The organism is Thiomicrorhabdus aquaedulcis, from assembly GCF_004001325.1.
GTDB classification, from domain to species: domain Bacteria; phylum Pseudomonadota; class Gammaproteobacteria; order Thiomicrospirales; family Thiomicrospiraceae; genus Thiomicrorhabdus; species Thiomicrorhabdus aquaedulcis.
On sequence record NZ_AP018722.1, the window covers coordinates 2,361,255 to 2,418,925 of the forward strand.

General features: G+C 46.3%; 55 protein-coding genes and 2 pseudogenes (2 of these 57 cut by a window edge). 24 read left to right on the forward strand and 33 right to left on the reverse strand.

Annotation, left to right across the window (positions count from 1 at the left end; translation table 11 throughout):
• The 6 genes from EP181_RS10865 to EP181_RS10890 all read left to right on the forward strand — a co-directional run.
• Window positions 1-410: the end of an iron-containing alcohol dehydrogenase family protein gene (locus EP181_RS10865; protein WP_127471646.1), read on the forward strand. 676 nt of this gene lie to the left of the window's left edge; 410 of the gene's 1,086 nt are visible here — the last part of the coding sequence; its start codon lies off the left edge, out of view; its stop codon occupies window positions 408-410.
• A 144-nt stretch (window positions 411-554) separates the two neighbouring features.
• A complete protein-coding gene (kdsB, locus tag EP181_RS10870; RefSeq protein ID WP_127471647.1) occupies window positions 555-1,301 on the forward strand; it encodes a 3-deoxy-manno-octulosonate cytidylyltransferase in 747 nt (248 codons plus the stop codon).
• A gap of 355 nt (window positions 1,302-1,656) precedes the next feature.
• Window positions 1,657-2,904 (forward strand): 3-deoxy-D-manno-octulosonic acid transferase, encoded by a 1,248-nt coding sequence (locus EP181_RS10875; protein ID WP_127471648.1) that lies wholly within the window; start codon window positions 1,657-1,659, stop codon window positions 2,902-2,904.
• A gap of 98 nt (window positions 2,905-3,002) precedes the next feature.
• Window positions 3,003-3,227, forward strand: a complete 225-nt coding sequence (gene rpoZ, locus EP181_RS10880; RefSeq protein ID WP_127471649.1) for a DNA-directed RNA polymerase subunit omega — start codon at window positions 3,003-3,005, stop codon at window positions 3,225-3,227.
• Between the two features lie 88 nt (window positions 3,228-3,315).
• Window positions 3,316-5,457 carry a RelA/SpoT family protein gene (locus tag EP181_RS10885; RefSeq protein ID WP_127471650.1) on the forward strand — a complete coding sequence of 714 codons (2,142 nt, stop codon included), beginning with the start codon at window positions 3,316-3,318 and terminating at the stop codon, window positions 5,455-5,457.
• Window positions 5,458-5,503: 46 nt separating this feature from the next.
• Entirely contained in the window at window positions 5,504-5,890 is a 387-nt protein-coding gene (locus EP181_RS10890; RefSeq protein WP_127471651.1) for a RidA family protein, read from the forward strand.
• Here the strand turns inward: EP181_RS10890 and EP181_RS10895 are convergent.
• Both EP181_RS10895 and zigA read right to left on the reverse strand, forming a co-directional pair.
• Entirely contained in the window at window positions 5,887-6,354 is a 468-nt protein-coding gene (locus EP181_RS10895; RefSeq protein ID WP_127471652.1) for a Fur family transcriptional regulator, read from the reverse strand. The genes EP181_RS10890 and EP181_RS10895 overlap by 4 nt on opposite strands.
• A gap of 9 nt (window positions 6,355-6,363) precedes the next feature.
• Window positions 6,364-7,547, reverse strand: a pseudogene (zigA, locus tag EP181_RS12930) (zinc metallochaperone GTPase ZigA).
• Window positions 7,548-7,692: 145 nt separating this feature from the next.
• Here zigA and EP181_RS10905 point away from each other — a divergent pair.
• The 6 genes from EP181_RS10905 (at window position 7,693) to EP181_RS10930 (ending at window position 15,999) form a co-directional block, all read left to right on the forward strand.
• Window positions 7,693-7,896, forward strand: coding sequence for a CPXCG motif-containing cysteine-rich protein (locus tag EP181_RS10905; protein ID WP_127471653.1), 204 nt, complete (start codon window positions 7,693-7,695; stop codon window positions 7,894-7,896).
• A 293-nt stretch (window positions 7,897-8,189) separates the two neighbouring features.
• Complete coding sequence (locus EP181_RS10910; protein WP_127471654.1) at window positions 8,190-9,536, forward strand: GGDEF domain-containing protein; 1,347 nt, start codon at window positions 8,190-8,192, stop codon at window positions 9,534-9,536.
• 175 nt (window positions 9,537-9,711) lie between these two features.
• A complete protein-coding gene (locus tag EP181_RS10915; protein ID WP_127471655.1) occupies window positions 9,712-12,627 on the forward strand; it encodes a methyl-accepting chemotaxis protein in 2,916 nt (971 codons plus the stop codon).
• Between the two features lie 141 nt (window positions 12,628-12,768).
• The gene (locus EP181_RS10920; RefSeq protein ID WP_127471656.1) at window positions 12,769-13,674 is read left to right on the forward strand and encodes a DMT family transporter; all 906 of its coding nucleotides are present in this window, start codon (window positions 12,769-12,771) and stop codon (window positions 13,672-13,674) included.
• 74 nt (window positions 13,675-13,748) lie between these two features.
• Window positions 13,749-15,083, forward strand: a complete 1,335-nt coding sequence (locus EP181_RS10925; RefSeq protein ID WP_127471657.1) for an alanine/glycine:cation symporter family protein — start codon at window positions 13,749-13,751, stop codon at window positions 15,081-15,083.
• A 4-nt stretch (window positions 15,084-15,087) separates the two neighbouring features.
• On the forward strand, window positions 15,088-15,999 hold the full coding sequence (locus EP181_RS10930) for a hypothetical protein (protein WP_127471658.1): 912 nt from the start codon (window positions 15,088-15,090) through the stop codon (window positions 15,997-15,999).
• Window positions 16,000-16,165: 166 nt separating this feature from the next.
• Here the strand turns inward: EP181_RS10930 and EP181_RS10935 are convergent, their stop codons facing one another.
• Window positions 16,166-16,882 carry a YebC/PmpR family DNA-binding transcriptional regulator gene (locus tag EP181_RS10935; protein WP_127471659.1) on the reverse strand — a complete coding sequence of 239 codons (717 nt, stop codon included), beginning with the start codon at window positions 16,880-16,882 and terminating at the stop codon, window positions 16,166-16,168.
• A 395-nt stretch (window positions 16,883-17,277) separates the two neighbouring features.
• Here EP181_RS10935 and EP181_RS10940 point away from each other — a divergent pair, with 395 nt between their 5' ends.
• Together EP181_RS10940 and EP181_RS10945 are read left to right on the forward strand one after the other, a co-directional pair.
• Entirely contained in the window at window positions 17,278-19,497 is a 2,220-nt protein-coding gene (locus tag EP181_RS10940; RefSeq protein ID WP_127471660.1) for a GAF domain-containing protein, read from the forward strand.
• Window positions 19,434-19,751: an HD-GYP domain-containing protein gene (locus EP181_RS10945; RefSeq protein WP_172959748.1), complete on the forward strand. Its 318-nt coding sequence runs from the start codon at window positions 19,434-19,436 to the stop codon at window positions 19,749-19,751. Before EP181_RS10940 ends, EP181_RS10945 begins: the two co-directional genes overlap by 64 nt.
• A 175-nt stretch (window positions 19,752-19,926) precedes the next feature.
• Here the strand turns inward: EP181_RS10945 and EP181_RS10950 are convergent, their stop codons facing one another.
• From EP181_RS10950 to EP181_RS11000, 11 genes are all read right to left on the reverse strand, one after another.
• A complete protein-coding gene (locus EP181_RS10950) occupies window positions 19,927-20,991 on the reverse strand; it encodes an alpha/beta hydrolase (RefSeq protein WP_127471662.1) in 1,065 nt (354 codons plus the stop codon).
• A 60-nt stretch (window positions 20,992-21,051) separates the two neighbouring features.
• Window positions 21,052-21,726 carry an ArsR/SmtB family transcription factor gene (locus EP181_RS10955; RefSeq protein ID WP_127471663.1) on the reverse strand — a complete coding sequence of 225 codons (675 nt, stop codon included), beginning with the start codon at window positions 21,724-21,726 and terminating at the stop codon, window positions 21,052-21,054.
• Window positions 21,727-21,867: 141 nt separating this feature from the next.
• Window positions 21,868-22,971 (reverse strand): hypothetical protein, encoded by a 1,104-nt coding sequence (locus EP181_RS10960; RefSeq protein WP_127471664.1) that lies wholly within the window; start codon window positions 22,969-22,971, stop codon window positions 21,868-21,870.
• A gap of 139 nt (window positions 22,972-23,110) precedes the next feature.
• Window positions 23,111-25,414, reverse strand: coding sequence for a hypothetical protein (locus EP181_RS10965; protein WP_127471665.1), 2,304 nt, complete (start codon window positions 25,412-25,414; stop codon window positions 23,111-23,113).
• A gap of 335 nt (window positions 25,415-25,749) precedes the next feature.
• Window positions 25,750-26,673 (reverse strand): RpnC/YadD family protein, encoded by a 924-nt coding sequence (locus EP181_RS10970; protein ID WP_127471666.1) that lies wholly within the window; start codon window positions 26,671-26,673, stop codon window positions 25,750-25,752.
• Between the two features lie 115 nt (window positions 26,674-26,788).
• Window positions 26,789-27,049, reverse strand: coding sequence for a cell division topological specificity factor MinE (gene minE, locus EP181_RS10975; protein WP_127471667.1), 261 nt, complete (start codon window positions 27,047-27,049; stop codon window positions 26,789-26,791).
• A gap of 21 nt (window positions 27,050-27,070) precedes the next feature.
• Window positions 27,071-27,883: a septum site-determining protein MinD gene (gene minD / locus EP181_RS10980; protein WP_127471668.1), complete on the reverse strand. Its 813-nt coding sequence runs from the start codon at window positions 27,881-27,883 to the stop codon at window positions 27,071-27,073.
• A 107-nt stretch (window positions 27,884-27,990) separates the two neighbouring features.
• Entirely contained in the window at window positions 27,991-28,758 is a 768-nt protein-coding gene (gene minC, locus EP181_RS10985) for a septum site-determining protein MinC (protein ID WP_127471669.1), read from the reverse strand.
• A gap of 157 nt (window positions 28,759-28,915) precedes the next feature.
• Window positions 28,916-29,290, reverse strand: coding sequence for a hypothetical protein (locus tag EP181_RS10990; RefSeq protein ID WP_127471670.1), 375 nt, complete (start codon window positions 29,288-29,290; stop codon window positions 28,916-28,918).
• A 234-nt stretch (window positions 29,291-29,524) separates the two neighbouring features.
• Window positions 29,525-29,878, reverse strand: a complete 354-nt coding sequence (locus EP181_RS12550) for a TIGR03643 family protein (RefSeq protein ID WP_127471671.1) — start codon at window positions 29,876-29,878, stop codon at window positions 29,525-29,527.
• A gap of 101 nt (window positions 29,879-29,979) precedes the next feature.
• Window positions 29,980-30,624, reverse strand: coding sequence for a flavin reductase family protein (locus tag EP181_RS11000; protein ID WP_127471672.1), 645 nt, complete (start codon window positions 30,622-30,624; stop codon window positions 29,980-29,982).
• A 170-nt stretch (window positions 30,625-30,794) separates the two neighbouring features.
• On the opposite strand from EP181_RS11000, the gene EP181_RS11005 reads away from it, so the two are divergent.
• The 9 genes from EP181_RS11005 (at window position 30,795) to EP181_RS11045 (ending at window position 39,842) form a co-directional block, all read left to right on the forward strand.
• Window positions 30,795-31,301 (forward strand): hypothetical protein, encoded by a 507-nt coding sequence (locus EP181_RS11005; RefSeq protein ID WP_127471673.1) that lies wholly within the window; start codon window positions 30,795-30,797, stop codon window positions 31,299-31,301.
• Between the two features lie 19 nt (window positions 31,302-31,320).
• Window positions 31,321-32,202 (forward strand): SDR family NAD(P)-dependent oxidoreductase, encoded by an 882-nt coding sequence (locus tag EP181_RS11010; protein ID WP_127471674.1) that lies wholly within the window; start codon window positions 31,321-31,323, stop codon window positions 32,200-32,202.
• Window positions 32,203-32,368: 166 nt separating this feature from the next.
• A complete protein-coding gene (gene recG / locus EP181_RS11015; RefSeq protein WP_127471675.1) occupies window positions 32,369-34,558 on the forward strand; it encodes an ATP-dependent DNA helicase RecG in 2,190 nt (729 codons plus the stop codon).
• Entirely contained in the window at window positions 34,551-35,219 is a 669-nt protein-coding gene (locus EP181_RS11020; RefSeq protein ID WP_127471676.1) for a chorismate--pyruvate lyase family protein, read from the forward strand. Before recG ends, EP181_RS11020 begins: the two co-directional genes overlap by 8 nt.
• A gap of 231 nt (window positions 35,220-35,450) precedes the next feature.
• Complete coding sequence (locus EP181_RS11025; RefSeq protein WP_127471677.1) at window positions 35,451-36,551, forward strand: OmpA family protein; 1,101 nt, start codon at window positions 35,451-35,453, stop codon at window positions 36,549-36,551.
• Complete coding sequence (locus tag EP181_RS11030; RefSeq protein ID WP_127471678.1) at window positions 36,482-37,045, forward strand: hypothetical protein; 564 nt, start codon at window positions 36,482-36,484, stop codon at window positions 37,043-37,045. Before EP181_RS11025 ends, EP181_RS11030 begins: the two co-directional genes overlap by 70 nt.
• A gap of 12 nt (window positions 37,046-37,057) precedes the next feature.
• Window positions 37,058-38,554: a hypothetical protein gene (locus tag EP181_RS11035; RefSeq protein WP_127471679.1), complete on the forward strand. Its 1,497-nt coding sequence runs from the start codon at window positions 37,058-37,060 to the stop codon at window positions 38,552-38,554.
• Window positions 38,547-39,458: a hypothetical protein gene (locus EP181_RS11040; protein WP_127471680.1), complete on the forward strand. Its 912-nt coding sequence runs from the start codon at window positions 38,547-38,549 to the stop codon at window positions 39,456-39,458. Before EP181_RS11035 ends, EP181_RS11040 begins: the two co-directional genes overlap by 8 nt.
• Before the next feature lie 87 nt (window positions 39,459-39,545).
• A complete protein-coding gene (locus EP181_RS11045) occupies window positions 39,546-39,842 on the forward strand; it encodes a DUF1840 domain-containing protein (RefSeq protein ID WP_127471681.1) in 297 nt (98 codons plus the stop codon).
• 136 nt (window positions 39,843-39,978) lie between these two features.
• On the opposite strand, the gene EP181_RS11050 is transcribed toward EP181_RS11045, so the two are convergent.
• On the reverse strand, window positions 39,979-42,873 hold the full coding sequence (locus EP181_RS11050; RefSeq protein ID WP_127471682.1) for a methyl-accepting chemotaxis protein: 2,895 nt from the start codon (window positions 42,871-42,873) through the stop codon (window positions 39,979-39,981).
• 142 nt (window positions 42,874-43,015) lie between these two features.
• Complete coding sequence (locus tag EP181_RS11055) at window positions 43,016-44,155, reverse strand: hypothetical protein (RefSeq protein WP_127471683.1); 1,140 nt, start codon at window positions 44,153-44,155, stop codon at window positions 43,016-43,018.
• Here EP181_RS11055 and EP181_RS11060 point away from each other — a divergent pair.
• Entirely contained in the window at window positions 44,138-44,644 is a 507-nt protein-coding gene (locus EP181_RS11060; protein WP_127471684.1) for a hypothetical protein, read from the forward strand. The genes EP181_RS11055 and EP181_RS11060 overlap by 18 nt on opposite strands.
• Before the next feature lie 82 nt (window positions 44,645-44,726).
• Here the strand turns inward: EP181_RS11060 and ubiA are convergent, their stop codons facing one another.
• From ubiA to mnmG, 17 genes and pseudogenes are all read right to left on the reverse strand, one after another.
• Window positions 44,727-45,623: a 4-hydroxybenzoate octaprenyltransferase gene (ubiA, locus tag EP181_RS11065; protein ID WP_127471685.1), complete on the reverse strand. Its 897-nt coding sequence runs from the start codon at window positions 45,621-45,623 to the stop codon at window positions 44,727-44,729.
• Between the two features lie 12 nt (window positions 45,624-45,635).
• Entirely contained in the window at window positions 45,636-45,911 is a 276-nt protein-coding gene (locus tag EP181_RS11070) for a hypothetical protein (protein ID WP_127471686.1), read from the reverse strand.
• A gap of 58 nt (window positions 45,912-45,969) precedes the next feature.
• Window positions 45,970-47,349, reverse strand: coding sequence for a bifunctional UDP-N-acetylglucosamine diphosphorylase/glucosamine-1-phosphate N-acetyltransferase GlmU (gene glmU, locus EP181_RS11075; protein ID WP_127471687.1), 1,380 nt, complete (start codon window positions 47,347-47,349; stop codon window positions 45,970-45,972).
• A 170-nt stretch (window positions 47,350-47,519) separates the two neighbouring features.
• Window positions 47,520-47,954 (reverse strand): F0F1 ATP synthase subunit epsilon, encoded by a 435-nt coding sequence (locus tag EP181_RS11080; RefSeq protein ID WP_127471688.1) that lies wholly within the window; start codon window positions 47,952-47,954, stop codon window positions 47,520-47,522.
• Window positions 47,955-47,960: 6 nt separating this feature from the next.
• Window positions 47,961-49,343, reverse strand: a complete 1,383-nt coding sequence (atpD, locus tag EP181_RS11085) for a F0F1 ATP synthase subunit beta (RefSeq protein ID WP_172959770.1) — start codon at window positions 49,341-49,343, stop codon at window positions 47,961-47,963.
• A gap of 29 nt (window positions 49,344-49,372) precedes the next feature.
• Complete coding sequence (atpG, locus tag EP181_RS11090; RefSeq protein WP_127471690.1) at window positions 49,373-50,236, reverse strand: F0F1 ATP synthase subunit gamma; 864 nt, start codon at window positions 50,234-50,236, stop codon at window positions 49,373-49,375.
• Between the two features lie 14 nt (window positions 50,237-50,250).
• Entirely contained in the window at window positions 50,251-51,792 is a 1,542-nt protein-coding gene (atpA, locus tag EP181_RS11095) for a F0F1 ATP synthase subunit alpha (RefSeq protein WP_127471691.1), read from the reverse strand.
• Window positions 51,793-51,807: 15 nt separating this feature from the next.
• Window positions 51,808-52,344, reverse strand: coding sequence for a F0F1 ATP synthase subunit delta (locus tag EP181_RS11100; protein ID WP_127471692.1), 537 nt, complete (start codon window positions 52,342-52,344; stop codon window positions 51,808-51,810).
• 10 nt (window positions 52,345-52,354) lie between these two features.
• On the reverse strand, window positions 52,355-52,825 hold the full coding sequence (locus tag EP181_RS11105) for a F0F1 ATP synthase subunit B (RefSeq protein WP_127471693.1): 471 nt from the start codon (window positions 52,823-52,825) through the stop codon (window positions 52,355-52,357).
• Window positions 52,826-52,886: 61 nt separating this feature from the next.
• Window positions 52,887-53,177 (reverse strand): F0F1 ATP synthase subunit C, encoded by a 291-nt coding sequence (atpE, locus tag EP181_RS11110; RefSeq protein ID WP_127471694.1) that lies wholly within the window; start codon window positions 53,175-53,177, stop codon window positions 52,887-52,889.
• Between the two features lie 151 nt (window positions 53,178-53,328).
• Window positions 53,329-54,180, reverse strand: coding sequence for a F0F1 ATP synthase subunit A (gene atpB, locus EP181_RS11115; RefSeq protein ID WP_127471695.1), 852 nt, complete (start codon window positions 54,178-54,180; stop codon window positions 53,329-53,331).
• Window positions 54,181-54,191: 11 nt separating this feature from the next.
• The gene (locus EP181_RS11120) at window positions 54,192-54,557 is read right to left on the reverse strand and encodes an ATP synthase subunit I (RefSeq protein WP_127471696.1); all 366 of its coding nucleotides are present in this window, start codon (window positions 54,555-54,557) and stop codon (window positions 54,192-54,194) included.
• 27 nt (window positions 54,558-54,584) lie between these two features.
• On the reverse strand, window positions 54,585-54,821 hold the full coding sequence (locus tag EP181_RS11125) for an AtpZ/AtpI family protein (protein ID WP_232023440.1): 237 nt from the start codon (window positions 54,819-54,821) through the stop codon (window positions 54,585-54,587).
• Window positions 54,822-55,106: 285 nt separating this feature from the next.
• A complete protein-coding gene (locus EP181_RS11130) occupies window positions 55,107-55,976 on the reverse strand; it encodes a ParB/RepB/Spo0J family partition protein (RefSeq protein ID WP_232023441.1) in 870 nt (289 codons plus the stop codon).
• 33 nt (window positions 55,977-56,009) lie between these two features.
• The gene (locus EP181_RS11135) at window positions 56,010-56,777 is read right to left on the reverse strand and encodes a ParA family protein (protein WP_127471697.1); all 768 of its coding nucleotides are present in this window, start codon (window positions 56,775-56,777) and stop codon (window positions 56,010-56,012) included.
• A gap of 9 nt (window positions 56,778-56,786) precedes the next feature.
• Window positions 56,787-57,433, reverse strand: a pseudogene (rsmG, locus tag EP181_RS12935) (16S rRNA (guanine(527)-N(7))-methyltransferase RsmG).
• A protein-coding gene (mnmG, locus tag EP181_RS11145; protein WP_127471698.1) for a tRNA uridine-5-carboxymethylaminomethyl(34) synthesis enzyme MnmG crosses the window boundary here: on the reverse strand, window positions 57,391-57,671 show its 3' portion. 1,657 nt of this gene lie beyond the right edge of the window; the window shows 281 of its 1,938 coding nt (coding positions 1,658-1,938); its start codon lies beyond the right edge, outside the window; its stop codon occupies window positions 57,391-57,393. Before mnmG ends, rsmG begins: the two are co-directional and overlap by 43 nt.

Below are 57,671 nucleotides of genomic sequence, written 5' to 3' on the forward strand. Positions count from 1 at the left end.
ATTTATGCAACCAAGTCTTTTTAGAAGATCACCCCGATTCCGACGAAAAGTTGATGATGGCCTCGTACATGGGTGGCCAAAGCATCGCTTACAGCCAAGTGGGCGCGTGCCATGCGCTGTCTTACGGCTTGTCGTACGTGATGGGCTACCATCACGGCATTGGCAACTGCATCGCCTTTGACGTGCTGGACGACTTTTATCCAGAAGGCGTTAAAGTGTTTAGACAGATGATGAACAAGCACAACATTGTGCTGCCTAAAGGCATCACCAAAGATCTAAGTGAAGCCGACATGCAAAAAATGATTCGCACCGCGTCAGGCTTAGCACCCCTGTGGGAAAACGTTTACGGCGCAAATTGGCAAGAAAAAGTAACCCCTGAATTATTGCGTTCACTTTACGAAAAAATGTAATCGTTTAATGTTATCGCCTAGCGTCATCGCTTAACACTCAACACCCACAAAAACCTATTCAACCAGGCCTGGTCAGACGTTAAAACGTTAAAACAAATGACCAGGCCTGGTCATTGTTACTGCATAAAGATTAAAGGCCGTTTAATGAACACCTATGTTTTTATTCCAGCGCGCTACGGCTCGTCGCGTTTACCGGGTAAGCCGCTTAAGCTGATTGCGGGCAAACCAATGATTCAGCACGTTTACGAACGCATCTCTAAAGCCACGGGGCTGGCTGGAGTGTACATTGCCACCGACGACGAACGCATTAAAACCGTGGTTGAAGCCTTTGGTGGACAAGTGATTATGACGCCCGTTGAAGCCGCTTCGGGCACCGACCGCATAGCCGCGGCCGCCAACGCACTGGGGTTAAAAGACGACGATTTAATTGTCAATGTACAAGGCGACCAACCGCTGGTGCATCCGCAATCCATCACCGATGTGATTGCCCCGTTTTTAGCGGCCGACTACCAAGGCGCGTTTGAAATGAGCACCTTGTCGTTTAAAATTGTTAACGAAGCCGAAATCACCAACCCCAAAGACGTTAAATTGGTAACCGATTACAACGGCTTTGCACTGTATTTTTCGCGCGCCACCATTCCACATGGCCGCGACTATTGGGATCACGACAGCTTTAAACACTTGGGCATCTACGCCTACACCAAACGCTTTGTTGATCTGTTTAACACTCTGCCCATGGGACGTTTAGAAGACATCGAAAAACTCGAGCAACTGCGCGCGCTGGAATACGGCCATAAAATTAAAGTGGTGCAAAGCGCTTACGATTCACCCGAAGTGGATTTGCCCGGCGACATTGCCCTGATGGAAGCGTTGCTACTGGCCGGCCATTAACACACTAAGCGAAACCCCAAATAGCAAAGTGATTTAAATTAAAGTTTAAAGTTACCAGGCCTGGTCAATATATGGGCACCTCTATTAACCCCAGGTTGAATTCTGCGGGACTTAAAGGCCACTTATTCTAGGCGTGCGGCGCCGACCTTAGTCATTCTAAGGTCAAGGCGCATAACAACGAAGAAGTGGCCTTTAAGCCCCGCCCGAAGGGGCTTAGCCAAGTTATTCAGCTCTGCGTTGCGAACGCTTGCCAGGTCTAGACATGACCGCACGTTCGCGCCTTGATCTGAATAACTTGGCGTTGCCAGAATCAACCTGGGGTTAATAGAGGTGCCCATAAGAATGTGAGAATGCGATGTACACCTTAATGACCCGAATACTCAGCCCATTGTTGTGGTTACTGGTGGCCGTTGAAGCCGTTAAACGCCGCGGCGGCTGGACTTTTTTTGTGCAACGCTTAGGGCTGTGGTTTGCGACTTTGCCACCCTTGCCCGCAACCATAAACACCTCTGCACCCCAGCGTATTTGGCTGCATTGCGCCTCGGTGGGCGAGGTTAAAGCGGCTCAACCGCTCATTAATGCACTGCTGAACCAATCTCGCCAAGTGGTCGTGACCACCAACACACCCACCGGCTTAGCACTTGCAAAAACCCTATGGCAAGACCGCGTGTTTTACGCCTACTTGCCGTTGGACTGGGGGTTTGCCGTTAACCATTTTTTAAAACGCACCCAGCCGCAAACGTTGTGGGTGTTAGAAACCGAAATCTGGCCAACCCTATATAAAGTGTGTGCCCAACACGGCCTACCCATTTGCATTATCAACGGTCGATTGTCGCAAAAAACCCTTGCCGCCCCCAACTGGTTAAAAACCGCCTATCGTCAGGCGTTGCGTCAGGTTAATCCTTTGTTGGCGCGCTCACCCGAAGACGCACAACGGTTTATTGAACTGGGTGCTCTGCCCCAACACGTTCAAGTATTGGGCAATTTAAAATACAGCCAACAGCACAGCCTTACCCACCACGCTCGCCCGATAACGCAGCCTTATGTACTGCTGGCCTCATCGCACCACAATGAAGAACAGCACATTGTGCAACACTGGCTCACGCTGCAACGCCCAGAATTAATGGTGATTGTGCCGCGCCATCCGCGCCGCAGTAGCGCGATTCAACAGCAACTTAAACAGCTTAACGTAGTCTATAACGTGGCCAGTCTTGGCCAAGTACCGACCGCGCAGACCCAAGTTTTTTTAGACGATCAATTTGGCAAACTCATGCCGCTGTTTGAACACGCTCAACTGGTAATTATGGGCGGAAGCTTTGTGCCTAAAGGTGGCCACAACGTGTTAGAACCCGCACTCTATGGCCGCGCCATTCTAACCGGGCCCGATATGTCTGACTTTGAAGCCGAAACCGCACTTTTAAAATCCCACGGCGGTCTGATTCAATGCCAAGACTACCAAGAACTTATGCAACAGCTCAATCGTTTATTAAGCGATCATGACGCACCCGCCCTTAGAGAAAACCTAGGCCAAGGTGCGCGCACCGCACTTAACAGCCAAAAAAATAACCTCCAACGCTATTTAAACGCCTTAAACATACTCTAAAACAGCGCGATAGACCGCAATCTTCGATTAATCGTTCTTTAACCCGCGCCAATTTAAGGTAAAATAGTCGACCACCTTAAAAATGCATGGATAAAAAAATGGCACGTGTCACCGTAGAAGATTGTTTAGCTCAAGTTGAAAACCGTTTTGAATTGGTTATTTTAAGCGCCAAACGCGCACGTCAATTAGCCAACGGCGCTGAAGCCACGCTGGCGTGGGAAAACGACAAGCCCACCGTTATGGCGTTGCGCGAATTAGCCGCTAACACCATCGACAAAAAAACCGTTATGGACGACCCAAACACCCCGCCTTACTTCAGCTAACTGGCTTATTGCATTCGCTCAACATCGTTTAGCGTAGTGTAATTTTAGCTTATTACCGTGTTTGCTCGCGCTGTTAAGGATTTTTCTGATGCCCACGCCCCACTCCATTGATGGACTCATCAATAAAGCCTCGTTGTATTTAAACGAAGAACAGGTAGCGCGTATAAAAATCGCCAGCGAGTTTGGCGCGCTGGCGCATCAAGGTCAAACCCGTAAATCGGGTGAAGAATACATTTGGCACCCGATTGCCGTGGCCGAAATTTTGGCCGAAATCCAACTTGACCAAGAAAGTTTAATTGCCGCCATTTTACATGACGTGATTGAAGACACCCCTTACAGCAAACAAGACATTGCCGATCGCTTTGGCGACAGCGTTGCCGAGATAGTCGATGGTGTTACCAAGCTGGGTAAACTCGAATTTGACAACCCGCAAGAAGCCCAAGCCGAAAACTTTCGTAAAATGATTTTAGCCATGGCGCGCGACATTCGCGTCATCTTAATCAAACTGGGCGATCGCCTGCATAACATGCGCACGTTGGGTGTAATGCGTCCCGACAAACAACGTCGCATTGCCCGCGAAACCTTAGACATCTTTGCCCCCATCGCCGGTCGTTTAGGCATTAATGCTATTCGCATCGAACTGGAAGATTTGGGCTTTAAAGCCATGTATCCGCGACGCTTTGCCGTGTTAGAAGCCGCCGTTAAAAAAGCCCGTGGTAACCGCAATGAAATTGTTGAACAAATCCGCGAAACCATTCAAAACCGTTTAAATCAAGAAGAAATACCGGGTAAAGTATTTGGACGTGAAAAGCATTTGTACAGCTTATACAAAAAAATGCGCAATAAACGTCAGCACTTTAGCGACATTTTAGACATCTTTGCCTTTCGCATCATCGTCAACACCGCCGACGAGTGTTATCGCACCTTAGGCACCATGCATTCGCTTTACAAATTTTTGCCGGGGCGCTTCAAAGACTACATTGGTATTCCTAAGTCCAACGGCTATCAATCGTTGCACACGGCGGTATTTGGGCCTTATGGCGTTCATTTAGAAGTGCAAATTCGTACCTCTGCCATGCAAGAGGTCTCGGAACACGGTATTGCGGCGCATTGGCAATACAAACAAGACGGTTCAAGTTCGGACAAAACTCCATCGCACGTTGATTTGCGGGCGCAAGAGTGGGTTAAAAACCTACTCGAAATTCAGCAAAGTGCCGGCAACTCACTCGACTTTTTAGAAAACGTCAAAATCGACCTTTTTCCCGATGTGATTTATGTGTTCACCCCCAAAGGCGACATTATTACCTTGCCCAAAGGTGCCACACCGGTCGATTTTGCCTACGCCGTGCACACCAATATTGGCCACGCCACAGTGGCTTGTCGCATTGACAAACAGTTGGTGCCGCTGCGCACACCGCTCGAAAGCGGTAAAACCATTAATATTATTAAGGGTAAAGAACTTCAACCCAATCCAGCGTGGTTAAACTTTGTCACCACCGCCAAAGCGCGCTCGCAAATTCGCCATTACATGAAGCATCAGCACTCGGACGAGGCCATTATTTTGGGTCAAAAGATGCTGGCTAAATCGCTGCGCAATTTTAATATGGCGTACGAAGGTTTAACGCAAGAGATTCGCCATGAGCTGATTGAAGTGCTTAAACTTGAACATTGGGAGCAACTGCTCGAAGATTTGGGCTCAGGCAACCGTATGGCGCCGCTGGTGGCCAAGCAAATTCACGATGCCGTACTGGGCGCGGACGACGAAGTGAATCATAAAAACATTGGCTCAGACACGCCACTGCCCATTTCGGGCACCGAAGGCATGGTAATTCACTTTGCCAACTGCTGTCACCCTATTCCGGGCGATCAAATTGTGGGCTTTATTAGCACCGAAAAAGGCTTGGTCATTCATCGCAGCAGTTGCAGCAATGTTAAAAACATCAAAAACCATCCCGAAAAATGTCTAGACGTAAACTGGGATAAAGACGCGCAAGGGACTTATTTGGCCGAAATTCAATTAGAGGCCAAAAACCAGCGCGGCACCTTGGCCACCGTGGCCAATCAAATTGCCAAAATTAACACCGACATTGAGCGCGTGCGCTCCGAAGACAAAGACGAATCATATAGCCTAATGCATTTTGTCATCAACGTGCGCGACCGCGTGCATTTAGCCCAAGTGATGCGCAGTTTAAAACGCCTGCCCATCGTCGAAAAAATTCAGCGAATTTAAACCGCTAATTTAACCCGTTAATTTAAACACTTTTAAGGAACTCATCATGCGCGACATTATCTCTACCCCTAACGCTCCACAGGCCATCGGCACCTATTCGCAAGCGGTGCGCGTTGGTAATACCGTGTATTTATCTGGGCAAATTGCGCTTATTCCCGAAACCATGCAAATGGTCGAAGGTGATATTGCGCTTAGAATTCATCAGGTGTTTAAAAATCTTGCGGCGGTGTGTGAAGCGGCGGGCGGTTCGTTAAAAGACATGGTAAAGGTAAACATTTTTTTAACCGATATGGCCAACTTTGCCACGGTAAACGAAGTGATGGCGCAGTATTTTGAACAACCCTATCCCGCGCGTGCGGCGGTAGCGGTTAAGCAATTGCCCAAAGACACCGACATTGAAATTGAAGGAATTATGGCGCTGTCGAGTTACTAACCCGCTTCTTGTGGCTGACAATGTTGGCACAAACCATGAATCTCTATGCCGGGCTGAACCACTTTAAAACTTAGCTCGGCGGCTTGCGCTACAATCGACGCCCACATGGCATCGGCCATCACCCATTCCTGGATTCGTCCACACGCATCGCACATAAAAAACTGTGCGGCACCGTGGTGCGGTTTGCCAATATGATCACACACCACATACTGACTGGTCGACGCCAAACGATGTACCAGGCCTGCTGACTCTAAAAAACTCAACGCTCGGTAAATGGTCATAGGCTGCGCGCCACTTTGCTGGGTTTGCTGATAATGTGCCAAAATTTCATACGCGGTTTGCGGTTGCGATTGCGCCACTAAAATGCTCAACACCTTTTCGCGCACGGGAGTGAGTTTTAAAGCCGCTTTTTGGCAGTGCGCATGCGCCTGATCGATAAAATTATGGGAACACTCTGCAGGCATTATTTACTCCTAAGCGGCAAACGGATCGGTTAATTGATACCAGTATTCTACCCCAGCCAGCAGCTCTTCATCCGACAGTAAACAGTCGTCTAAGGCGGCTTTTGTGGAATTCTCATCTAATCCCTGGCCAATAAACACCAATTCTTGGCGCATGTCGCCAAACGGCTCAATCCATTTTGTGGCAATAAAATCTCTGGACTCTTGGTCGTCGGGCCATTTATCTTCGGCCACCGCTTTCCAAAACATCCCCGCCCAATGATGATGCGCAATGCCACCGGCTTGGTTCCAAACCCCTGCCATTTGCGGCTGACTGGCCAACCAAAAATAGCCTTTAGAACGAATAAGCTTGCCACGTGGCCAATCTTGATGCAAAAAATTCCAAAATTTTGTGGATGAAACGGCTTGCGGGCGTGATAGCTAAAACTGCCAATCCCATACTCTTCGGTTTCGGGAGTGTGCGAACCGCGCGGCTCTTGCAACCAGCCGGGCGCATCTTGCGCTTGCAACACGTCAAATAAACCGGTATTGAGCACTTGGCTTAAGTCAATGTGGCCTTGCTCCATGGCGGCAATGCGCGCCGTAGGGTTAAGTTGTTGTAAAATCAAGCGCAACTCAGTGACCTGCGTTGGGGTCATTAAATCGGTTTTGCTGATTAAAATAACGTTGGCAAACTCCACCTGCTCAATCAACAAATCGGCCACACTGCGAACATCGTCTTCGCCCAAACTTTCACCGGCCGCTTGCAACGACTTGGCCTCATCAAAATCGCGTCTAAAATTTACCCCATCCACCACGGTCACCATAGTGTCTAACCGGGCAACCTGCGATAACGATACGCCGTGTTCGTCTTCAAACGTAAAGGTTTCGGCCACCGGCATGGGTTCCGAAATACCGGTGGATTCAATTAACAAATAGTCAAAACGCCCGCTGTTAGCCAGTTGCGTCACTTCAATTAATAAATCTTCGCGCAAGGTGCAACAAATACAACCGTTAGACATCTCAACCAATTTTTCTTCGGCGCGATTAAAACTCACCTCGCCCTGCACCAAACTGGCGTCAATATTGACCTCACTCATGTCGTTAACAATCACCGCCACCCGCAAATTTTGGCGATTATTTAAGATGTAATTTAAAAGTGTGGTTTTACCCGCGCCCAAAAACCCAGATAATAGGGTAACCGGAAGTTGCTTCATGCTTAATTTACCCGCTCATAAACCTAAAATTGTTATGTTATAACATAACAATTTATGACACAAGCGCTTTTAAATACGTGCCAGACTGACCAGGCCTGGTCAAACCACTGGACTTAATGTTTAGACAAAACAAAGGAAACCCAATATGCTCAATTTAGATTTGCAAACCAAGCGCATTCAATGCCCCTACTGCTGGGAAACCATTAAAATTGTTATCGACCCCAGCCACCTAGAACCCGGTGAGCCGCAAGATTACATAGAAGACTGCTTTGTGTGTTGCCAACCCATTCGCCTCATTGTCAGCACCGACCACGATGGCTACATTGAGGTGGACGCATTAACCGACTAGGCCTGGCCAGACCGCATAATACACGCCACTTACAGTGAGTGCTAAGTTATGGTATTTGCTTAAAATCTAACCCTAAAAGAGACCCTTGCACGAGTCAAGGCACAGTAAAAAATGGCTAAAATTTACCTGATTTTTGTTGAAAACCTTGCGAATAGCCCGCTATTCACTGTGTTTTTCGCCGCAATCAGGCAAATTTTATCTCATTTTTTCCTCGCACCTCACTCGTGCAAAGGTCTCTAAAAGTGTTAAAATTTAAAGCTCACTTACAGTTTAAATTGGTTGATAGCAGCGCGATGAAAACTCTTAATAAATATTTTTTAGGTAATTTGTACACTCCAGCCAACAATGTACTGTTAGAACAAATTGAATCTTTAATATTGCCCAATACCGAGCGATGCGCCAAACGATTTTATACCGAACTTTTAGCCGACGATGCCACCAAACTTTTTTTATCCAACGACCTAGTTAAAGAACGCTTAAGCCGAGAACTTGCTAAATGGATTGGTGCCACATTAACGATAAAATCTAGCTTTGAAAGCACACAAGAGGTCGTTGCTATGCAACGCCATGTTGGAGAGGTTCACGCCCGTGTCAATGTCCCTATGACGCTGGTGAACAGCGCCATGATTATTGTTAAAGAAGAGCTATTTTTAATTATATTAGCCTCCCCCCTAACCTCAGACAATAAAACCCAAGCGGTTATCTTAATTAACAAAATACTTGATGCCAGCCTAAGCTTAATTAACGAAGCGTATTTAGAAGGCCGCGTGGCTAACGAACGCTCGGCACAAGAGTTTCGCAGTCGTACCACCGCGCACGAGCTTGCCATTGAAATAGAACGGGTAAAAGGCTCATTTTTTAGCTGGCTAACCGAGTTTATGACCGCTTTGCTCACCGATCAAACACAGTTAAAAACCGACCTAGCCAAACAAGATTTTGGCCTATGGATTCGCCACAAACTCGACTTTATTTGTTCGAGCCAACCCGTGGTTAGCAGCATTAAAGACAACTTAGATCAAATTCAAATATACGCAAATGAAATATCTGCCCTGCCCAAAGAATCCAGAGGCCATAAAATAAAACTCATCAATGATTTAACCAACGAGTGCGGTTGGTTTTTAAGCTCTATTGCCGACAAAAACATTGAAGACTCAACCCGAGAAGACGGCTTAACCTCGCTTATTGAGCGACGCTTTATGGCGCCTATTTTGCAAAAAGAAACGCAAATGGCCATAAAACTAAACGCCCCTTACACGCTCATTATGCTGGACGTGGACAACTTTAAAAGCATTAATGATATTTACGGGCATCCTGCCGGCGACACGGTACTTTCCAACATTGGTCGCGGCATTAAACGTACCTTACAAATAACCGATTACGCATTTCGTTATGGCGGTGAAGAGTTTTTAATTTTACTGCCCGAAACCAAAATGGAACGTGCGCGCATAATAGCTCAACAGATATTAACCAACATTCGAGCGCTTAAAATTCAAATCGAAAACGGCCGCCACATTGGCATCACCGCCTCTATTGGCTTGGCCGAGTTTTCGGGGCATCCCGACTTTATGCAACTTATTAACCAAGCCGATCAAAACCTATACCAAGCCAAGCACAATGGCAAAGACCAAGCCGTTGGATAAAACGCATTTTTAGCTCTAAATACGTTATTAAAACAATGCAATGTAAATAAAAACGCCATTAATTATAGAAAATACTAATATACGAATCTTATATACTTATTATACAAATCTTATTAAGTTCTTTACTCTAAGCCGCTAACGCTTTATTAGCAGCTTTTTGTTTTAAGGACATTTTATGCATTCACCCGATTTAAATTCATTGCGCTTTATCACCAACGTCGATTCTGATTTTAAGATTACCTTTGTTAACCAGGCCTATCTTGACTGGCTTGGGTACGAAAATAATGAATTAATTGGACAAAAAACCACTCTTTTACACCATGACAGCACGCCCCGCGCCTTAGGCGAGATGATTGTTAAACAATCTAACGCCGGCCAAACCGTCAGCACGCCGCTTAAAGAAGTAAAACAAAATGGCCAAGCCTACTGGGTGGACATGCGCATTCAACCGATGATGGAAAACGGTCGTTACACCGGCTACACCTCGGTTAAGCGTCTGGTGCTGGATCCGCAACGCATCGCGCAGCTTGAGCAGCATTACGCCGACCTACACAGTAAACGCACCGTATTGGTCAACGGTCAAACGGTTAATCGTCTACAACATCGCGTTAAAAACGCCTTTGGCATCCCCCACTGGTCAATTAGCCAGCAAATTGCCGCCTCGATTACCTTAGCGGTTTTATTGGGATTGGGGGTGGCATTGGTGCATGAACACCAACAAAAATCCGATATTTTGGCGCGGAGCATAACGCAAAACCAAACCACCTTAAACAGCTTGGTAGACGCCTACTTTCAAAAAAAACTGGATGTGGGAGAGGCCTCGTTGGCGGGCATTGCCAACTCAGAAACGCTTAAACAGGCGTTTAATGCCCGCAACTTAACCGATTTGCACGCCCAAACAGCCGGGTTATCCGACTACTTTGCTAAAAACACCAAAAATAAAAACATTGTCGTCCAATTGATTGACCAAAACGGCCAAGGGTTTTACAACAGTTGGGCAAAACAACCCACCCAACAATTGCCCCAAGATTTAACCTGGCGTGAAGACGTGCAACTGCAAACGCAAAATCCCACCGCGTTTCGCACTTATTCATTAGGACAACGTGGCTTTACCTTAAAAAACCACATTCCGTTTTACGATGCCAACCAGCAATACACCGGCTCGATTACCTTGGTGCAAGGTCTGGGTTCGGTGCATAAAGATTTATTGGCCGAAAACATTCGCTTTATGGCCATTGTTGACACGGCCAATTTACTGCCGCAACAAAAAGGCATTTTAGACAACGATACGGTTTTTAGCGACAAAGGCTTTGCGCTGTCGTCCAACAGCCACTTTGCCACCGAGCAAGGCAAACAATTGCACGCCTATCTTAATACGCTAAAAGCCAACGATTTAATCGCTCCCAGCGTGCGTTTAGACCATCAATACTTTAGCGTGGCCATTCCAATTAAAGACGCTAAAGAGCGCGTGTATGGCTACCTGGTGGCGGCCGAGCCAGCCGAAAAATTTAATGCTTATTTGCAACAGCAATATCAAGTCGCGCAAAACACCTTTTATGCGGTGCTGATCACCGCCATTATTTTAGCGTTGGTGGTGTTAAGCATTGTGTGGCTTTTGGTCATTCGCCCGCTAAAACACGCCCAGCAGACCATGGCCAGCGCGGTAACGCATCAAGATCTTTTTGCGCGTTTGCCCAGTGTAGGACACGATGAAATAGCCCAGTTGGCCAACGCCTACAACCATCAAGCCATGTTGTCGCAAGTGGTTATCTCTGAGACCAATACCGCGTTAGAAGAAATTTTGGTGGGGCGTTTAAACCACACAGTGCATTTTCCGTTTTTAGCCGATTACGCCCTGCTTAAAGACCGTTTAAATCAAACGGCACACGGTTTGCAAACCACCTTTACTAAGATTGGTGAGGTGATGGGTGATTTAAAATCTGGCCACTTTAGCCGCACCCATCAACACACCTTAAACGGCGCTTACGCCGACGTGGTAAACGATTGCAGTGCCGCGATGCAGGCGCTTAACCAAGTGTTTACCCAAATTACCCATGTTATGAACCTAGCGGCACGCGGGCAATTTGACGAGCGCATTACTCTGGCCGCCCAAGGCGATTTGGACGCGCTTAAGCAAACACTCAACACCACACTTGAGCAACTTAACACCGGGTTTGGCGACGTAATTAATGCCGCAAATCGTCTGGCACAAGGCGACTTAACCCAACCTATTACCCACGCGTACGAATTTAAAATGGACGAAGCCAAACAAGCCATTAACGCGTCTATGGACGGTTTAAGCACCACGCTGTCCAGCGTGTTTACCATTGCCCAACAACTGCAAGACGACGTGGCGTGCGTGCAAGAAGGTACGCAAAATCTTAACGACCGCACCCAGCAACAAGCCGCGTCGCTTGAACAAACGGCTGCCGCCATGGAGCAAACCGCCGCACAAACTCGCAGTAATTTAGACCATACTCAGCACGCCAATGAAATATCCAAACATCAGGCTCACTTGCTCACCCAAGCCAATCACACCATGCAAGACACCAAAGCGTCTATGGGCAATATTAAACAGGTGTCGGAAAAAATTCGTGACATCACCAGTTTAATTGACTCGATTGCCTTTCAAACCAACCTACTGGCGCTCAACGCCGCCGTTGAAGCCGCACGCGCCGGCGAGCATGGCCGAGGCTTTGCCGTGGTGGCCTCCGAAGTGCGTAACCTAGCGCAAAAATCGGCCAATGCCGCCAAAGACATCAGCACTCTGGTTGAGCAAACCGCTCGCGCCATTCAAATAGGCGTTGAACAAGTCGATAACGTTGCACAAGCGCTTGACAACATAACCGTTGAAACCGAAAAGGTGCAGCACATTGTGGCCGAAGTAACCCAGGCCTCTCAAGAACAGTCTATGGGCATTGATGAAATTAACAAAGCCATTGGCCACATTGATGCCACCACCCAACAAAACGCCGCGTTGGTCGAAGAGACCTCGGCCACCGCCGATTCAATGACCCAATCGGCCATGACCTTAAACCAAGAAGTGAGTCGCTTTAAAATAGCCCAAACCTCGCAACGGTTGATTCGCTAAAGTCATCACTCTAACCCGTCTATTCGCATTGACCAGGCCTGGTCAATGCGTATTAATGCCTTTAAAAGGCATTAATTAAAAGCCTAGTGCAAGCCCCAAAGCGTTTAAAATAACCATCTTTGTTAAATGGGTTGATTGAACATGTCGCGTTCTTTGGTGTTGCAAACCACCTTTTTTACCCTATTGGCCATGGTGGCGTTTGCCGCCAACGCCATAGTGTGTCGCTGGGCGTTGGACGGCGGTTGGATTGACCCGGTAAGCTTTACCAGTTTGCGTTTGGGTTCGGCCGCCGCCATGCTGTTTTTGGTGATGCTGTGGGTCAATAAAGCCCAACAAGCGCAAAGCCCCCAAAAACTGCAGCACACCGTGCCAAGCCGCGGCAGTTGGAAAGCCGCGTTTATTCTGTTTGTGTACGCCATCACGTTTTCATACGGTTACGTGGCCATCAGCACCGCCAACGGCGCGCTTATTTTGTCGGCGGTGGTGCAATTAACCATGATTGGTTACGCATTGCGCCAAGGCGATAAACTGCATGGTTTAGAATGGTTGGGCGTGGCGTTGGCGTTAATTGGCTTGTTGTATTTGGTCTACCCAAAACTTTCCACCCCGTCGTGGTGGGGGTTGGTCATGGTGGTGATATCCGCCTACACCTGGGCGTTGTACAGTTTAAACGGTCGCACCTCACGCAACCCACTCACCGACACCGCCTACAACTTTTACCGCACCCTGCCCATGATTGCGCTGGCCAGTTTACTGAGTTTGCTGTTTATTGAATTTGTGCATTTAAGCGTGTTTGGCGTAACCTTAGCGGTGTTTTCAGGCGCAGTCACCACTGGGCTTGGCTACATTTTATGGTACAAAGCCTTGCCGCAAATCTCATCCAGCTTGGCGTCGGCCACCCAATTATTAGTGCCCTTGCTGGCCGCCTTTGGCGCCGCCTGGCTCATTGCCGAACCCATTACCCTACGCTTTATGCTGGCCGCCGCCCTAATGATGGGCGGCTTAAGCCTAGTTTTACTGGGTCGTCATCAATTTAGAAAGCGGTAACGTTTACGCGAATACCGCACACGACACTTTTCACTTTGCATATTTTGCACAATACAATCCAAAAGGGCTTATTTATGGAACAGCTTAACCCACTTTTAATCACCGTAAACAGTTTGGTTTGGGGGCCTGTTTTGCTGGTTTTGTTATTAGGAACCGGCGTGTATTTAATGATTCGGTTGCGTTTTTTACCGTTGCGCAATCTGTTTTATGCCTTTAAATTATTGTGGACCACGCGCAAATCGCAACACCCCGGCGACATCAGCTCGTTTGGTGCGTTAATGACCGCCATGGCCGCTACCGTGGGTACAGGCAATATTGCTGGTGTGGCGGCGGCGCTGTTTATTGGCGGGCCTGGGGCTATTTTTTGGATGTGGATGACGGCGCTGGTGGGCATGGCCACCAAATACAGCGAAACGGTTTTGGCGGTGCATTACCGTGAAAAAGACACCGATGGCAAACACGTGGGCGGCCCCATGTACTACATTAAAAACGGCTTGGGTAAAAAATGGCAACCGCTGGCGTTTGCCTTTGCGCTGTTTGGCACCATCGCGGCGTTTGGCATTGGCAACATGGTGCAAGCCAATGCGGTGGCGGGAGCGATGCAAAGTGCGTTTGGGGTCAATAATCAGATTACAGGCTTGGTGTTAATGGGCTTGGTGGGCTTAGTGTTGTTTGGCGGAATCGCGCGCATTGCCAAAACAGCCAACGCCCTAGTGCCGTTAATGGCGGTGTTGTACATTGGAATTTCGCTCACCATTATCGGTTTGCACATTGATGCCTTGCCCAATGCGTTACTGACCATTGTGCAAAGCGCCTTTACCGGCCATGCGGCGGCCGGTGGATTTGCTGGGGCAAGCCTTATTTTAGCCATTCAATTTGGGGTGGCGCGTGGCGTGTTTTCAAACGAAGCCGGCCTGGGAACCGCCCCCATTGCGCATGCGGCCGCCAAAACCAACAACCCGGTTGAGCAAGGTCACATTGCCATGTTGGGCACGTTTATTGACACCATTATTATCTGCACCCTAACCGCCTTAGTGATTATGGTCACCAACACCTGGCAAAGCGGTGAAACCGGCTCACCCTTAACCGCGTTGGCGTTTAGCACCGGGTTAAATTCAAGCCTGGGTGCGGTGGTCGTGGCCCTAGCACTGGCCATTTTTGCCTTTACCACCTTGTTGGGTTGGAGCTATTACGGTGAGCGTTGCGCGCAATACATTGGCGGCTTAAAGGTTATTTTGTATTACCGCATTGTCTGGGTGCTGGCGGTGTTTGTGGGCGCGGCCTTGTCGGATTACTTTAATACCGTGCTGATTTTGGCCGATATTTTAAACGCGCTCATGGCCGTTCCCAACCTGATTGCGCTGTTGCTGCTGACGCCGGTGATTATTAAACTCACGCAAAACAAATAACGCCATGACTCACATAAGCACCCATAAAATCACCCAACCAGCCATGCAACAAATAGCTCAAGAGGCGGCGCAACTTCTTCTGGACAGCCGGCTCAATCAAACCGCGCACAATAGCGCCATACGTTTGCCAAAGCCTTTACGCCCACAGACCTTTGACCAGGCCTGGTTAACCCAACAAGCGTTAACAGCCCAACGCGCACAAACGTTGTTAAACCCCGTTGTGGGTTGGAAATGCGGCCTACCGTTTGGACAAGCGTTACAAAATAAAGTGGTCGCACCCATTTTTAAAGCGGGCGTACAGTGCCAATCGCCCTGCGCGGTAGTGTTGCAAAACGGCGCGTGCGCCTTTGAACCCGAGCTGGGCTTTACCCTAAAACACCCCTTGCCCGCCAGCAAAACGGCCTACACTCAAGAGCAGATAATGGCCGCCATTGGGCACGCTAACTTGGTGCTGGAACTGATTGAAAACCGCTATGAACCCAGCACCGATAATGCCGATAATGCAGATAATGCCGACGATTTAAACGCCCAACCGGTGTCGTTTTACGAACAGTTGGCCGACGGCTTGTTTCATCAAGGGCTATGGATTGGGCCACGCGTGCCATTAGACATGGCGTTTAACGCCGGTTGCATTGACTTTAGTCTTGAACTCAAAAAATCCGAAAGCCCAAACAGCACAGACACTCGCACGTTTAGCGGTCAACACCCCAATTTAAACCCCTTGGCACCGCTGTTTTGGCTGGTCGATTTTTTAAACCAACAAGGCATTGACCTCCCCGCTGGGCACATGATTATTACCGGATCGTACGCCGGTTTGTTGACGTGCCCACCCAACCAAACGCTGACGCTGAGCTATGGCACGCTGGGTAAAATAGTGGTTAGTTTTGTTGAGCAAGAGAGTAAGCGAAGTGTTTAGAAAAGAGTTCAGAAAAGACGATAAAACGCGTTTAACCAGGCCTGGTAATCTATAAATCACGTCATTGCGGGCTTGACCCGCAATCTGTTACGGCGCATGTGGTAGATGCCGTGTCGGAGCAAGGCATGACGGTTTATGAAACTACCAGGCCTGGTAGGTTATCTTTTTACATTTCTACATCGTAATAAACGTTTTGCACGTCGTCTAAATCGTTAAGCAGGTCTAAAAACTTATTAAAGTGTTCTAGGTCTTCTTCGTTAAGGTGCGCGGCGTTTTTGGCTAAAAACTGAATCTCATCGACTTCAAATTCCAGTTTATCAAACGCGTGCAATAAGGCGTTTTTGGCTTTGGCGTATTCGGTGTTGGGCGCAAATACGCTAATGTGACCGTCGTCGCTTTCAATGTCGCTTACGTCCACATCAGCCGCCATTAGGGCTTCTAGCACCGCGTCTTCGTCCGTGCCTTTAAACACAAAAATGGCCGAATGGTCAAACATGTGACTGACGCTGCCGGGCGTGCCAATTTTGCATTTGGCTTTGGTAAAGCAGTGGCGCACGTCACCAAAGGTGCGATTGGGGTTGTCGGTTAAGCAGTCAATAATCACCATGCTGTTGCCCGGACCATAGCCTTCGTAGCGCGCAAGCGCAAAATCTTCGCCGCCCGCGCCGGTGGCTTTGGTTAGGGCTTTGTCAATTACGTGGCTGGGCACTTGGTCTTTTTTGGCGCGCTCAATTAAACTGCGCAGTTCCAAATTGCTGGCGGGGTCGGCACTGCCGCTTTTAGCCACCACATAAATTGCACGACCGTACTTGCCATATACCTTGGTTTTAGCGTCTGCGGTTTTGGCCATAGACTCTTTGCGGTTTTGATAGGCTCTGCCCATTTTGCTGTTGCTCCCAACGCTGACCTTTTGCCATCACGCCAAACATGCGTCAGTGCCAAAAGGTTCAAATAAAATAAAACGTAGATTTTACACCACAACGCCCTCTTTCATCAAATTCAGACAATTCACCTTAACCAGGCCTGGTCGCTTTAGTTTGGCTTTACTTTGTTTTGAGTTGTCTTTATATTGAGAGACCTTTGCACGAGTGAGGTGCGAGGAAAAAATGAGATAAAATTTGCCTGATTGAGGCGGAAAACGCAGTGAATAGCTGGCTATTCGCAAGGTTTTCAACAAAAATCAGGCAAATTTTAGCCATTTTTAACCGTGCCTTGACTCGTGCAAAGGTCTCTGAGTTGCGGTTTTAAATAATTAATTCATTAAAGGCAAGGCTACCCATGATTCAGGTTTTAGGCGCATCCGGCAGTTTAAATTCTAACGGTGGTTGCAGTGCTTTTTTAGTCAGCCCCAGCGTGTTAATAGACGCCGGCCATGTTATGCGTACGTTGGGAGCGCAAAGCCAGCGGGTTGAGCACTTGCTGCTCACCCATTCGCATTTTGATCACTGGGTAGACTTACCCTTTATGATTGAAACTTATTTTGAACAGCGCCAAAAACCTTTAACGGTATACGGCTTAAAAGCCACTCTAGACGCCCTTAAAACCCATGTGTTTAACAACGTAATCTGGCCAGAGTTTCACAAAATTATTCATCCCACCTTGGGGCAACCGCTGGTGGTGTTTACAGAGCTTGCTTACGAACAAACGCTGGTAATTGACGACACCGAATTTACTGTCATTAACGCACAACACACCGTGCCCTGTTGTGGGTTTGTCATTAAACGCCACGGGATTGGCTGCGTGCTCAGCGGCGACACCTATTTAACCCCTGAGCTTACCGCGCGCATTAACCAAGACCCCAGCATTAACAGTCTGATTATCGAAACCTCGTTTCCGTCTACACTAGACCACATTGCCCAACTTAGCCAACACCTTACCCCGCGTTTGTTGCACCAACAACTGCAAGGCCTAACGCACCGCTTAGACGTATTTTTGTACCACCTAAAACCTGCTTACCATGACGCCATTGTGCGCGAAGTGTTTGCCCAAGATTTTCAAGACAGCTTGCCCGTTAGCCTAAACAAAGTGCTGATTGAAGGCGATGTGCTCGACCTATTTAATCCACAAGGGATCAGCCACCATCACCTTGTCCATGCGGACTACGAGCAGCTTAATCGTACCGACACGTCCACCGACAAGATGGCGAACATTATGGCGCACAACAACGCACAGCTCGAAGCCTTGCTGTCCATTGCCCAGGCCTTGTCGGCGCAAACCAATTTAGACAAACTGTTAGAGATGATTTTAGAACAAGCCATCGCCTTTTCAAACGCCGACGCCGGAACGCTCTATCGCACCAACAAAGACCACACGGCGCTGCAGTTTAGCGTGGTACGCAACCGGTCGTTACAGATAAAAATGGGCGGCACGGCCGAGCCGATTACCTGGGACGACCTGCCGCTGTATACCGATGACGGTCAACCCAATACCCACATGGTGGCGGTGTTGTGCGCGCTTAACAAACAACCCATTAACATCGCCGACGTGTACACCGACCCCACGTTTGACTTTAGCGGCACCCAAAGATTTGACGCCAAAACGGGCTATCGTTCACAATCCATGCTGGTCATACCCATGCTCGACCGCGACCAAAACCTGTTGGGTGTCTTGCAACTTATCAACAAAACAGCGCCATCGCACCCTGCCACAAACGCATTACCGGCCGCACTGGTGTTTAGCCCGCAAGACCAACAAAACACCCTAGCGCTGGCCTCGCAAGCGGCCATATCGCTGACCAACGCCCTGCTGATACAAGAGATGGAAGCGCTGTTTGAAGCCTTTATTGACACCATCGCCAAAGCCTTTGACGAAAAATGCAGCTTTACCGGCAACCACGTTAAACAGGTGGCCAAACTGGCCAACATTATTGCCCACGCCATAGACCAAGACCAACACACCTACCAAGACGTGCACTACGATAACGCCATGTTTAAAACCATTAATCTGGCCGCACTCTTGCACGACGTGGGCAAAATCACCACGCCCGAATTTATTATGCAAAAATCGAGCAAACTGCAAAAAATAATCGACCGCATTGAGCTGATTAAACACCGCATCGAAATCTTAAAACGCGACGCGCACATTAATCACCTGCAGGCACAGGTGCTCGCTCACACGCAGCATACGCCGCCGCCCGATGAGCACATTTATCAAGACCATGTACGCACGCTCAACGACGCCTATGAGTTTTTGCACACCATGAACACCGGCAACGAATTTTTAGCCGAACCCCATGCCCAGCGCATACTAGAACTGGCTCAACTCACCTATCAATTGGGTGACGCCGTTGTGCCTTTGCTGGACAGCGATGAACTGACCAACTTGTGCATACAGCGCGGCACCTTAAACGCGACCGAGCGCGCCAAAATCATGGACCACGCCCGCGTATCGCTGAGCATGTTGCAAACCCTACCGTTTCCCAAAAATACCAACGCGTGGTGGACATTGCCGCCAATCACCACGAAAAACTCGACGGCACCGGCTATCCACGCGGCTTAACCGCCCAACAACTGACGCTGGAAGATCGCATTTTAATTTTGGCCGATTTATACGAAGCCCTGTCGGCACAAGACCGACCTTACAAAGAGCCACACTCGTTGGCCGACATCGCCAAAATTTTATCGTCTATGGCCAATGCCGGAGCGATTGACAAAACGCTGCTGACTTTTTTCTTTGAAAGTGGCGCCTACCAAGCCTACAACGCGTTTTTAAAACCCAGCCAAATTAACGACTTTAGTTTAACGCTGGAGTAAGTTTTAGTAGTGGTTTGATGGGGTTTGAGAGGGTTTGAGAGGGTTTGACAAGATTAAAACCCACGTCATTGCGGGCGTGACCCGCAATCTACTGCGGTAAAGTTAGCAGATGCCGTGTCGGAGCACGGCATGACGAAAAAGGTTATATAGCAACGGGACGCAACAAAAACCCACGTCATTGCGGGCTTGACCCGCAATCTACTCCAGTAAAGTCAACAGATGCCGTGTCGGAGCACGGCATGACGAAAAGATCTCTAAACGATTTATTTTGTTTAATAAATTCCGCTGCAGCGGCTGCGGCGTCTTCACTGGCTAGGTCTAAAAAGAAATGCTCGGCGTCCATAATCGTCACCGTTTTAATCAAGGCGTTGCTGGCCAACGGCGCCATTTTTTTAGGCAAATCGGCTACCACAGTGTCGTCGGCTCCCATAATCACCAACGTAGGTTTTTTGGCAGTTTTTAACAACGTAGGCGTGTCAAATTGCGGTTTTACCGTGTAATAGTCTACAAATGCGTTGGGGGTTACTTGAGCGGCTTTGCAATAAATAAAATCGGTGTCTTTCATTAAACTTTCGCCCTGACCCTTGGCCACTAACGCGTTGGCTTTTTTAAGCACGTCGGCTAACGGTTTGCCGTATTTTTCTTGGTACTCGCTGGCCGATTGTTGCTCGCCTGTGGCGGGCGCCAATAACACCACTTTGTTAATTTGCGCGCTGTCGTGCTCATTGGCAAACCAAGCGGTTTGATTGCCACCGCGTGAATGCCCCATTAACGTGACCGAATTAGCACCTTGTTGCTTAAGCCAATCCATCCAAAACCCAATCTCTTTGATCGCGTCGGTGTGTTTGTGCGTGTGGGGCACCGCGCAATCGTACTCACCCTTACGGTCGTTTAACCCCAGCGACAAGCTGGGCGCTAACGAGCTAATGCCCTGTGCGGCCAGGTTTTCTTGCAACTGCGCGTAGGTTGAGCGGTCTTTGTGGGTAAGCGTACCGTGGGTTAATAACACAATGCCGTCGGCGTAAGTTTGTTGGTCGCCCATCACCAAATTGGCGTTAACCGTTAAACCGTTGTAGGTTTGCTTAATTTCTTTTACCTCGGCGGCCAAACTCGCCCACGATGTGCTTAATAACGTAAAACCCAAACTTAAGCCTAATACCACGGGCGTCCAAGGTTTTTTAACATTGCTAACGTTGGTAACGCGCTGAACATTTTTAACTTGTTGTAACGATGCTGTCATGTTGTGCTCCTACTAAATTTTGAGTTTTATGTTTTATGTTTTGAGTTTTATCGCCCACCACTACGCGGTCTGCTCAAACGCCAAACCGGCGGCTTTCCACTCGGGAAACCCTTCGGCCAAACGCTGTGCGTTAAAGCCTTGTTGGCGCAATAACGCCACCACTTCATAAGCATACACACAAAATGGCCCACGACAATACGCGACAATGGCTTTGTTCTTGGGCAATGTACGCAGCCGTTTAACCATGTCATCGGTGCTCTGCGTTTGCACCGGGTCGATGTTAATCGCCCCCACAATGTGTCCACAAGCAAACTCTTTGGCCGGACGCACATCCAACACAATCAGCCCGTCATCGTGCAGACGAGCCGCCAACGCGGTCTGGCTCAGGGTGTCGTCGTGCAAAGCAGGGGTCAGCGTGTTTCTTAAGCGTTCCACCTCGGCCAAATGGGTTTGCGCGGTGTGCCTAAGTTGCTGCATAAGCCGCACCACCTCGTCGCTGGCCAACGTATACAAACGACTTTTGCCGTCTTTACGCACACTGACCAGGCCTGCTTGTTTTAACTGCTGCAAATGGCGCGACGTATTGGCCACGCTTAAACCACTTAACTGCGCCAACTCCTCTACCGCACGCTCGGCTTGCGCCAAATAATCCAACAACTCAATACGCTGCGGCGACGACAAACTCTGCCCCATAACCGCCAACTGCACAAACATAGCCCGTTTAACGTCCGACATAATCACCTTACACTCATATTCAATTCAGTCTTTGAATGTTACCGACAACCCCGCCAATACACAAACTAAAAAGACTTGTTTAAAAGCTTATTTAAAGATTTATTTAAAGTGACCAGGCCTGGTTAAACAGGTTTAAAGCTATTAAAACGTGGCTTTTAACGCCACATTTAAACCTAGAGTTTTGGCTTCTTCTAAATTTAACGCATCGCTCACTAACTCAACTTTTAACCAAGTGGTTTGATACCCCAATTGCCAGGCCTGGGCGGTGGCGTTGTACAGTACCGCCATTTTGTGTTGCTGGGGATTAATAAATTGATAACCCGCTGTATAAAACGCTTTAATGGCGTAATCGTCATAGTTAAACAGCAATGAATGCTGGCCATTTAAGACATAAGTGTTGTGCAAAAACACTTTGGTAGGAATTACCTGCGTCACATCCTTATACGATTGTGTGCCGCTGGCGACGGGCTTAAATTTTACAAATCCGTCTGCGTCAAATTCTTTGGTTTGCGAACTGCCTGTGGCCACCGTTCTAGGCGCGTCCCACCAATTTATGTGTGCCAATACATCGCGTACTTGCACATTGGCATGCCATTGCGGCGTCAAATATCCGTCCAGGTTTAAATCTAAAGCGTAGCCATTGCCCTTTACGTTGTTGGTTAAGGTACGGTCAAATAAACTGTCTTGCGAATAAACATAATCCACATCAAAATTAAAGTTGTAATCGTTATTAGCCACCGCGGTGGCTTGTCCAGTAAGCTTGCCATCGGTAAGCTCTAAGCCCTCTAAATACGACAAGGCTACACCCACATTAAACGGTGTTTTAAAATGATTTATTTGAGTTTGATAACCCAATTTTACGCCCTGCGCCACAAAGGCATTGGTTTGCAATTGCAATGCGTACTGCTCACCCACCACCAAATCTTGTTTAGTGTTGGTGGCGTGCAATAATTTAGCGGTGCTGGGTGAAAACTCAAACAAATAATCTTGACGTTCAAACACCGAAAACTGCCAATTGTTTACCGCTATGCCAATCTCGGCGCGGTTTATCGAAAACGCTATCTCACCCTTACTAAAGGGTGCGTTCCAGTCGTTTAAGATAGCGTGTACCGCAATCGCCTCACTGTGACTAAAACTGCTTATCTCAACAAACGGTTTATATTCTAGCGCCTGCACATTTGCGGCCATGCCCATAGTGCCTAAGACCGTGCCTAATGCAGTAATTGCCCATAAATAACTTTTCAAAATACGCATCCTGTTTTTTACGTTTTGTTTACTCAAGTAAACAATGCTTAATAAGCTTAATAAAAAAGGCAGCCAAGGCTGCCTTTGTTTTTACGGTATAACGTTTATGTCACTTTAAACAAAATGAATCTAAACGGATTTAGAAAATCTCAAACGTTCCATCAACATAGCTGGTTTTAATTAAATCATCTTTGGTACGCTCAACCGTAGCGGCTTTAACGCCATCAATGGTAACCGTGGCCAAAGTACCCGCACCAGCTAGGTTAGCTAGATTAGGCACAAATACCATTTTTACGCCCTCTAAGTTAGTAACAGTAACTGTGCTAGTAGGCTCTTCTAAGGTTAAGCCTATTAGTTGATTGTAAGCATTGCTTTCTGTGGTCACTTCATTCGTCAATTTAGCGTTAAAATCAACCAACAAACTGCGCGCACCTTGTTGCAAGTTTAATTGCGCCTTAGCATCGGTTAAGCTGGTTCTTTGTGCCGATAAATTTACTTTTACATCTTTAAGATCATTAATATCGACCGTTAAACCCAAACTGGCCGATGCCTGTAAATAGTTTGTTGCAGTTTCAGTGGCGCCAACCGTTCTAAACTCGGCCGAATTAGGCATAGACAAAGACGCTTTTAACGTCACATTTTCTGCGCCATAAACCGCACTGCCGTCTAAAGACAATGACTCCAAGTAAGATTGGCCACTGTAACTGTAACTATTCTCCGTAGAGCTATCAATATCACGACTGAACTGTGTTGCGGCCATCTCGCCGGTAAACACAATAGGCACGGTTTGATCTGCTTTGGTAAATTCATAGGTTACATTTAAAGTATTTACATCTTTGTATTTATCTTCACTCGAAGAAGTATACGTATCATTTGAAGTGTCTTCTTCATAAACATACGTCCCACTTAATGCAGAACCGTCATTAATGGTAAATTTTGTGGTTAGCGAAGTTTCGCTGGAGTCTGACACGCTATTAATCGTACCCACTACTTTACTGTCTAAGCGATAAACTTCGCTACTTGAATAAGTTGTTTGAGTGCCTGATTCATCCAAGTTACCCTCTTCATCACTTTCAATGGTTACGTTGACCAGCTGTTGACCTACTCTTGCATCTTTAAACACCGCCTTATCGGTATAAACGCCGGTTTCATCATTACAACTATAAGTGTAAGTTACGCTACCTGATTGAAACTGCGATTGATCATTGTCCGTAAAATTAACCACCGCTGTACCAGTTTGGAGTGCTTCTAATCCTGCACAATATTGATCAAACAACTCATAAGACTGTTCTTTGGCTACATTTAAGGCCTCAAGCGGATTATCGTATGAATCAAAACTTTCCAATAAAGCAGAAGCCGCTTCCACTTGTGTTACAAAACTGCCCGCAACCGCTTTGTTTATGGCGGCGTCTAAACTGGTCGCGTAGGTACGAAACTCGCTCACAAACGCTTTAGCTTTATCAGACGCATTAACATTGGCGATGGGTGACGGTTCTGGGTTAATGTTGCCGCCATTACCGGCCGAAGTTACCTTGTCGTTTAAAGTACTTAAAACACCTGATTCGTCTGACTTACCCACTTGATTAAACGTGCTTGTAGTTTGAGTAGCGATAGCGCCTAAATCAGCTGCCGATATTTGCCCATCTGCAAATTGTGTTGCTAAAGCCTCTATTGCGCCCTTTAAATCAGGCACACCGCTGGTCGTATCTTTAGTGGCTAAAGCGCCAATGGCGGCCGATAGAGCGGCGTAGGCAATTTGTTGTGGAGTTGCGTCGGCGGTAATGGCGGTAATATCAATAGGCTGGGTGTTTAAAACATTAAACCCTAATAGGTTGTTTACTTCAGAATTGGCGTTGTTAATGGCGGTGGCGTCTAACGTGGGTGATTCAAATGCTCTGCTGGCGGCCATGTGCGTAAACGGGGTAACGTTGGTGCTAAGGGTTGCACCACTGGTGACCGGGGCAATGAGGGCGTTCATTTCAACCGCGCCCGCGCCGGGTTTGTACCATTCGCCAAAATTTACGATTGTGCTATCAGCTGTATCTACAATGTCATCAGAACGTGTGCCGCAATTGGCTACCACATCGCATTTCATTTGTGTATTGGCAGTAGAGGTAACCGTAATTTTAATAGGTTGACCCGTGTAACTGGCCGGAATGGTTAAAGCATAGGTTCCGGCCGCATTGGTGGTGGCGGTAGCCAGTGTGGCTTTAGGAGTTTGATTGGCGTTTAATTCAACGGCCGTTACAGTGGCGTCACTTAAAATACCTTTAGCGGCGGCACCCGAAGTAGTAGCGCTAAACGACGTAGGAGGAGCATCCCCACCACTTCCGCCACCGCCACCACACGCGGTGAGTGCTAATGACAGCGCAATGGTTAAGGGGGCTAGTTTAAATAATTGTTTGCTGTTTGCTGTTTGCTGTTTGCTGTTTGCTGTTTGCATTATTGGGCTCTTTTAATTAATTTTGTGTAAGCTTTAAATGCATTTTAAATTAGCACGCTGGCGTAAACCGCAAGCGCATTAACTCAACGTTAAAGCAGGCATTGCATTATAAATAAATTTAGCCTTATTTAAATCAATTTGTTATCAAAAATACTCATCTTATGCGCTTGAAAGACAAATAATGACGATAATACGCACAAAAAAGTCAGCTTAATCAAATGGTTAAGTGATGCCGTGCTCATCATTATTTTTTTAACACCCCAAATAAATACCTTACCCCAAAAAGCAAAACGCCCCGTTAATCGAGGCGTGTTATGTGTTTTTTTAACCGTTGTTTAGTGCTTATGGCTGTCGTCGGTTTTGCTAAGACGTTCCATAAGGTCTTTTAATGGAATATGCAATTTCTCTGCAACGTCTTGAGCCGATAAATGAAATTCACGAATCATTTGCATCGCGGCTTCTAGCTTACCTTCCAATTTGCCTTCTAACTTGCCTTCTTGCATGCCGCGTTGGTGGTGAAGTTGCTCTAATGAATTTATGTATTGCATGTCTGTTTCCTTCTCGATTTGCTCGATTTGATGGTCAAATTCTATCACAAGTTCTTGCGGCAACGTAATCATCCAGTCAATCAAATTAAATAGGGTTATAACGTGTTGCTTGCTGTAATGACGCTCGTACAACTGGCGAATAAGCGTGGTTTTGGCACTGAGTCGTTGCCTGGGGTTGTCGAGTAGCTTAGCGTCTAATTGCGCTAAAACAATCAAAACAAAGACATTGTCACTGGCCAGCAGCGCTGCACGCTTGGGCAAAAAGTCCAGTAGCTTAACCATTGGATAGGTAAATTGAATGGTGCAACCAAGCTGGTTGTAATGGTAGGTATCTGGCCTAAATGTGTTACTGGTGTCGCTCAAAATAGCCAAACTCACCACGTCTTTGTTGTAACGGTCACGAATTCGGCTGTTGTATCTAAACATGCGCTGAGCAAAGTCTTGCTCGGGTTCGCCTTGCACTTCAATGTGAATTAATAGCCATTTTTCTTGGCCGTTGAGGAGCTTAACTTTGACGAGTTTGTCGGCGTAAGTACGACCTTGCTCAGCTTTGGCCAAAATTTTTTGCAGCTCTTTGTCTAAAAACTCGGGCGGCGTTTGCCAGTTAATCGCCACGTAAATGTCCGAAAACAATAACGCCATGCCCTCTTTAAAATAGTGTTCAAGGGCTTGTTTCCACGGGCTGTCGTGATCTACTTTTTGGTTGGGCATTATTTTTGCATCCTGGCATCTAAGCATCTCAATTGACCCTAAAAACACAAAACGCCCCCAATAATTGGAGGCGTTTTGTGTTTTGCTGAGCTTAATTTAGTGTGCTTTTTGTTGCTTAACGCGCGTTGTCGGGCAACACTAAGTTGAGTTCTAGCACTTCAAAGCCGTTGGATTCGTCCACCGAGATTTTGAGTTGTTCGTAGTCTATGTCGACGTATTTGGCGATAACGGCCAAAATTTCTTCGCGCATTTTGGGTAGATAGTCTGGCGCATTGCGGTCGCCGCGTTCGTGGGCTAATAAAATTTGCAGGCGGTCTTTTGCCACATTAGCGGTTTTCTTTTTGCGCTGTCCTAGTAGGTAGTCCAGTAAAGCCATGGTTTTCTCCTAGTTTGGGGGTTACTTGCCAAAAAGTTTTTGAAAAAAGCCTTTTTTCTCGGCCACTAAAAAACGGTGCTCAACGGTTTCGCCCAAAAAGCGGTCTACAATGTCTTTGTAGGCCATGGCAGCGGGCGATTCGTCTTCGTTTATAACCGGTTTACCGGCGTTAGAGGCGTTTAGCACGTCGTCCGATTCGGGTACTGCGCCCAATAGTTTGACGTTAAGCAGGTCAATCACGTCTTCTACCGACAACATTTCACCCGATTCTACGCGAGCAGGGTTGTAACGAGTAAGCACCAAATGCTCAACAATGGGTGCATCGCCGCGTTCGGCGCGACGTGATTTGGCTTGTAAAATGCCTAAAATCCGATCCGAATCGCGTACCGATGAGACTTCTGGGTTGGTGACAATAAGCGCTTCGTCGGCAAAATACAGCGCCAACTGCGCGCCTTTTTCGATGCCTGCGGGCGAATCGCACACAATGTAATCAAAACCTTGTTCGCTTAATTGCTCCATAACACGTTCTACGCCTTCGAGCGACAGAGCGTCTTTATCGCGGGTTTGCGAGGCGGCTAGCACAAACAAATTGGGTACGCGCTTGTCTTTAATTAACGCTTGTTGAAGGGTCGCTTCACCTTGCACCACGTTTACAAAGTCGTACACCACGCGGCGTTCGCAGCCCATAATCAAATCCAAATTACGCAGGCCTACGTCAAAGTCAATCACCACTACTTTAAAGCCCTTTAAGGCTAATCCGGTCGAGAAACTGGCGCTTGTGGTGGTTTTGCCCACCCCCCCTTTTCCAGAGGTAACTACTACGATACGAGACACATTGGCTCCTTTGTATTTGATTGGACGATTAGGCGTTGATTAACGCTTATTAATTAAGCGCATATAGTATAGGAAACCCCAATCATAAGATAGAAATTGTGCTGGGTTTACAGCGCCTGACCTAACAGTTTAAAGTTGAGTTTTTCGCCCGCTAACGAAATCTCGACAAACCCTTGTTTGTGCGCGGGGGCAATGTCTTCGGCCAATTGGTAAAAGCCGGCCACACAGACCAGTTCGGCGTCAACCTTTTGGGCAAAAATACGCGCTTGAGTTTGGCCTTGCGAGCCAGCAAACACTTTGCCGCGAATGGTGCCGTAAACGTGCACACTGCCGTCGGCAATCACTTCGGCGCCGGGATTTACTGCGCCTAAAATAATTAAATCGCGGTCTTTGGCGTAAATTTGCTGCCCTGAGCGCACTGAGGTATGAATCACCATAGCGGTTTTAAGTCCACTGTCTTGGTCAGACACATCTGTGCTAGCGGGGCTTTGGTCTGCGGCGTGATTGGCGACCTGATTGTCCGCCTGATTAGCACTTTCATTTTGTGCCTCTTGCGGCGGTGGGGTTTTGGCTTTGGTTGGACTAAACACCGCTAAACCGGCGTAGTTGGCTTGCTCTTTAATGGCGTCATCGTCGGTGCGAATGCCAATGGGTACCATGCCTTTTTGGCGTAAAAAGTCCATGAGCAACGCCAATAAGGTGGGGTTTAAATTGTCTACTTGCGGTTCAAACACCACGGGTACGCCGTTAAAAAAGTCGGGGGCTTGCGCCACTTTTTGCTCTAACGCTTGTTTAATGTCGTTAATGTCGTTGCTGTAAATTTTTAATACGGTCAGCGATAAAATCGAGCCTTTTAGGTCAATGACTTTGTTCATAGTAAATATTGATACTCAAAAAGTGACCGCCACGCGGATAAGCCGGCAAGTCTACTAAAGGCTTTTAACCCTGTCAAATACCTGTCAAAAAGGCATAAAAAAACCGACCAGGCCTGGTCGGTTTAATTTTTACTCTTTAATTTAAAACGTTAGTACGCTACTTACCTGAGCCAGCGCCGGCACCACCGCCACCGCCCGAGCCTTTGTTGCCCATATTACCCAAACCTGGGTTTTGAGCGCCATTGCCCGATCGATTGTCCATGCGATTGTCTGGACGGTTTTCACTGCGATTTGAATTGCGCTGATCGAGCGGTTGTCCGGCGGCATCGCTGTTTTGACGCTGATTAAGCTCGCGCTCTTGTTGCTGAATGCGTTGCTGAGCTTTAATTTGTTCTTGCTCTTGCGTGTGCGGGCCTGCGTTGTTTTTTTGGTTAAGCTGCAACTGTTGTTGGGTTTGTTGCTGGGTTTGCTGTTGCAGCGATTGGTTTACATTGGTTTCTGCGGCTACGCCGGCCGGTTCTTGCGCCAGCACCGCGCCACTGCACAGAGCGCTAAAAATGGCCGTAACAAAGACTTTTTTGAAAACAAGGGTAAATGCTTCATAGTGAACTCCTTATAATTTATAAAACTCAACGTCGTCATGCGACTGAGTTTGATATTAAATGGGATATTTTCACACGTCAACGACCTTTGCCAGTTTAGGCTTACTATCCAACCCTTTCTTACCATAAATCATTATTTAATCCCGCGGGTATCAAACCAAGTTTTACCGCGGTTTGTTTTGGCTGGGGCACACATGACGCGTTACGTCTTTAGAGCGCAATTGCGCGTGCTTGGTTTTACGCCCACTGACCCGCGCTCGCCAGGCTTTAAACGAGCCAGCTTTAAGCTCACGTCGCATGAGCTTAATAACCTGGCTTTCGGTTAGGTTAAAATTAAGTTTAATAGCTTCAAACGGCGTGCGATCTTCCCACGCCATTTCAATTACCCGAGAGCACGCTTGTTGAGACAGCGCATTTGTAAGTGTCGCGTCCAATAATGGCTTACGCACCGCGATGGGTTGTTTAACCACAAGAGGGCTTTGAGAGCCGATTGTTTGAGAAGATTTAACGGTGTTCATAGCATTGACCAGGCCTGGTTGATTTGAGTTAATTAAGTGTTTGTAAGTGTTTGGTGTTAATTTGTTTGCGTAAACCTAAAGTGCTTTAAACACCGTAGCATTTAGGATTCTAGCGCACACTCACATTGGTGCTTAAGACTGTAATAGTGGTTTGTACCCCCTAACCCCACGCTGTTAAGCGTGTCTAAGCGCACGGCACCTTCAGGGCTAAGCGCATTATCGGCCAACAAAATATGCTCAACTTCGCCCACTATTAAGGTAGTGCCGTTGCGCTCTATGGCAATTTCTTCAATAAAACGTAACCCAAACTTACAGACCGATTGCACCACAAAAGGGGCGTTAAACTGGGGTAAATATTCGGGGGTTAAGCCGCACGCCGCAAACTCCGATACCGTTTGTGGATAACGCTGTGCGGTAGCGTGCGCGGCCGCGACCATAGGCAGGCTGACATGATTAATGGTGTAAACACCGGTGTGAATAATGTTATCGTAAGTATGGCGTTCAACCCATTTTGGCGTAGCGGTTTGCGCCAAAGCCATTACCTGCTTGGGTCTAAGCACAAAACCAATTAACGGTGGATGACTGCCCAAATGCACCACAGAGCTAAAAATGGCCAAATTAGTCTGACCATTGGCATCTTGTGAGCCAATTAAATTGGCGGGTTTTACGCCCGTAATTGAGTTGATTAACGAAATTTTTTGACTAAGCGCTAAACTGTCTAACGTGTCTTTTGAATAATGCAGCATCGCGGTAGTGGCCTTTTATGACGTCAGCGTCGGGATTACTTGTACAAAACTAGACTTTATATATACAATAAATATACAAGCCTGCAAAAGTGTATCACGAAGTGCTGCCATATAAAACTTTATAAGACCTTTGCCATTTGGCTCTACCAGCTAACGTTTGCGAGTTGATGATGAAAAAAACTTTAGTGATTTTTACACTCCCGTTGTTGTGGGCATTAAGCGGTTGCGATGGGTCGCTTGAGTCGGTGTTTAATTTAAGCCATGATGCCAAGCTTGCGCTAAGCCAAGAAACCCTTAAAGCCGACCAGCAAAACATAGCGCACGCGTTAGATGTTTGTTTAAAACAACGTGTAATGTGGGTTGAGTCGTCTACCGATTCGGTTGAAGACGTGGCGCAACGCTTACATCAATCATGTTTGTATCCGTTTATGGCGCTTAGACTGTCTAAATTAGCGTACCAAGACACCCCCGATCTTACGCAACCGCCGGCCAAAGTGCTCGAAGATGAACTGGCCATTTGCGCTTTAATTGTAAAACGTCAACGAATTATGGCGCGCTACCACGATATTCCCCAGGTCAATCCACATCTGCCAAAACAAGAACAAGATCAAGACCTGGAACAGGAACACCCACCAAAACACGCAGACACCAACACGCCACAACGTTTTACGCTTTAAGACAACCAAGGCACGTTTTATGACCCAATCGACCGAATTATCCCCAGCCATTTTGCCCACGCCGCCCGTGTCCATTTTAACGCGCGACCTAACCCTAACAGGTCACCTACCACCACAAGAGCTTAAGCAAGTGTTGGTGGTGGGTGCGAGTGGCGGCATTGGTCAGGCCTTTTGCCAGGCGTTAATAACGCTTAATCCGTCCATAACCCTAATACGCTTTGCACGCACGCTAACGCATTTAGACCAGGCCTGGTCAAACCCAAATTTAAACTCAAATACACGTCCTGCATTTGATTACACCATCGACTTAGCCGACGAAAGCACGTTTGAACCCGCCATCACCGCCTGCAAAAACGATTTGGCCGCACATCAAATTGACTTTAAACCCGACTGGGTTTTAATCGCCACCGGTTGGTTGCACGACCCCACCCATCAACCCGAAAAAACCTACCAGCAGTTAGAAGCACAGACCATGCTGTACAGTTACCAGGTTAATGCAGTGGGCCCGATTTTATGGCTTAAAATGCTACTGCAAGCCCTGCCACTTCGGCGTAACAGTCCTGCGCTTAAAATTGGTGTGCTTTCGGCTCGCGTAGGCAGTATTAGCGACAATCGCTTGGGCGGCTGGCACAGTTATCGCGCCAGCAAGGCGGCGTTAAACATGTTGCTTAAAAATTTGGCCATTGAACTGCAACGTAATCAAAAACCGGTAATTGTGGTGGGTTTGCAACCGGGCACGACTCACACGGCACTGTCTGCGCCATTTCAAAAAGGTTTAACGCCCAATCAAGTGCAAACCCCGGCCTACACCGCGCAACAACTTATAAAGGTAATGCAGGCTTTAGTGCCGCAAGACAGTGGCGAACTGTTTGATTTTTTAGGCTTGCCGTTTGCGCCGTAATGTTACGCCGCAATCTTAAGCCGGAGTGTTATGCCGAAGTAGTACGCGATTGTGTTACACGGCTGTGTTACGTGGCTGTTTTACGCCCTTGTTCTAGATAATGGATTTTTAAACGCTGCGGCACGCGGTTCGTTATAATTTGTTTCTTTGGTTTAATTGGCCATGTATGCTTGCTTTACGCCCCTTAACCGCTCTAAAAGGAGTGGGCCCTAAACAACTTGAAAAGCTCCATAAACTGGGGCTTTTTGTCGTGCAAGACTTGCTGTTTCACTTGCCGTTGCGCTATCAAGACAAAACCCATTTAACCCCCATAGACAACCTGTACGCAGGCGCCGAACTGCTGGTGGAAGGTGAGGTGTTTGCACACACCCTAACGAGTACCAGAGCTGGACGGCGTAACAGTTTGTTGGTTAAATTAATCGCCCCCAGTGGGGCGACGCTTACTTTGCGATTTTTTCATTTTCACCCTGCACAAGCCAAGCAATTTAGCCGTGGCAAAGTGGTTCGCGTGTTTGGCGAGGTGCGTTTAAGCGCCAACGGTTTTGAGATGGTGCACCCCAGCATCGAGTTTATTAACCCCAACGTACCGCCCGCATTAAGCAACACCCTAACGCCGGTTTACCCAACTTGCGAGGGCTTGGGGCAAATAAGTTTGCTTAAATTAATGGTGCAAGCCTTAGCCGAACTTAACCAAAATCCACTGGCCGATTTACTGCCCAACCCCGTGTTGGACACCCTAGAACTACCCAGTTTAAACCACGCCTTGCTCACCTTACACCAACCCCAACCCGAAGACGATTTAAGCTTAATTAAGCAGTTTAAACACCCCGCACAACAACGCTTAATTATTGAAGAACTCATTACCCATCAAGTGGCTTTGCAACAGTTACGCCAACAAGAACAAACCCGCTTTGCGCCGCAACTGCCGGCCAGTCGGCTGTGCAATGCCTTGCTCACTTCGTTGCCTTTTGAACTGACCCAAGCGCAACAACGAGTGTTGCAACAAATTCAGCACGATTTAGCCCAACCGCATCCCATGCAACGCTTAGTGCAAGGTGACGTGGGTTCGGGCAAAACGGTGGTGGCCGCGTTGGCCGCCATTCAGGCCGCCGACGCAGGCTATCAAGTCGCCATTATGGCGCCCACCGAAATTTTGGCCGAACAGCATTTAAACGCCTTTAGCGAATGGCTTAACCCACTGGACATTGAGGTGACCTGGTTAAATGGCCGCATGAAAGCCGCCGAAAAACGCTTTAGGCTGGCACAAATCGAATCGGGCGACGCTAAAGTCGTGATTGGCACGCACGCGCTGTTTCAAGACGCGGTGGAGTTTAATCGCCTAGGATTGGTGGTCATTGACGAACAACACCGTTTTGGAGTGCATCAACGATTGTCATTGCACCAAAAAGGCCATCGCATTGTGCTTGAAGGCGCAGAAGATTTAGAAAATGCCGCCGAGGTACAAGAGCCGCAAGAGGCGCAAGAAGTACCAAAAAACCTTAACTCGTCCAGCGCAACGGCCGGGCAGTTTCACCACCCGCATCAACTCATTATGACCGCCACCCCTATTCCGCGCACCTTGGCCATGACCGCCTACGGCGATTTGGATTTATCGGTGATTGACGAACTGCCGCCGGGGCGCAAGCCTATCGACACCGCCGTATTAAGCAACACCAAACGCACCGAGGTGATGGCGCATTTGGTGGCCAAATGCGCGCAAGGAGTGCAAGCCTATTGGGTGTGTCCGTTGATTGAAGAGTCTGAGCTTTTACACGCGCAAGCCGCCGAAGTCACCGCCAACTACTTTATCGCACACTACCCGCACTTGCGCGTGGGGTTAATTCATGGCCGCTTAAAAGGCGAACAAAAAGCCTTGGTCATGAACGCTTTTAAAGCCCATCAACTCGATTTACTGGTGGCCACCACGGTGATTGAAGTGGGGGTAAATGTGCCCAATGCCAGCCTAATGATTATTGAAAACGCCGAACGCTTGGGCTTGGCACAACTGCACCAACTGCGTGGGCGCGTTGGGCGCGGCGACAAACAGAGCCATTGCGTTTTGCTGTATCAAGCGCCGCTGTCGGCCACCGCCAAAGCGCGCTTAAACATAATGCGTCAAACCAACGACGGCTTTATAATCGCCGAAGAAGACCTGCGTATTCGCGGCCCAGGTGACGTGCTGGGCACGCATCAAACCGGTACATTGCACTTTAGAATCGCCGATTTACGCCGCGACAGCCAATGGGTCGATGCCGCCCTGCACTGGGCCAAATACTTAGTACAAACCCAATCGCCCGCCATTGAAGCATTGCAAGCACGCTGGGTTGGGCAAAAAATAGACTATCAACATGCTTAATGACACAACTTATTTTGCCGCGATTAATCCAACACAGGCCTCGGTTGCGGTGCAATCGTGGCTTAACACGCCCGGTTCGCTCACCGCACGACTGCGTCAACAGTGTGCGCATTTGCAAGTGATTGTATTGGCCGAAGGGTTTACCACCCCCATGCCGTTTGAAATAACGCGTTTAAATTTGGGTTTTAAGGTAGAGCAAACCATTGACCAGGCCTGGGTAAGATGCGTTTTACTGCAATGCCCCAGCGTTAATCACTCTAACCCTAATAATGCACACAACAAACCCGCCCAAAACTGGGTGTACGCTCGCACAGTGATTCCCAACTTTACCCCACAAAACCCTTGGGCAAACTTGCAAACCCTGGGCAATCAACCCTTAGGCGAAATTTTGTTTGAGTACCCCAACATTCAACGCACCCCGTTTACGTTTTTTAACCCACCATTAGACACTTGGCCACACTTAAGCCAAGCCTTAAATCCATGCTTAAGCTCGCAACCAGAACTGCAACAACCAACACAACAACCAACACAACAACCCAAGCAACAACTCACCCAAAAAGCCTACGCGCGCAGCTCTATTTTTACCCAAATAAACGCACCGCAAAACGCTTACCCCCTGCACCTTACCGAAGTGTTTTTACCAGGCCTGGTCAAAGATTAATGACGCTTTTAAAGACCATTGCACGTGCAAAGGTTTCTTTTAAGACGATGTTTTTGTTTGCGTCTTAAACCATCCCTAACCAGCGGTGTTTAGTGTTTGCCATATAGCCTGGCGTGCCCTATCATACCCTTCTTAATTTACGTACTAAATAACAGTACACGCCATGTAATAGCGCCAGATTATTATCGGTTGTGGCGGTTTGCCATTCAAATATAAAAAGAGACTCTAGTCATGCCCATCCCCACGTTTAAACTTAAAGCCTATATTTTACCCATGGCGTTAGCCGTTGCCGGACTGTCTACCACCGCCTGTGCGCCCGTGCAAGACGCTCAACAAAGTTTTAAAGACACCTTTGCCAGTGACGACCCGTGCAGCAACAATGCCCGTAATATTGGTATGGTTGGCGGTGCGTTGCTAGGGGCTATCGTGGCCAATCAACTGGGCGATGGTGCGGGTGCGGCCATAGTCGGCATAGCCGCAGGTGCAGGCATTGGCGCGTTAATTGGGCAAGACATGGACGAGCGACGCTGTGAACTGCATAAAATTTCACAAAAATACCAAATCCCCATTCAAGCACAACCCATTACTTTGGCCGATTCGGGTCTAACCGTTCAAGAACAATCCGAGTTTAAAGACACCGATAACGTCGGTTTAAAAGTTAATTTACAAGACACCGGCAAGCAGTTTTTATCGGGTTCTGCCACCTTAACGCCCCAGGCTAGAGCCTACTTTACCGACATTGCAAAAAGTTACAGTCCCGAATTTACCAACGCCAAAGACAAAAAACAGCATGCTATGGCGTTTCAACGCAAAATTTTAATTATTGGCCACACCGACGACGTGGGTGACAGCAATGCCAATGCGGTGTTGGCCGAAAAACGCGCCAAAGAAGTGGCCAATGTCTTTGCCTCGCAAGGCGTACCCAAAGCCAACTTACATTACCAAGGCGCGGGCGAAACCCAACCCCGTGCCGACAATCGTACCGAAGAAGGCCGTAATAAAAATAGACGCGCCGAAATCATCGATTTACCCAGTCAAAATGCCCTGCACGCCTATTTGGCGCATCGTAAACCCGTGTTAGCCTATTACCGCACCGTTCCGACAGCACCGCAAACCCAAGCCAATCAAACAATGCCCACCACGCAAAAAACCCCTGCCAGTGTTAAAAAGACATCCCTGATACCTCGAGCCTTGCTAAAGCCAACAACACACTTAATGCCGCTGGACGTGGCTGGAATTTTGAAGGTCAGCCAATTAATCAAATGCAAGCCAATGTTAATATTGGCGAGGCCATTCCTAAAAAAGACAATCTGGCATGGATGTCGGTTTTAGGGGTTAACACCGCCCAAGCCAACAGCGATTTAGTGTATGAAAGCAGTTGCGCCAACGATCGTCCTCGCGCCTCTCGTGGCGTAATGTCATTAGAAACTGGCAAAGAACTCACCCTTAAAACCGCCGACTATCTACCCGGCTTAAACGGCACTGTCTGGATGGGCGATGCCGGCCAACACAAAGTAGCCCTTTCGGGCGTGGCGGTCGCGCGTGATGGCAGTGTGCCCACCACCCAACCCAACGTGTTGTTTTACCCCACTAATACCTTAAATGAAAACTCCAAAGCACGGGTTACCACCGTGGCGCAAGCCAATGTCTATCAAGGCAAAGACGGGGTGTTGTATCGTCTGTTTTTAACCGACACCCAATCGCCCGTGCAATGCATGGACATTGTTATGCCCAACGCAGCGCCGTTTAGCGCAAAAACTGGTTACATTATTTACCCCAATGGCACGGATACCTACGCCGCCCCATTTAAACCCAACAAAATTTAAGGAACCCAACCCATGGACATAATGCAATTAATAAAAGAATTTTGGTGGTTAATGATTTTTTCGGTGTTGGCGCTTATTTTCATCCTCAGCGCTTGGGACACCATTCGCTGGAAAGCCATGAACTATTGGTACGGTTTTCCGCTGATGGGCAAGGTGGCGCGTTTATCAAACAACGCCCAGCCCGATAATCATAAAAAAGGCTGGCTAAAATCCGAACGGGCTCTGTGCGCCGATTATCAAAAATACATCGCCATTAAAAGCGAAGCCGAATTTAAACGCTACACCGATTACCTAAATCGCGCGGGCGATACCGGCAGACACACCACTCCAGCGTTAGTATGGCTGTTAATTGTGGGCTTAGTCATTGCCGAGGCCTGGGGGTTTTCGTATGTTTTGGCGGGCTTTACCATTCCAGGCGCCAGCGAACAAGTGCAAAATTTTGCCAGCATTGGTATTGCCTTTGTGCTGTCGGTGTTACTGGTATGGTTTACCCACTTATCGGGCACAGAACTGTATCGCAACAGTGTGGTGGCCGAGGCACGCAGCGCCTGGAACAACGCAGGCCAAGTAGGTACGCTCATGGGTAAAGACGTTACCCTGGCCTACAACGAAGAAGACAATGACCAACCCTTTTATATTCAGCGTTTAAACCGCTTAACCAAGAAAAAAGTGTCGTTTCCCTTCACCATTAGCACCATTGTTTTAGTGGTGATTGTGGCGATTGGTTCAACCTATGTGCGCAGCACCGTGCTTGAAAAACAAATTATTGAAGAGGTTAATGGCACACAAACCAGTTACTTTGGCGTGCCCAGCGAACTTGCAACCGTGGCCGAAACGGCAAACAATCAAGCCCAAGAAGACACCAATACCCTAGAACGAAAAGGTGGCAACACCACGTTTATTATTTTGGCCATTATGTTTGTGTTTATTCAAATTTTAGGGGTCATTTTTGGCCACAAATGGGGCTTTGGCGGCAAACAAAGTAAAGAAGCCTACCGTGGTTTAGGACGCGGACGCTATGCCACATACGACGACATGTTAGAGCATAAAAACCACGTCATCGACGAGGCGCAAGCGCGACTGGAATCGTTGCAACAAAAACTAGAACACAAAAATGCCAACTACGGTGGTGTGGCGATTAAAACCCATAAAACCTTCGAAGACTTTTTATTTGAAAAAGCCGAAGACCGCCATGAAAGCCAACAAAAACATGAAGGCATTGGGGCGCATGCAACTCGCCATGCCACCGCTAGCCTAGCAAGCCAAGCAAGCCAAACCCCAGACAATACGCCGCTAACCGCACCGGCGGTACAAGAGAGCAACGTGACCGACCATGCGGCCGCAGAGGTTAACCTAAACCCAAGTGAACACAACTCGACTGAACTCAACCACGATGACCAAATAGCGCAGCTTAAAGCCGAAATTGAGGCCGCCAATAAACAAAAACAGCAAGCACTCGAAATTGAAGCGCTTAAACGTCAATTAGCCGAGGTCAAACAGCATGATTAAACCGCTTTTAAAACCCACTTTAAAACCTGGTTTAAGACGCTCATTGTTGGGTATTGTTAGCTTAATAAGCGCATTGAGCTTAAGCAGTACCGCCAGTTTAGCCAGCGACGCCAACAGCAACCTGCCGGTAAACTTACCCAGCTGCACCACGCTGGTTAAACTGCCGCAAACCGCGCCACACACGCTGTTAAGCGTAATGATTGACCAAACCACCTTGGTGGACAGCAATTTAATGGCTAAATTTGCAAACATTGCCGACCAAGCACTCAGCCCTAACAGTGAGGTGCGGGTATACACGTTTTCGGCTTTTTCGCAGGGTCAATATTTTACCCAAATGCTCAGTGGGCAGATTGATGGCGCACTGTCGGATGACGAACGCTACACGCTGCCTAAAAAAACCTTAAAAACCTATGATCAATGCCTTGCCCAGCAACAACCTGCCGTGCGCTATCAGTTAAACAAAACCATCCATAACGCCATGACCGGCGCGCGCGCTGACTTGGCTAAATCAGACATTTTAGACAGCTTAAAACAAGCGGCCGACACGCTTAAACAGAGTTCGGCTGGTTCAAAAAACCTGTTAATCTTTTCAGACATGCTCGAAAACTCGGCCATCACTAGCTTTTACGCCCGCAACACAGTGCGCACCATTGACGTGCAAAAGGAGCTTAATCTTATCGAAAAAGCCAACCTATTTGCCGATTTTGGCGGCGCCAATGTTTATATCATGGGAGCCGGATTGGTGTCCGAGGCCGGTCACAGCAAAGGGGTATACCGTGACCCTAAAACCTTGCAAGCTCTTAACCTATTTTGGCAAGAGTGGTTTAAACGCTCTAATGCGCAATTAATAGAGTTTGGTACGCCCGAATTAAAACAAGCCATACAAACAAAAGCCATACAATAAAAATAGAGCCTACAATAAACAGAGAAATACAAACAAGTAACCAGGCCTGGTCAAATTAACTTAATCAAAGATCTCAAAGGAAATACTATGATTCGTTTTAAAACCAAAACCCACGCTGACGTTATGATGCTTGAAAAAGAGGCGCTTAAATTGGTGGCGTTGATGGGTTTGTCGGATACCTTGCCTAACGCCCTAGCGGCGGAAGACGTTAATGCGGCGCTTGAAAAACTTCGTCAAGCTGCCACACGTGATTCGGCCACCATGAACGATGCGTGGAGTGATAAGTCGGTTAGTTTAAATCACCGCGCCCAACCCTTAATTGAGTTGCTGGAAGCGGCAAACACCGCAAAACAGCATGTTATTTGGGAAAAATCTGTTTTTTAAATACGCGGTTTAAAATGCGGCTGTAACATTTAAAACACCAAAAAAACGCCCATAATGGGCGTTTTTGTTTTTATGTCTAAACTATGTTTAAACTATCTTTAACTGTCGTTAAGCTAATAACCCAAACAGGTCAGTCCTAACGCAACGTAGGTTGCAATTTAAAACTGCTAATCGAGTGCTGTAACGCTTGTGCAGAGGCTTGTAGCCCTTCAGTAGCAGCCGTGGTCTCTTCAACCAAGGCGGCGTTCTGTTGAGTCACCCCATCAATTTGAGTAATGGCCTTGTTGACCTCTTCTACACCATGCGCTTGCTCTTGCGAGGCGCGTTCAATTTCATTCACCAAATTACGCATTTTTTGCGTCTCATCGGTAATATGCTCAAGCGAACTGCCCACTTTATCCACTTGCGCAACGCCCACATTAATAGCCTGTGTGGTGGTTTCAATAAGCTGACTAATTTGCTTAGTAGCATCGGCTGATTTTCCGGCTAAATTACGCACTTCCGAGGCCACTACCGCAAACCCACGACCGTGCTCTCCGGCTCTGGCTGCTTCTACCGCAGCATTAAGCGCCAGCAAGTTGGTTTGAAACGCAATCGAATCAATTAAACCGGTGATGTCACGAATTTGGTCGGACGCGGTTTTGATGTTGTTCATTGAGTTTTTGGTGTCCACCATTAACGCATTAGCTTGCGTTAGCATTCCCACTTGAGTGTGGGCAATGGTGGCAGCAGCTTGAGTGTTGGCCAAATTGCTTTGAATTTGCGATGTGGTTTGCTCCATGGCCGCAGACGTTTCTTCTAAAGAAGCCGCTTGCTCTTGAGTACGATTGTTTAAGTTTTGTGTGCCCTCGCCCACGCTTTGCGCGTTGTCATTAACCTCATGGGCTACCTGCTTAATGTCACTTAGGGTGCGTGTTAAGCTGTGCATGCTGTTGTTGATAGCCTGTTTTGCTTGATCTAGCGCAAACTCATAGTGCGCGCTAATGTCTTGACTAAAGTCACCAGCTGCCATGCGCTCGCTGGCTAAAATAACGTCGTTAAACCCAGCTTGTATTAATGAAAGCGAATCGTTAATACTGTTTTGCAAACGCGCGATATCTCCGTTTTGAACGCGCTCAACTCGTTCGTCTAATTTGCCACGTGCGGCAAATTGCATTACTTCATTCACTTCGTTAAACACCGCTGATAATTGACTCATCACCCCCATGCACGTATCAATTATTTTGGCGTATTCGCCCGGTAAAGTATACGTAATTTTGGCATTAAAGTTACCGTCTTCAAAAGCGTGCATGGCTTCTGCAATAGAACCAAACGTGGTTTGCAATACTTCACTGGTTTGGTTAATGCGGCCTTTAAGTAAATTAAAGTCGGCTGCAAATGGCGTTTTGATGCGGTAATCTAAACGACCATCTCGCAACTCTTCCATAGCGGCATTGGCTTCAGCAATAATACATTGCGACAACATGGCTTGTTGATTGTATGCGCGCCCCAATTTACCAATCTCGTCTTTGCTGTAATGACGCACACGAGCAAATAAATCACTGCTTTCAACCGCACACAAAATAGTGGACTGTACTTTACGCAGCGGGTGAATAATCATGCCCCACACCAACAACGCCACCAAAATAATTAAAATCACTACGGTAATCGCTACTTGGTAAAAAGCATCTTCAGCAATAGCAACTTGCGAGGCTACGTAAGCTGCATAAGCATCAATGGGCTCAGTGACAATATGGTAACCCATTATTTCGTTTGCACCATCGTATACCGGCGTGGCCGCATGATAATGCTCTTGAGTGACCAAATAGCCTTGCTTAAACATGGTGTCTAATGGCAGTTGACGCAGCAACTCAATTTGAGTGCCCGAAAGCTCCATTGAAAATTGCTTATCGTTACCCACTACCCATTTTTTGTCGCTCGAGACCGGAATGTTGTTTACATTTTTTTTGCTGAACTCATCGCCTTTTAATGCATATTCGGTCGACATGGCAATTAGGTATTGCTGATTAGTCGCACTAAAATCCACACGTAACGAAGCAACCCCTTGAATAAACTCAACAAAACCCTGGTATTGCCCTTGATACATAATAGGCACAATGGATTTAATGTTAAAACCGGCTGAAGTGAGTGCATTTGTAATTAAAGGCGCTTGTTCTTGTTGCATTTTTTTAACGTAAGGACGATCTGATAAATCGTCTTGCGGTTGTTTGTTTAACGGCAACCAGCTTTTTAAAAACGACTTTCCATTTTCGTTAATGATGTGCAGGTTAATGTTTTTAAGACCTGTATATTGTGCGTAACTTTTACCTGAAGTGCCCAAAACAGTTAATAAATCAGGGACATTTTCTTCGGCAACCAGCGCTTTAAATGAATCGCTAAACGTAATCCCGATGGCGTTAGTAATTCCTAAGTTTGCCTTTTCTTGCATTTTGGCATTCACTATTGCCGTAATATTTTGCGCTCTATTTTCAGCCGACTGAGTTTCGATTTGGGCGATTTCAGCCTTTTCTTTGATAAACGCGCTCAATAAAATAAGCAAAGATACCGCCAATAACGCTCCAAGCGTTTTGGGCAAGAGCGATAAATCTTGCAAACCTATGCGACTGAACCAACGGTGTTTGGTGGCATTTACCCAATCGCCGTTGGTAAAGGCTAACGTGCCTTGGGCAATTTGTTTATAGAGCTTTTCGGCGTCTGCAATTTTAGCGGGGTCTTCAATAATGCGCTTAACCGAGGTATAACCGGTATAAACACCTTGTTCAAATATCGGTTGAATGGCCATATCAGCCCAATAGGTTTGACCATTTTTTTTGATTTCGTGCACCGGAAATTGTACCGGTTGATTTTTGCGCATTTGTTCACTAATAACGGTTTGAATAACAGTAGGCAAATCGGCCGCTCGCAGTTTACTGGTGGGCTGGCCTAATATTTCGGTGCTGTCGTATCCCAGCCAATGCGTGTAATCACGATTGATATATACAATCGTGCCCGAGGCATCAACGTTGGCGGCTAAGCGAATATTTTGATTCATAAAAATCCCGTTAAAATTAAAGTAGATAACTAATCAGTATACTAGCGAGGTTGTTTTTTACCAATATGAAATTTTAATGAATCAGTCTAAAGTTGGTCTTATGACGACCATTGTGTTAACCAGGCCTGGTCAATACTTTAGGCTACTTAGCAACGTCGTAAAATCGCATTTCTAGCATTAATAATAGGCTTAAAACAGGCGTGTTAAATTGCGTGTCTTCGCTCCAACTTACTTTTGGCTCTACCTCACTAAACAACCAATCTTTATACAATCTTTCGCGCCAATTTACCCCTATTGAGGTGGTGGTAAGTGCGGCACTTTGCGCGGTAAACGTCCAGTTGCCGTCAACATAATAGCTGTGCACTCGGTGGGGGTTTATTGTTTTAAACCACACCGCTCGTTGATTTAATCTGTATTCAGATGCGTCATGCCACCAGGTACCAGTGGTTTGTGAACGCAATAAATCTGTGGCTTGATATTGATAATCAAACACTTGCTGAGCCTCCCAAGCAACCCCATATTTACGTTCCCAAAATAAATTTTGAGTCGTGCGACTGAGTACCTGAGCACTAAGGGGAGTTTTATAACGTGTTTTAAAACGTACGTATGGATTGGGATCAATGAGCCCAGTAAAGTTTAAGCCAAGGTCAAGATAGCTAAAGTCATTGCGACCTAAATTGAGTAAATAACGGCCGGCAATTGAGTTGGTGTTTTCGGTGTTGTTAGGATCGTAAACCGTTGATGGGTTTTGTAAACTGGGTTTGCTGGTATTGCCACTGACGCCGCTTACACTATTGGTAGACGTGCTGTCTTCGTATAAGGTTTCTTCGTAAGAAGACAGCAACACTTGCCAACGTTGATTGGTTCTGGGTAAATCCCATATTGCGCGCAATCGTACTGTGCTTTGAATTTTGCCATCGTCGTAAAAAGTGCTGGGTACTAGGACATCTAGGCGTGAACCTTTTTGCTTAAGCGGTACCTGGTTATCTCCCATAAACAGGTCCACGCGCTCGCCCAAGCTTTGCACATAGGCACCAATGGCTTTTTGACTGACCTCAAGTTGATTTAAACGGTGATTGACTGCGGGACTGTCAATTTCTTCTAGTAAACCCTCTGCTATGGGTGGCTCTAGCGATGTTGGCTGCTCTGGTAGTTGGCCGGCCAACATGGGCAAAAAGGGCATAAACCCAAACAGCACTATGAGTGCTAACTGTAACCCGCGTAAGCGCACTATAATAGCGTTCTTTACATTGACCCTATGACCATGACCGATCAAATTCATCAAATCCAAGCCTCCTATCAACCGCTTGAAGACAGAATACTCTTAAACATTAAAACCCTCAATCAGCATGTCTATTGTGCCTGGATTACACGCCGTTACTTGCAATTGCTGCTGCCGGCCTTGCACGGCCATCATCCAACCAGCCACGAACCGCTGTTTGATCAAAAAAAGGCCATGCTTAATCAACTTAAAAATGAGGCAAGTCAATTATCTAACGGGTTTAATCAACCTTACCAGGCACCAGAACAAGCAATTTATCCACTGGGTGAAACCCCTATTTTATTGGCAAAGATTACCTTTAAAGCATTAGACACGCCGGCTCCGTTTGTGCATTTAGAGCCGCACAGTGGACAAGGAATTTCGTTGCCCTTTCAGCCCGAACTGTTGGGCGCATTGCTTAAAGTGTTTGGACAAGCGATGGAGGCGGCCGATTGGCAATTAGATTTAAACCCCATTATGCAATTACCTAAACAGATGCGTTTGCAATGACCAGGCCTGGTGAAGTTTATGTAAACCTTGGGATATAAGAAAAATACGGAAAACTTTAACCATTTTTGGCCGCGTGGCTATTTTAGGCGCTGTAAAGGGCATAATCGGCAATGATGCCCATTAAAACAATAACCCCAACCCAATGATTTTGTACAAACACCTTAAACGCAACAGAATGCCTATCGTTAGAAGATGTTTGTATCGTTTGTGGAGTATGCGTATTGGCTAAACGCAGCAAATCCCACCCAAACCACAATGCGGCCAATACCAAACCTAGATAGTACGGCGCGTGCAAATTAAACAGCAACCCTGTCCAAACCAAACAGGCCAGCATAAGCAGTTGAAAAAACGCCATCCATAGCACTAAATGTTCACCAAACAAAATCGCAGTCGATTTAACGCCAATTTTACGGTCGTCTTCTTGGTCTCCCACAGCGTAGGCGGTATCGTAAATAAGCGACCACAGCACCGTTGCTAAAAATAACGGCCAAACGCTTAAAGGCAAGGTGTTTAATACCGCTGCAAACGCCATGGGCACCGCCCAAGCAAACGCCAAACCCAGGAAAGCTTGTGGCCAATGTGTATGACGCTTAGTAAATGGATAAAGTGCGGCTAAAAATAAAGCACCAAAAGACAGTATAATGGTTAATGAGTTTAAGGTTAACACCAAAGCAAACGCCAAGGCGCACAAAGCCCCAAAAAACACCAAAGCCGCCTTAGGTGAAATCAACCCAGAGGCCAAAGGTCGACAACAAGTGCGCGCCACATGTCCATCAAAGTTTCGGTCGGCGTAGTCGTTAATCACGCACCCTGCCGAACGCATTAACACCGCACCCAAAATAAATACCAGTAACAAATAACCGTCCGGAGTCCCCGCCGACGCTAACCACAACGCCCATAAGGCTGGCCACAATACCAAATAAATACCCACTGGACGATTAATGCGGGTAAGAGAAAGATAGGCCGTTAAAGTACTCACATGCAACCTTACTTAAGACTTAGTTATGGCAGATTCAAGCGCGTCAACTATGGCTTTAACGTCTGCAAATGCAGGCTTGGTTACCTCTAGCTGTGCTTGAGCTACACCCATACGATCGTTATAGTGTAAAACCACTTTATCCTCTATTTTTTTCCAAATAATCACGTAACCGTACCCCACCATTTCGGTTTGACCTACGTCTTGGTGCGTTAGCTCCCAATTAGCTCGCTGCATTTCACGCCTAAACGCATCGCATACAACGGGATTTATTTCAAAGTGCTGTAACATAAGTCTGTCCTTGAGTTGATTGAGGTTAACAACGTTTTGATCGGCTAGATAGCCGTCATCAACGCAGTTTGTGTGACTTTTTAACTGGCTTTTTCCAGCCTTGTAACGTGAGCTGCTTGGAACGCGATAAGGTCAATTCGCCCGAAGGCACGTCTTTAGTAATGGTTGAACCCGCTCCAATAGTGGCGTCATGACCAATGTTGACAGGCGCAATTAATTGCGTGTCTGAACCCACAAACACATTATTACCAATGTGCGTGACGTGTTTATTTACACCATCGTAATTGCAGGTAATAGTGCCAGCACCAATGTTTACACCCGTTCCCATCACCGTATCACCAATGTAACTTAGATGATTAACTTTGGAATCTTTACCAATAACAGCCTTCTTGGTTTCAACAAAATTACCAATCTTAACTTGATTAGCCAATTGTGTTCCCGGACGCAGGCGCGCATAAGGCCCTATAATGCATTCTTCACCTATCTGACAGGACTCTAAATGACTGAAAGGATGAATCACCGTGTTGGCTAAAATAGTCACATCTTTTAAATAACAGTTCGCACCAATACGAACATTGTCACCCAAACTTATCTGCCCTTCAAATACAACATTCACGTCCACTTCAACATCACGACCTGCCGTTACCTGTCCACGTATATCCACACGATGAGCGTCCAGTATCGTGACACCATTAAGCATCAAATCGTTTACTAATAAACGTTGATATTCGCGCTCTAAAGTGTGTAACTGCAACTTATCATTAACCCCTAAAACTTCTAACTCGGTCTCTGGATGTGTTGTGGCAATTTTAAATCCTTCACGTACTGCCAACGCAATCACATCGGTTAGATAATACTCACCTTGAGAATTTTGGTTAGTTAACTGGTCTATCCAACGTTTTAACCAATAACCTTTTGCCGCTAAAATGCCCGTGTTGACCTCTTTAATACAACATTGTTCTGGATTGGCATCCTTTTGTTCAACAATCGCCAAAACCTCACCCTGATTATCGCGAATAATACGACCATAACCATTTGAATCATTCAAAGTAATGGTCAGCAAGGCCAAAGGATATTGCTCTTCTACCAAATTCAGTAATCGCGTTAAAGTAGTTAATTTTGTAAGCGGTACATCGCCATACAAAATAAGAACCGTATCGTCGTCTTCAAAATGCGACTGAACCTGCTGAACAGCATGCCCCGTTCCCAATTGCTGCTCTTGTAATACAAACTCTAAATTAAGACCCGTTACATGGGTTTTCACCAACTCTGCCCCATGCCCAACAACCGCCACAATGTTGTCACTGTGCAAGTGCTGTGCGGTATCAATAACATGTTGCAACAACGGCTTTCCAGCCAGTGGCTGCAACACTTTTGGCAAATTAGACTTCATACGCGTACCCTTACCGGCCGCAAGAATAACCACTTTTAATGACATAAAAATCCTGTAAAAGAAAGACAGAGGCAAAACCCATAAACCTAACGTGGTGCACCCGTGCAAAGGTCTCACAATAATTAATCTAACTTAAATATGAGCAAAGACCGATGTACGAGTAGAATTATAGGCAAAAAAAAACGCCCGAAGGCGCTTTTTTATCAGGGTAACAATTAAGCCAACCCAGTCTTATGCAAACGATCACGTAATTTGGTAATCGATTGAATTTGTGCAACAGCCTCTGCTAACTCAATTTGAGCTCTGGCGATATCTGTTTCAGACTTAGCAGTGGTCATTGCCTCCTCAGCACGCTGCTTAGCCGCGACGGCTTTAGCTTCATCTAAATCACCCGCACGAATGGCCGAGTCCGCAAGAACGGTGACCATACTAGGCTGAATTTCAATGATGCCACCGCTGATGAAAAAATGATCTTCTTCATCACCGCTGACAATACGCACTGTACCAGGCTTTAACTGGCTTAAAAACTGGGTATGATGAGGCATAATACCTACCTCACCATCGGCAGCCTGTGCAAAGATCATCTCCGCTTTACCAGAGAAAATCTCTCCTTCTGCACTAACAATATCTACTTGCATTGAGACTGCCATAACACATTACCCTTTATATTTTTTCGCGTTCTCTAACACTTCGTCAATGGTACCAGCGTACATAAATGCTTGCTCGGCCACATCGTCCATTTCACCAGAGATGATCATTTTAAAACCACGGATGGTTTCTTTTAATGGCACATAACGTCCATCTTCACCTGTGAATACTTTGGCAACGAAATAAGGTTGAGAGAAGAAACGTTGCATTTTACGAGCGCGAGCTACTAATGAACGGTCTTCTTCAGATAATTCATCCATACCAAGAATGGCGATGATATCTTTTAACTCTTTATAACGCTGAAGTGTTTTTTGAACTCCGCGTGCTACATCATAATGCTCTTGACCAACCACTAATGGGTCAAGCTGACGTGAAGTAGAATCCAATGGATCAATCGCAGGGTAAATCCCTGTTTCAGCAATCGCACGGTTCAATACAACAGTCGCGTCCAAGTGAGCAAATGTAGTAGCAGGCGCAGGGTCTGTTAAGTCATCGGCAGGTACGTATACCGCTTGGATTGACGTAATAGAACCAGTCTTAGTAGACGTGATACGCTCTTGTACCTGACCCATCTCTTGTGAAAGAGTAGGCTGATACCCTACAGCAGACGGCATACGACCTAACAATGCAGATACTTCAGTACCTGCTAAAGTGTAACGGTAGATGTTGTCTACGAAGAACAAAATGTCACGACCTTCGTCACGGAAATACTCAGCCATGGTCAAACCAGTCAAAGCAACGCGTAAACGGTTACCTGGTGGCTCATTCATTTGTCCGTAAACAAGAGCAACCTTGTCTAAAACGCCTGACTCTTCCATTTCATAATAGAAATCGTTACCTTCACGAGTACGCTCACCTACACCGGCAAAAACCGAGTAACCAGAGTGTTCCATCGCGATATTACGAATTAATTCCATCATGTTAACGGTTTTACCAACACCGGCACCACCAAACAAACCAACTTTACCACCCTTAGCGAATGGGCAAATTAGATCGATGACTTTAACACCTGTTTCTAGCAATTCTTGCGACGCTGCTAATTCATCAAATGCAGGAGCTGCACGGTGAATTTTCATTCTTTCGGTGGTTTCTACTGGACCTGCATTATCAATTGCATTTCCAAGAACATCGAAGATACGTCCTAATGTTGCTTTACCCACTGGAACCATAATAGCCGAACCAGTGTTGCTGACAGCCATGCCACGCTTTAAACCGTCTGATGAACCCATCGCAATTGCGCGAACTTGGTTATCACCGATTTGTTGCTGAACTTCTAAAGTTAACCCTAGCTCATCAACAATTAACGCGTCATAGATCTTTGGTAAACCAGCACCTTTAAACTCGACGTCGATTACAGCGCCGATTACTTGTACTATTTTTCCACTCATAATCTTTAACCTTTTATTGAAATACTACAAACTTAAACAGCAGATGAACCAGATACAATTTCCGAAAGTTCGGCTGTAATGGCTGCTTGACGAGCTTTGTTATAAGAAAGTTTCAGCTCGCTAATCATTTCACCAGCATTGTCTGTTGCGTTTTTCATTGCCACCATACGAGCACCTTGCTCGCAAGCCGCATTTTCAACGACGGCACCATAAACAGTGCTTTCAACATAACGACGCATTAACAAATCCAACGCTGTTTTAGCATCAGGTTCATACAGATAATCCCAGTGCGTGTTATCTGTTTTATCAACAGATTGTAGAGGTACTAATTGTTGAATAGTAGGGCTTTGCGTCATAGTATTAACAAAACCGTTAGAGGCCAAATGAACCTCATCTACTTCGTGTGCATCAAACTTGTCTAAAACAACTTTAATAACACCAATTAGGTCCTCAACATGAGGTGTATCACCTAAGTCAGCAACCGTGGCAACCACATTTCCACCGTAACTACGGAAGAAAGACTGCGCCTTATTACCAACCAAAGCAAGCTCAACCTCAACACCCTGTTCTCTCCATGCCTTTAGGCAAGGTAAAGTTTTGCGGAATAAGTTTGAGTTTAAACCACCACATAAGCCTCGATCAGAAGAGATCACAATTAAGGCAACACGTTTAACCTTGGCACGAACTTGAGTATAAGGATGCTTATACTCAGGATGTGCGCCAGAAACGTGGCCAATGACCCGCTTAACTTTTTCGACGTATGGTTTAGTAGCTTCCATGCGAGCTTGCGCTCTACGCATTTTAGAAGCTGCCACCATTTCCATGGCTTTGGTGATTTTCTTGGTATTTGTTACGGAACCAATTTTGGCTCGTATTTCTTTGCTACCGCCTGCCATGGCCTACTCCTTTCTTAGTAAACGCCGTTTGCTTTGAATGCTTGAATGCATGCTTTTACACCTGCAATAATTTCATCATCCCAGCCGCCTTTTGCGTTAATTTTGGCAGCAAGTTCAGCGTGATCTGAGTTAAGAGAGGCATGCAATGCTGCTTCAAACGCTAACACTTTATCGACTTCAACATCGTCAAGGTAGCCTTCGTTAGCTGCATATAAAGAGGTTGCCATCTCAGCAATTGTCAGTGGAGAATATTGCTTCTGCTTCATCAATTCAGTAACGCGTTTACCACGCTCTAACTGTGCTTTAGTAGCAGAATCTAGATCCGACGCAAACTGAGCAAATGCCGCTAATTCACGGTATTGAGCTAAGTCAAGACGAATACCACCGCCTAGCTTTTTAATCGCTTTAGTTTGAGCTGCACCACCAACACGTGATACTGACAAACCAGCGTTAACAGCAGGACGAATACCCTGTGTAAACAAACTCGTTTCTAAGAAAATCTGACCATCAGTAATCGAAATTACGTTGGTAGGAACGAAAGCAGAAACGTCACCCGCTTGGGTTTCAATAATTGGTAAAGCGGTCAATGAACCAGTCTTACCTTTAACGGCACCGTTAGTAAATCTTTCAACATAGTCTTCGTTAACACGAGCAGCACGCTCAAGTAAACGAGAATGTAGATAGAATACATCACCAGGGAACGCTTCGCGTCCTGGAGGACGACGTAATAACAATGAAATTTGACGGTAAGCTTGCGCTTGCTTGGTTAAATCATCATAAATGATCAAAGCATCTTCGCCGCGGTCACGATAGTATTCACCCATCGCACAACCAGCGTAAGCAGCAAGGTACTGAAGAGCAGCTGGATCAGAAGCGTTTGCCGCAACAATCACTGTGTTTTCCATTGCGCCATATTCTTCTAGCTTACGTGCTACGTTGTTTACCGTTGAAGCTTTTTGCCCCATCGCAACATAAACACATTTAACACCAGTATTCTTTTGAGAAATAATAGCGTCAATTGCGATTGCAGTTTTACCCGTTTGACGGTCGCCGATAATAAGTTCACGTTGTCCACGACCCACTGGGATCATAGAATCGATAGACTTAATACCAGTCATCATAGGCTCATCAACCGATTTACGGTCGATAACACCGGGTGCTATACGTTCAATAGGTGATGTTAACTTAGTATCAATTGGTCCTTTACCATCGATTGGACGGCCTAAACCATCAACAACACGACCGTTTAATTCAGGACCAACAGGTACTTCTAAAATACGACCAGTACAGGTAACTTTGTCACCTTCAGAGATATGCTCATATTCACCTAAAACGACCACACCTACTGAGTCTTGCTCTAAGTTAAGAGCCATACCAAAGGTGTTTTCGTCGAATTGAACCATCTCGCCATACATTACGTCTGAGACGCCGTGAATAAGAGCGATACCGTCAGCGATGCTAACGACCGTTCCTTCACTGCCAGACTGTGCAGCACCATCAAAACCTTTAATACGGTCTTTGATTAGGTTGCTGATTTCAGAGGCATTCAATTGCATGTGTGTTCCTCTCCATTATTGGGCGATTGCTGCGCCAAGTTTGTTCAGTTGTGAAAGTGCTGAGCCGTCAATAACCCAGTCACCGACCTTAATCTTAATACCTGCGATTAAAGTTGAATCCTCAACATAAGTAATTTCTACTTCAGCATCAAACTTAGCATTTAAAGCAGCATTTAATTGTTTCTTCTGCTCGACAGTTACTTCACGGGCCGACATAACAGTCGCTCTTACACGTTTTTCTTCTGCAGCTTTTAAGACATGAAAAGCCTCAGCTACAAAAGGAATCGCACTTAAGCGTTTGTTTTCAGCCATAACGGCAAGAAGGTTTTTCCCTTCTACAGTCAGGTTTCCACCCATTACTTCCGAATAAACAGACAAAATATTTTCGTCGGAGTAAAGGGGGTTTTGAATCATGGACGACATTGCTTCATCAGCAGTAATAGTCGCAAGATTATCAAGTTGTTCTGACCATTCCGATAGTTTTTGAGCTTCTAATCCAAGCGCAAAAACAGCTTCAGCATAAGGTCGTGCAATTGTCATTAATTGTGCCATAGAGTTTTCCTTAGATTGATTTTACTAAGGCTTCAAGCATGTTGTTGTGCGCTGCTGCATCTACTTCTTTGTTCAGAATTTTTTCTGCACCAGATACAACAAGAGCAGCCACTTCTTTACGAAGCTCTTCTCTTGCACGACTTACTTCTTGCTCTATTTCTGCATGGGCGGAAGCTTTAATACGATCCGCTTCTTCAGCGGCTTTTACTTTCGCATCTTCTACGATTTCAGAGCCACGCTTTTCAGCTAGACCTAGTATATTTTGAGCTTGTGATTTAGCGTCTTTTAGCACCTCTTTGGCGCGTTGTTCGGCTAATTCAAGCTCATGCTTTCCTTTCTCGGCGGCTGAAAGGCCATCAGCGATTTTCTTCTGACGATCTTCCATTAACTTTGAAAGTGGCCCCCACAGTACCTTGTTCACAAACCAAATCAATAGCACAAATGCAATAATCTGGATGAGAAGCGTTGCGTTAATACTCACAGTGGTTACCTCGCCATTCGTTATTAATTAATACTTAATTGGATGCATTAAGTGTTTAGGATTAAGCTCCTAAAGCGGCTTTCATTGCACCAACGAATGGGTTTGCGAACAAGAACCACATTGCGAAAGCTAGGATAATGAATGGGAATGATTCCATCAAACCAGCAAAGATGAACATGTTAGTCATTAATGCTGGACGCATTTCTGGCTGACGTGCAATTCCTTCAAGAGTCTTAGAACAAATTAGACCCCAACCAATTGCTGAACCCAGACCAGCAGCAGCCAAAATTACACCTACACCAATAGCAGTTGCAGAGTAGATATCAGCGATCATAGTAGCAGTTACTTCCATCGATTTTCTCCAAAGTTTAAAGTTAAAAAACAAAGTTAAAAAGCTTTTTACCGTCGTATCAAATAATTATGAAACGTAAGTAGGTGCGCTTAAACCCTTTTGATGTTTTATTGCTAAAACACCTATTCTTTTCTTGTTTAACCAGGCCTGGTCAATGACCTTCGTCGTGAGCCATACCTAGATAAACAATTGTGAGCACCATGAAGATAAAGGCTTGTAAGGTAATAACCAACAAGTGGAATACTAACCAACCAAAATCTAATAGGATTTGTAAAGGTGCCCAGAATAATGCAGCGGCACCCACTGCTAACGTTCCACCAATCAAAGCGATTAATAGGAATACTAACTCACCCGCAAACAGGTTACCGAACAAACGTAGGGCAAGTGAAAGGGGCTTTGAAATTTCTTCAATAAACGTCATTACTACGTTTACAGGAATAAAGAATTTACCAAACGGATGGAATAGGAACATTTTTAAAAATCCGCCTAGTCCTTTAATTTTGATGTTGTAGTACAAAATTAGAGCAAAAACAGTAACTGCCATTGCCAACGATGTGTTTAGGTCGGTGGTAGGTACAATTTTTAAATGTGCATGTGGATCACCAATAATTAACTGGTACAACCATGGCACTAAATCTACTGGAATTAAATCCATGAAGTTCATTAACCAAACCCAAATAAAAATGGTTAAGGCTAAAGGTGCAATTAATGGGTTGTGCCCAGGAAATGCATCTCTTACGTTAGTAGCTACAAAGTCTAAAATTGATTCAACAAAGTTTTGAAACCCGCCTGGCTTACCAGTTTCAAGTTGCTTACCTAAACGTGCTGATACAAAAATCATCAACGCACCCAGTAAAAAACTGACTATGATAGTGTCCATGTTAAATGTCCAAAACCCTTCACACAGTCCTGTTGTTGCATTTATATTGTCGGCACTACATACAGATGCATTTTGCAAGTGATGTTGTATGTACTCAACGGTTCCCATCTTTTCCGCACTCAAGGCTCTACTCCTTAGTCAGTCAAACGTCTTTTACCCTTTAGATTGTAAAGCTGTCCCAATTGCATTAACACAAATGTTAACACCACAGGGAATGCTTGACTTTCATCCAGGAAAGACAGCCCTAAAACAAATAACACAGCTAATAGAATAAATCTAATCACTGCACTCACATATAAAATTAGTATTCCAAGTTTTGGATCTTTTTCGGCCATTTTATTGGCTTTACTAAATGCAAAACTTAGCATTAAAACATTAAGAAGACCAATTAAAAACCCATAAGCAGCGCCTACCGCAAAGCCTTGAATTGCAAATATGGCAATCATAACCAAACCAATAATGCCTTGGATTTTTAAGGGTTGCTTTAAGCTGTCAATCATTTTTTTGCTCCACTTCTGGAGCTGTGTTTAATCGACTTGAAAGTTTATGGATTTTTGCATTCCGCCCACAAACCCCAGTACACCACACAACATTAAAAATATGGGCATGGTGCCAAAAAGTTCATCTAAAAGATACCCTACAATAAACCCAGCAATAATCATTGAGGTAAAAATAGAACCTGCACTCATTAACAGAATATTCAACCCAGGTTTAGGGGCTTCTGTTGACGCTTGGGGTGTTGATTCTTTTTTAATATCGCTCATTGGCTGCGCAAAACTCTTGTAATGATACTGACAAGTTAAACATAGTTCAACCTTATCGGGCGCCAATCATAATGTTTTATGCCCCCAAAAGCTAGCTTGCAATCGGCTTTTTGCGGGTTAATTTTTACTTAAAAATGTGTGTTTTTAATACTCATAACAACATAATGTTATTTGGTTTTTTGAATCACAATATGTATTAAAAAACGCTTTATAATTTTTTTAAAACATTTATTAAATACGCTAATGGGTCTTAATGTATTTTATTTATAGACCGATTTGGTTTTCTTAAAAATATCCCATTATTCGATTAAGCTCTTCTAAGTTTTTGTAACTTATTTCTAGCTTGCCAGCGCCATTAATACGATGATTAATTTTTACCTTGGTGTCTATCTTAGCCATCAGTAAATTTTGTTTTTCAACTAAATCACTCAGGCCGGGTATTGCCTTCTGTTTAGCTGCTTTAATTAACTTATTGGGAATTAAATACTCTTGTGCAGCCTCTTCTATTTGACGTACTGACCAACCTTTGGCAATCGCTTTTTGCGCTAAATCTGCTTGCACGGTTTCAGGTAAACTAATAATAGCGCGGGCATGCCCCATTGACAGCTCACCTTGATGCAATGAATCCTGAATGGCTTGGGGTAACTTAAGAAGTCTTAATAAATTGGATACGGCGGCACGTGAACGACCTACTGCATCGGCTACCGATTGCTGGGTGAGATCAAACTCCACCAAAAGACGCTTTAGACCAATGGCAGTTTCAATTGGATTTAGGTCTTCGCGCTGAATGTTTTCTATAATGGCCATCGCCAAAGTTGCCTGGCCGTCGGCCTGACGAATAACCACTGGCACTTTATCTAAACCGGCCATTTTGGCGGCGCGCCAACGGCGCTCTCCCGCAATAATTTCAAAATGATTGTCGTTAAGCGGTCTTACAATAATAGGTTGAACCACGCCTTGTACTTTTATGGAGTTGGCTAGCTCTTGCAATGACTCTGTCGAAAACTGTTGCCGAGGCTGATACTGTCCAGGCTTTAGACATTCTACCGATACTTTTTCGATGCGCATGTCTGCGCTGCTGTTTTCAGCTTTTTGTTTTGCGCCAATCATGGCGTGAATACCAAGATTTCCCATTCCAGAGCGTTTTTTTGACACCTTAATTCACCTTATTTCAATTAATCGGCTAGGTTACAACTGGGTTTTACGAATGAGTTCGTTTGCAAGCGCTAAATAGGCCATGGCACCGTTTGAAGCTGCGTCATAATCCAAAATGGATTCGCCGTAGCTAGGTGCTTCGGCCAATCGAACGTTTCTGGGAATAATGGTTTGCAATACTTTCATACCAAAATGGCTTACCAATTGGTTAGAAACATCATTGGCTAGATTATTACGGCGATCGTGCATGGTTCTTAAAAGGCCGTCAATATGCAAACTACTATTGAGCTGTGCTTGAATGGTTTCAATGGTGTCCATGAGCGACGACAAGCCTTCTAACGCAAAAAACTCGCACTGCACTGGCACGACAATGCCGTCTGCGGCGGTGAGCGCGTTTAAGGTGAGCATGTTGAGCGTGGGCGGGCAATCGATAATAATGGCATCGTATTGATCGCGCACTTTTTTTAGCGCCTTTCGCAAACGTTTTGGCCCCATGTCTTCATTAAGCAAAGTGACTTCGGCGGCGGTTAAATCGCTGTTGGCCGGTAATAAATCGAGCTTGGCCAGTTCAATGGGCAATATCGCGTCTTTTATTTTGGTGTCGCCCACCAACACATCAAATACCGACAGGGTTAAGCTGTCTTTGTTGGCGCCAATGGCCACTGTGGCATTGCCTTGGGGGTCTAAATCAATGAGTAAAATGGTTTTACCCAAACGCGCTAACGCCGCCGCTAAATTTACACTGGTGGTGGTTTTACCGACGCCACCTTTTTGGTTGGCTATTGCAATCACTCTTCCCACGGTGCGTCCTTAAATGATATTGGTGCTTGGTTTGATGGCTTTAATAAGCATTCTTTGTGCTTGTAATCCTGGAACATGCAATTCAATCATCTCCTGCAGAGTGACCAGGCCTGGTAGGTTTGAATAATCTTCAAAATCTTTTTGCGCCTTCATCGCCCACCAAACTCCGTCTGCACTCAGTAAATGTTCGGTCCAATATAACATGTCGGCCAAAGACGCAAAGGCACGAGAAATAACGCCATCGTACAATGTATTGGGTTTATATTCTTCAACACGAGCATGAATGACCTGGCTGTTTTTTAGGCCTAACTCAGCTTTAGCCTGAATTAAAAACCGAGTTTTTTGCTGTTGCTGTCGAGTAAATCAACTTGACGCTCTGGATAACAAATCGCCAAGGGAATCCCAGGTAAACCACCGCCCGTGCCCACGTCTATAATGGACTGGCTGGAAATGTGCGGCACAACCGCCAAGCTGTCGAACAGGTGTTTAACCAACATTTCGCGCGGATCGCGAATCGCGGTTAAGTTGTAGACTTTGTTCCATTTTTGCAGCAGCGCCAAATACGCCATTAACTGCTCTATTTGCATAGCATTTAGTGATAAATTTAAGACGCTTAAGCCTTTTTCGAGCTCGGCTTGTTGTACCAAAGAGGACATCTACTTGCCTCCTTGCGAGCGCCATTTTTAATGGCCACCAATAACAGTGAAAGTGCGGCTGGGGTGATGCCCTGAATGCGACTTGCCATGCCTAAATTAGCCGGCTTATGGGTGCGTAATTTTTGTTTTACTTCATTCGACAGACCCGACACGATGTCCAAGTCTAAATCGTCTGGAATTGTCACCGATTCGGAGCGTTTCATTTTTTCAATCTGCTGGGTTTGACGCTCTATGTAGC

What these genes read in the sequence shown, in the direction of transcription:
- EP181_RS10915 (WP_127471655.1), top strand. Translation starts at nt 9,712, where the DNA reads ATGCATTCACCCGATTTAAATTCATTGCGCTTTATCACCAACGTCGAT.
- EP181_RS10890 (WP_127471651.1), top strand. Translation starts at nt 5,504, where the DNA reads ATGCGCGACATTATCTCTACCCCTAACGCTCCACAGGCCATCGGCACC.
- atpA (WP_127471691.1), bottom strand. Translation starts at nt 51,792, where the DNA reads ATGCAATTGAATGCCTCTGAAATCAGCAACCTAATCAAAGACCGTATT.
- EP181_RS10965 (WP_127471665.1), bottom strand. Translation starts at nt 25,414, where the DNA reads ATGCAAACAGCAAACAGCAAACAGCAAACAGCAAACAGCAAACAATTA.
- kdsB (WP_127471647.1), top strand. Translation starts at nt 555, where the DNA reads ATGAACACCTATGTTTTTATTCCAGCGCGCTACGGCTCGTCGCGTTTA.
- EP181_RS10885 (WP_127471650.1), top strand. Translation starts at nt 3,316, where the DNA reads ATGCCCACGCCCCACTCCATTGATGGACTCATCAATAAAGCCTCGTTG.
- EP181_RS10895 (WP_127471652.1), bottom strand. Translation starts at nt 6,354, where the DNA reads ATGCCTGCAGAGTGTTCCCATAATTTTATCGATCAGGCGCATGCGCAC.
- EP181_RS11040 (WP_127471680.1), top strand. Translation starts at nt 38,547, where the DNA reads ATGATTAAACCGCTTTTAAAACCCACTTTAAAACCTGGTTTAAGACGC.
- EP181_RS10930 (WP_127471658.1), top strand. Translation starts at nt 15,088, where the DNA reads ATGACTCACATAAGCACCCATAAAATCACCCAACCAGCCATGCAACAA.
- EP181_RS10910 (WP_127471654.1), top strand. Translation starts at nt 8,190, where the DNA reads ATGAAAACTCTTAATAAATATTTTTTAGGTAATTTGTACACTCCAGCC.
- rpoZ (WP_127471649.1), top strand. Translation starts at nt 3,003, where the DNA reads ATGGCACGTGTCACCGTAGAAGATTGTTTAGCTCAAGTTGAAAACCGT.
- recG (WP_127471675.1), top strand. Translation starts at nt 32,369, where the DNA reads ATGCTTGCTTTACGCCCCTTAACCGCTCTAAAAGGAGTGGGCCCTAAA.
- EP181_RS11100 (WP_127471692.1), bottom strand. Translation starts at nt 52,344, where the DNA reads ATGGCACAATTAATGACAATTGCACGACCTTATGCTGAAGCTGTTTTT.
- EP181_RS11045 (WP_127471681.1), top strand. Translation starts at nt 39,546, where the DNA reads ATGATTCGTTTTAAAACCAAAACCCACGCTGACGTTATGATGCTTGAA.
- EP181_RS10925 (WP_127471657.1), top strand. Translation starts at nt 13,749, where the DNA reads ATGGAACAGCTTAACCCACTTTTAATCACCGTAAACAGTTTGGTTTGG.
- EP181_RS10905 (WP_127471653.1), top strand. Translation starts at nt 7,693, where the DNA reads ATGCTCAATTTAGATTTGCAAACCAAGCGCATTCAATGCCCCTACTGC.
- glmU (WP_127471687.1), bottom strand. Translation starts at nt 47,349, where the DNA reads ATGTCATTAAAAGTGGTTATTCTTGCGGCCGGTAAGGGTACGCGTATG.
- EP181_RS11070 (WP_127471686.1), bottom strand. Translation starts at nt 45,911, where the DNA reads ATGTTACAGCACTTTGAAATAAATCCCGTTGTATGCGATGCGTTTAGG.
- EP181_RS10875 (WP_127471648.1), top strand. Translation starts at nt 1,657, where the DNA reads ATGTACACCTTAATGACCCGAATACTCAGCCCATTGTTGTGGTTACTG.
- EP181_RS11005 (WP_127471673.1), top strand. Translation starts at nt 30,795, where the DNA reads ATGAAAAAAACTTTAGTGATTTTTACACTCCCGTTGTTGTGGGCATTA.
- EP181_RS10920 (WP_127471656.1), top strand. Translation starts at nt 12,769, where the DNA reads ATGTCGCGTTCTTTGGTGTTGCAAACCACCTTTTTTACCCTATTGGCC.
- atpG (WP_127471690.1), bottom strand. Translation starts at nt 50,236, where the DNA reads ATGGCAGGCGGTAGCAAAGAAATACGAGCCAAAATTGGTTCCGTAACA.
- EP181_RS11125 (WP_232023440.1), bottom strand. Translation starts at nt 54,821, where the DNA reads ATGAGCGATATTAAAAAAGAATCAACACCCCAAGCGTCAACAGAAGCC.
- EP181_RS11020 (WP_127471676.1), top strand. Translation starts at nt 34,551, where the DNA reads ATGCTTAATGACACAACTTATTTTGCCGCGATTAATCCAACACAGGCC.
- EP181_RS10940 (WP_127471660.1), top strand. Translation starts at nt 17,278, where the DNA reads ATGATTCAGGTTTTAGGCGCATCCGGCAGTTTAAATTCTAACGGTGGT.
- EP181_RS10970 (WP_127471666.1), bottom strand. Translation starts at nt 26,673, where the DNA reads ATGCCCAACCAAAAAGTAGATCACGACAGCCCGTGGAAACAAGCCCTT.
- EP181_RS10955 (WP_127471663.1), bottom strand. Translation starts at nt 21,726, where the DNA reads ATGTCGGACGTTAAACGGGCTATGTTTGTGCAGTTGGCGGTTATGGGG.
- EP181_RS11000 (WP_127471672.1), bottom strand. Translation starts at nt 30,624, where the DNA reads ATGCTGCATTATTCAAAAGACACGTTAGACAGTTTAGCGCTTAGTCAA.
- minC (WP_127471669.1), bottom strand. Translation starts at nt 28,758, where the DNA reads ATGAACAAAGTCATTGACCTAAAAGGCTCGATTTTATCGCTGACCGTA.
- EP181_RS11035 (WP_127471679.1), top strand. Translation starts at nt 37,058, where the DNA reads ATGGACATAATGCAATTAATAAAAGAATTTTGGTGGTTAATGATTTTT.
- EP181_RS10950 (WP_127471662.1), bottom strand. Translation starts at nt 20,991, where the DNA reads ATGACAGCATCGTTACAACAAGTTAAAAATGTTCAGCGCGTTACCAAC.
- atpE (WP_127471694.1), bottom strand. Translation starts at nt 53,177, where the DNA reads ATGGAAGTAACTGCTACTATGATCGCTGATATCTACTCTGCAACTGCT.
- EP181_RS11010 (WP_127471674.1), top strand. Translation starts at nt 31,321, where the DNA reads ATGACCCAATCGACCGAATTATCCCCAGCCATTTTGCCCACGCCGCCC.
- EP181_RS11120 (WP_127471696.1), bottom strand. Translation starts at nt 54,557, where the DNA reads ATGATTGACAGCTTAAAGCAACCCTTAAAAATCCAAGGCATTATTGGT.
- EP181_RS11025 (WP_127471677.1), top strand. Translation starts at nt 35,451, where the DNA reads ATGCCCATCCCCACGTTTAAACTTAAAGCCTATATTTTACCCATGGCG.
- EP181_RS12550 (WP_127471671.1), bottom strand. Translation starts at nt 29,878, where the DNA reads ATGAACACCGTTAAATCTTCTCAAACAATCGGCTCTCAAAGCCCTCTT.
- minE (WP_127471667.1), bottom strand. Translation starts at nt 27,049, where the DNA reads ATGGCTTTACTGGACTACCTACTAGGACAGCGCAAAAAGAAAACCGCT.
- EP181_RS11080 (WP_127471688.1), bottom strand. Translation starts at nt 47,954, where the DNA reads ATGGCAGTCTCAATGCAAGTAGATATTGTTAGTGCAGAAGGAGAGATT.
- EP181_RS11030 (WP_127471678.1), top strand. Translation starts at nt 36,482, where the DNA reads ATGCAAGCCAATGTTAATATTGGCGAGGCCATTCCTAAAAAAGACAAT.
- EP181_RS11060 (WP_127471684.1), top strand. Translation starts at nt 44,138, where the DNA reads ATGACCGATCAAATTCATCAAATCCAAGCCTCCTATCAACCGCTTGAA.
- EP181_RS11050 (WP_127471682.1), bottom strand. Translation starts at nt 42,873, where the DNA reads ATGAATCAAAATATTCGCTTAGCCGCCAACGTTGATGCCTCGGGCACG.
- EP181_RS11055 (WP_127471683.1), bottom strand. Translation starts at nt 44,155, where the DNA reads ATGAATTTGATCGGTCATGGTCATAGGGTCAATGTAAAGAACGCTATT.
- EP181_RS10935 (WP_127471659.1), bottom strand. Translation starts at nt 16,882, where the DNA reads ATGGGCAGAGCCTATCAAAACCGCAAAGAGTCTATGGCCAAAACCGCA.